47 protein-coding genes, 3 pseudogenes and 2 riboswitches (1 of these 52 cut by a window edge) are annotated in these 57,061 nt (G+C 70.8%); of the genes and pseudogenes, 22 read left to right on the top strand and 28 right to left on the bottom strand.

The genetic code is table 11. The features are described 5' to 3' along the window. The 5 genes from HCU73_RS05470 to HCU73_RS05450 form a co-directional block, all read right to left on the bottom strand. Nucleotides 1-637: the start of an NAD(P)/FAD-dependent oxidoreductase gene (locus tag HCU73_RS05470; RefSeq protein WP_168622430.1), read on the bottom strand. 638 nt of this gene lie to the left of the window's left edge; only the first 637 of its 1,275 coding nucleotides appear in the window; it begins with the start codon at nt 635-637; the stop codon falls past the left edge of the window. Nucleotides 638-738: 101 nt separating this feature from the next. Next, entirely contained in the window at nt 739-1,578 is an 840-nt protein-coding gene (locus HCU73_RS05465; RefSeq protein ID WP_168622429.1) for an outer membrane protein, read from the bottom strand. A gap of 122 nt (nt 1,579-1,700) precedes the next feature. After that, nucleotides 1,701-2,435 carry a hypothetical protein gene (locus tag HCU73_RS05460; protein WP_168622385.1) on the bottom strand — a complete coding sequence of 245 codons (735 nt, stop codon included), beginning with the start codon at nt 2,433-2,435 and terminating at the stop codon, nt 1,701-1,703. A 128-nt stretch (nt 2,436-2,563) separates the two neighbouring features. Continuing rightward, nucleotides 2,564-3,301 (bottom strand): hypothetical protein, encoded by a 738-nt coding sequence (locus HCU73_RS05455; protein WP_168622384.1) that lies wholly within the window; start codon nt 3,299-3,301, stop codon nt 2,564-2,566. A 216-nt stretch (nt 3,302-3,517) separates the two neighbouring features. Further along, nucleotides 3,518-4,387 carry a methyltransferase family protein gene (locus HCU73_RS05450; protein ID WP_168622428.1) on the bottom strand — a complete coding sequence of 290 codons (870 nt, stop codon included), beginning with the start codon at nt 4,385-4,387 and terminating at the stop codon, nt 3,518-3,520. Between the two features lie 155 nt (nt 4,388-4,542). Between HCU73_RS05450 and HCU73_RS05445 the strand changes: the two genes are divergently transcribed. Then, nucleotides 4,543-5,280 (top strand): endonuclease/exonuclease/phosphatase family protein, encoded by a 738-nt coding sequence (locus HCU73_RS05445; RefSeq protein WP_338051988.1) that lies wholly within the window; start codon nt 4,543-4,545, stop codon nt 5,278-5,280. A gap of 2 nt (nt 5,281-5,282) precedes the next feature. Here HCU73_RS05445 and HCU73_RS05440 read toward each other — a convergent pair whose 3' ends face one another. From HCU73_RS05440 to HCU73_RS05430, 3 genes are all read right to left on the bottom strand, one after another. Then, complete coding sequence (locus tag HCU73_RS05440; protein ID WP_168622427.1) at nt 5,283-6,791, bottom strand: OpgD/OpgG family glucan biosynthesis protein; 1,509 nt, start codon at nt 6,789-6,791, stop codon at nt 5,283-5,285. Then, nucleotides 6,791-8,377: a glucans biosynthesis glucosyltransferase MdoH gene (gene mdoH / locus HCU73_RS05435; protein ID WP_168622426.1), complete on the bottom strand. Its 1,587-nt coding sequence runs from the start codon at nt 8,375-8,377 to the stop codon at nt 6,791-6,793. The genes HCU73_RS05440 and mdoH overlap by 1 nt, the downstream gene beginning before the upstream one ends. 104 nt (nt 8,378-8,481) lie before the next feature. Continuing rightward, nucleotides 8,482-9,033, bottom strand: coding sequence for a cytochrome b (locus tag HCU73_RS05430; protein WP_168622425.1), 552 nt, complete (start codon nt 9,031-9,033; stop codon nt 8,482-8,484). A gap of 107 nt (nt 9,034-9,140) precedes the next feature. Here HCU73_RS05430 and HCU73_RS05425 point away from each other — a divergent pair, with 107 nt between their 5' ends. The 5 genes from HCU73_RS05425 (at nt 9,141) to HCU73_RS05405 (ending at nt 14,387) form a co-directional block, all read left to right on the top strand. Next, nucleotides 9,141-9,887, top strand: coding sequence for a CDP-alcohol phosphatidyltransferase family protein (locus HCU73_RS05425; protein ID WP_168622424.1), 747 nt, complete (start codon nt 9,141-9,143; stop codon nt 9,885-9,887). Next, a complete protein-coding gene (locus HCU73_RS05420; RefSeq protein ID WP_338051986.1) occupies nt 9,884-11,515 on the top strand; it encodes a sulfatase-like hydrolase/transferase in 1,632 nt (543 codons plus the stop codon). Before HCU73_RS05425 ends, HCU73_RS05420 begins: the two co-directional genes overlap by 4 nt. A 4-nt stretch (nt 11,516-11,519) precedes the next feature. Then, nucleotides 11,520-12,452 carry a lysylphosphatidylglycerol synthase domain-containing protein gene (locus HCU73_RS05415; RefSeq protein WP_168622423.1) on the top strand — a complete coding sequence of 311 codons (933 nt, stop codon included), beginning with the start codon at nt 11,520-11,522 and terminating at the stop codon, nt 12,450-12,452. 95 nt (nt 12,453-12,547) lie between these two features. Then, entirely contained in the window at nt 12,548-13,603 is a 1,056-nt protein-coding gene (locus tag HCU73_RS05410; RefSeq protein WP_168622422.1) for a glycosyltransferase family 4 protein, read from the top strand. 4 nt (nt 13,604-13,607) lie between these two features. Next, on the top strand, nt 13,608-14,387 hold the full coding sequence (locus HCU73_RS05405) for an inositol monophosphatase family protein (RefSeq protein ID WP_168622421.1): 780 nt from the start codon (nt 13,608-13,610) through the stop codon (nt 14,385-14,387). On the opposite strand, the gene HCU73_RS05400 is transcribed toward HCU73_RS05405, so the two are convergent. Next, a complete protein-coding gene (locus tag HCU73_RS05400; RefSeq protein WP_168622420.1) occupies nt 14,384-15,109 on the bottom strand; it encodes an FkbM family methyltransferase in 726 nt (241 codons plus the stop codon). The two genes, HCU73_RS05405 and HCU73_RS05400, sit on opposite strands and share 4 nt — an antisense overlap. A gap of 148 nt (nt 15,110-15,257) precedes the next feature. Here HCU73_RS05400 and ribA point away from each other — a divergent pair, with 148 nt between their 5' ends. From ribA to HCU73_RS05365, 7 genes are all read left to right on the top strand, one after another. Further along, complete coding sequence (gene ribA, locus HCU73_RS05395) at nt 15,258-16,424, top strand: GTP cyclohydrolase II (protein ID WP_168622419.1); 1,167 nt, start codon at nt 15,258-15,260, stop codon at nt 16,422-16,424. Further along, the gene (locus tag HCU73_RS05390) at nt 16,421-17,377 is read left to right on the top strand and encodes an MDR/zinc-dependent alcohol dehydrogenase-like family protein (protein ID WP_168622418.1); all 957 of its coding nucleotides are present in this window, start codon (nt 16,421-16,423) and stop codon (nt 17,375-17,377) included. Before ribA ends, HCU73_RS05390 begins: the two co-directional genes overlap by 4 nt. Before the next feature lie 9 nt (nt 17,378-17,386). Beyond that, entirely contained in the window at nt 17,387-17,782 is a 396-nt protein-coding gene (locus tag HCU73_RS05385; RefSeq protein ID WP_168622417.1) for a 6-pyruvoyl trahydropterin synthase family protein, read from the top strand. 3 nt (nt 17,783-17,785) lie between these two features. Then, nucleotides 17,786-18,574, top strand: a complete 789-nt coding sequence (locus tag HCU73_RS05380) for a class I SAM-dependent methyltransferase (RefSeq protein WP_168622416.1) — start codon at nt 17,786-17,788, stop codon at nt 18,572-18,574. Further along, nucleotides 18,561-19,388, top strand: a complete 828-nt coding sequence (locus HCU73_RS05375) for a RibD family protein (RefSeq protein ID WP_168622415.1) — start codon at nt 18,561-18,563, stop codon at nt 19,386-19,388. The genes HCU73_RS05380 and HCU73_RS05375 overlap by 14 nt, the downstream gene beginning before the upstream one ends. 136 nt (nt 19,389-19,524) lie before the next feature. After that, nucleotides 19,525-21,333, top strand: coding sequence for an AMP-binding protein (locus HCU73_RS05370; RefSeq protein WP_168622414.1), 1,809 nt, complete (start codon nt 19,525-19,527; stop codon nt 21,331-21,333). Further along, nucleotides 21,330-25,943, top strand: coding sequence for a non-ribosomal peptide synthetase (locus tag HCU73_RS05365; protein WP_168622413.1), 4,614 nt, complete (start codon nt 21,330-21,332; stop codon nt 25,941-25,943). The genes HCU73_RS05370 and HCU73_RS05365 overlap by 4 nt, the downstream gene beginning before the upstream one ends. Here the strand turns inward: HCU73_RS05365 and HCU73_RS05360 are convergent. The 5 genes from HCU73_RS05360 to HCU73_RS05340 all read right to left on the bottom strand — a co-directional run bounded on the left by HCU73_RS05360 (nt 25,937) and on the right by HCU73_RS05340 (nt 32,269). Next, the gene (locus HCU73_RS05360; protein WP_168622412.1) at nt 25,937-26,782 is read right to left on the bottom strand and encodes a hypothetical protein; all 846 of its coding nucleotides are present in this window, start codon (nt 26,780-26,782) and stop codon (nt 25,937-25,939) included. The genes HCU73_RS05365 and HCU73_RS05360 overlap by 7 nt on opposite strands. A gap of 62 nt (nt 26,783-26,844) precedes the next feature. After that, nucleotides 26,845-27,552 (bottom strand): cellulose biosynthesis protein BcsS, encoded by a 708-nt coding sequence (bcsS, locus tag HCU73_RS05355; protein WP_168622411.1) that lies wholly within the window; start codon nt 27,550-27,552, stop codon nt 26,845-26,847. Between the two features lie 17 nt (nt 27,553-27,569). Further along, complete coding sequence (locus HCU73_RS05350) at nt 27,570-27,908, bottom strand: hypothetical protein (RefSeq protein ID WP_168622410.1); 339 nt, start codon at nt 27,906-27,908, stop codon at nt 27,570-27,572. A gap of 89 nt (nt 27,909-27,997) precedes the next feature. Continuing rightward, entirely contained in the window at nt 27,998-30,391 is a 2,394-nt protein-coding gene (locus tag HCU73_RS05345) for a glycosyltransferase family 2 protein (RefSeq protein ID WP_168622409.1), read from the bottom strand. A gap of 3 nt (nt 30,392-30,394) precedes the next feature. After that, complete coding sequence (locus HCU73_RS05340) at nt 30,395-32,269, bottom strand: glycosyltransferase family 32 protein (RefSeq protein WP_168622408.1); 1,875 nt, start codon at nt 32,267-32,269, stop codon at nt 30,395-30,397. Nucleotides 32,270-32,344: 75 nt separating this feature from the next. Here HCU73_RS05340 and HCU73_RS05335 point away from each other — a divergent pair, with 75 nt between their 5' ends. Continuing rightward, on the top strand, nt 32,345-33,337 hold the full coding sequence (locus tag HCU73_RS05335; RefSeq protein ID WP_168622407.1) for a glycosyltransferase family 4 protein: 993 nt from the start codon (nt 32,345-32,347) through the stop codon (nt 33,335-33,337). A gap of 4 nt (nt 33,338-33,341) precedes the next feature. Here HCU73_RS05335 and HCU73_RS05330 read toward each other — a convergent pair whose 3' ends face one another. From HCU73_RS05330 to HCU73_RS05290, 9 genes are all read right to left on the bottom strand, one after another. Next, a complete protein-coding gene (locus tag HCU73_RS05330; RefSeq protein WP_168622406.1) occupies nt 33,342-34,013 on the bottom strand; it encodes a 4'-phosphopantetheinyl transferase family protein in 672 nt (223 codons plus the stop codon). Between the two features lie 98 nt (nt 34,014-34,111). Then, on the bottom strand, nt 34,112-35,152 hold the full coding sequence (locus HCU73_RS05325; protein WP_168622405.1) for an NAD-dependent epimerase/dehydratase family protein: 1,041 nt from the start codon (nt 35,150-35,152) through the stop codon (nt 34,112-34,114). Continuing rightward, nucleotides 35,149-36,144, bottom strand: coding sequence for a glycosyltransferase 61 family protein (locus tag HCU73_RS05320; RefSeq protein WP_168622404.1), 996 nt, complete (start codon nt 36,142-36,144; stop codon nt 35,149-35,151). The genes HCU73_RS05325 and HCU73_RS05320 overlap by 4 nt, the downstream gene beginning before the upstream one ends. A gap of 668 nt (nt 36,145-36,812) precedes the next feature. Next, on the bottom strand, nt 36,813-37,778 hold the full coding sequence (locus tag HCU73_RS05315) for a hypothetical protein (protein ID WP_168622403.1): 966 nt from the start codon (nt 37,776-37,778) through the stop codon (nt 36,813-36,815). 429 nt (nt 37,779-38,207) lie between these two features. Beyond that, nucleotides 38,208-38,798 carry a hypothetical protein gene (locus tag HCU73_RS05310; protein ID WP_168622402.1) on the bottom strand — a complete coding sequence of 197 codons (591 nt, stop codon included), beginning with the start codon at nt 38,796-38,798 and terminating at the stop codon, nt 38,208-38,210. 289 nt (nt 38,799-39,087) lie between these two features. Further along, nucleotides 39,088-39,606 (bottom strand): hypothetical protein, encoded by a 519-nt coding sequence (locus tag HCU73_RS05305; protein ID WP_168622401.1) that lies wholly within the window; start codon nt 39,604-39,606, stop codon nt 39,088-39,090. After that, entirely contained in the window at nt 39,603-40,196 is a 594-nt protein-coding gene (locus tag HCU73_RS05300; protein ID WP_168622400.1) for a twin-arginine translocation signal domain-containing protein, read from the bottom strand. Before HCU73_RS05300 ends, HCU73_RS05305 begins: the two co-directional genes overlap by 4 nt. A gap of 49 nt (nt 40,197-40,245) precedes the next feature. Further along, nucleotides 40,246-40,349, bottom strand: a riboswitch (SAM-I-IV-variant riboswitch). Nucleotides 40,350-40,354: 5 nt separating this feature from the next. Beyond that, nucleotides 40,355-41,410, bottom strand: coding sequence for a tyrosine-type recombinase/integrase (locus tag HCU73_RS05295; protein WP_168623221.1), 1,056 nt, complete (start codon nt 41,408-41,410; stop codon nt 40,355-40,357). A gap of 247 nt (nt 41,411-41,657) precedes the next feature. After that, nucleotides 41,658-41,761, bottom strand: a riboswitch (SAM-I-IV-variant riboswitch). 579 nt (nt 41,762-42,340) lie between these two features. Further along, complete coding sequence (locus HCU73_RS05290) at nt 42,341-43,153, bottom strand: glycosyltransferase (RefSeq protein WP_275403017.1); 813 nt, start codon at nt 43,151-43,153, stop codon at nt 42,341-42,343. An 814-nt stretch (nt 43,154-43,967) separates the two neighbouring features. Between HCU73_RS05290 and HCU73_RS05285 the strand changes: the two genes are divergently transcribed. Further along, a complete protein-coding gene (locus HCU73_RS05285) occupies nt 43,968-45,302 on the top strand; it encodes a Hint domain-containing protein (RefSeq protein WP_168622398.1) in 1,335 nt (444 codons plus the stop codon). Between the two features lie 809 nt (nt 45,303-46,111). Here the strand turns inward: HCU73_RS05285 and HCU73_RS05275 are convergent. Next, nucleotides 46,112-47,899 (bottom strand): sensor histidine kinase, encoded by a 1,788-nt coding sequence (locus HCU73_RS05275; RefSeq protein ID WP_168622396.1) that lies wholly within the window; start codon nt 47,897-47,899, stop codon nt 46,112-46,114. Nucleotides 47,900-48,362: 463 nt separating this feature from the next. On the opposite strand from HCU73_RS05275, the pseudogene HCU73_RS05270 reads away from it, so the two are divergent. Further along, nucleotides 48,363-49,346: pseudogene (locus HCU73_RS05270) on the top strand (calcium/sodium antiporter). On the opposite strand, the gene HCU73_RS05265 reads toward HCU73_RS05270, so the two are convergent. The 4 genes from HCU73_RS05265 to HCU73_RS05250 all read right to left on the bottom strand — a co-directional run bounded on the left by HCU73_RS05265 (nt 49,347) and on the right by HCU73_RS05250 (nt 53,412). Next, nucleotides 49,347-50,618, bottom strand: a complete 1,272-nt coding sequence (locus HCU73_RS05265; protein ID WP_168622395.1) for a hemolysin family protein — start codon at nt 50,616-50,618, stop codon at nt 49,347-49,349. A gap of 210 nt (nt 50,619-50,828) precedes the next feature. Continuing rightward, the gene (locus tag HCU73_RS05260) at nt 50,829-51,719 is read right to left on the bottom strand and encodes a Hint domain-containing protein (protein ID WP_168622394.1); all 891 of its coding nucleotides are present in this window, start codon (nt 51,717-51,719) and stop codon (nt 50,829-50,831) included. Between the two features lie 188 nt (nt 51,720-51,907). After that, the gene (locus HCU73_RS05255; RefSeq protein WP_168622393.1) at nt 51,908-52,105 is read right to left on the bottom strand and encodes a hypothetical protein; all 198 of its coding nucleotides are present in this window, start codon (nt 52,103-52,105) and stop codon (nt 51,908-51,910) included. 203 nt (nt 52,106-52,308) lie between these two features. After that, a complete protein-coding gene (locus HCU73_RS05250) occupies nt 52,309-53,412 on the bottom strand; it encodes a sel1 repeat family protein (RefSeq protein WP_168622392.1) in 1,104 nt (367 codons plus the stop codon). Nucleotides 53,413-53,548: 136 nt separating this feature from the next. Between HCU73_RS05250 and nthA the strand changes: the two are divergent. From nthA to HCU73_RS18905, 6 genes and pseudogenes are all read left to right on the top strand, one after another. Then, nucleotides 53,549-54,159 (top strand): annotated as a pseudogene (gene nthA, locus HCU73_RS05245) (nitrile hydratase subunit alpha). Further along, nucleotides 54,156-54,812, top strand: a complete 657-nt coding sequence (gene nthB / locus HCU73_RS05240) for a nitrile hydratase subunit beta (RefSeq protein WP_168622390.1) — start codon at nt 54,156-54,158, stop codon at nt 54,810-54,812. Before nthA ends, nthB begins: the two are co-directional and overlap by 4 nt. Beyond that, a complete protein-coding gene (locus HCU73_RS05235) occupies nt 54,799-55,101 on the top strand; it encodes a nitrile hydratase accessory protein (protein ID WP_239025463.1) in 303 nt (100 codons plus the stop codon). Before nthB ends, HCU73_RS05235 begins: the two co-directional genes overlap by 14 nt. A 257-nt stretch (nt 55,102-55,358) precedes the next feature. Then, nucleotides 55,359-55,931 carry a dTDP-4-dehydrorhamnose 3,5-epimerase gene (gene rfbC / locus HCU73_RS05230; RefSeq protein ID WP_168622388.1) on the top strand — a complete coding sequence of 191 codons (573 nt, stop codon included), beginning with the start codon at nt 55,359-55,361 and terminating at the stop codon, nt 55,929-55,931. After that, entirely contained in the window at nt 55,928-56,968 is a 1,041-nt protein-coding gene (rfbB, locus tag HCU73_RS05225; protein ID WP_168622387.1) for a dTDP-glucose 4,6-dehydratase, read from the top strand. Before rfbC ends, rfbB begins: the two co-directional genes overlap by 4 nt. 4 nt (nt 56,969-56,972) lie before the next feature. Beyond that, nucleotides 56,973-57,061 (top strand): annotated as a pseudogene (locus tag HCU73_RS18905) (dTDP-4-dehydrorhamnose reductase); the annotation flags it as partial.

Below are 57,061 nucleotides of genomic sequence, written 5' to 3'. Positions count from 1 at the left end.
TGGTCAGCCCGGTGACGCGGATGCCGGTGCTGATCCCCGCGCCGGCCGCCCGCGCGGCGCGGGCGAGGCCGCGGGCATAGCCCATCGGGTTCACGGTGCCGGCCCGGTGGTCGAGCAGCCCGCCGGGAAAGGCCCGCGTGCCGACCCGTTCCGCCATGGCCGCCGCGTCCAGCAGGTCGACCGGCTCGCCCATGGCCACCCATTCGCGGTGCCGCCCCTCGAGGTCGCGCAGGCCCGAGGCGGCGTGGGCGGCGTGGATCGTGCCCTCGCGCGTCGCCTCACAGCGGATCTGGTGGCGTTCGATCAGGTCGAAGACGGTCTGCGGCCCGTCGGCGAAGCGGCGCAGGAAGCGGGGGCCGTAATCGGGGCCGAGTGCCTGTTTCACCTGGGCGGGCGGCAGCCAGATGCCGGCGTTGACAAGGCCCGCGTTGCGCCCCGACCCGCCCTGCCCGATCCCGTGCGCCTCGATCACATGGGCCGACAGCCCCGCCTCGGCGGCGTGCAGCGCGGTGGACAGGCCGGTGTAGCCGCCGCCGACGATGGCAAGGTCGACCTGCGCGGGCAGGCTTGCGGCCGGGTCGGGCGCGCGCTCCTCCGCCGTCGTGTCCCACAGGGAAATCGGGCCGTCCTGTCGCATGTCCGCACGCCTCGCGGCGCCGCCGCGGCGCCTCGCCGCCCGTGATGGCGGGCGGCGGGACGGCTGTCAATTCGCGGCGCGCGCGGCCGGGCTTGCGGCGCTCAGTAGCGCTGCAGCGGGATGCGCAGGCCGACGGTCAGGACCTGCGAGGTCAGTTCGAAGGTCAGCGGCTCGCGCGGGATGCCGCCCTGCTGGGCCGAGGTGGAGCCGCCGACGGCGGTGCCGAAATCATAGTGCCGCAGCGACACGTCCAGCAGGATCGGGCGGTCGCCGGGCCGGGTCAGCTGCCACGACGCGCCGATGCCGATGGACCAGGCCAGATCCGTGGTGGTGTTGGAGCCGAAGGTGCGGGTGGGCTGGGTGGCGGCCGGGTTGACCCGCGTCCAGTAGTCCACCGCGTTCCGCGCCAGGCCGAGGCCGGCCACGACATAGGGCTGGAAGGTCGCCGCCGAACCGCGGGCCTCCAGCGGGGCGTAGAACAGGTTCGCCATCAGGGCCGCGCTGTGGACCGAGCCGTCCGAGATGTCAGCGTGCTGGTCGAGGAAGTTGGCCTGCTGCGTGCCGTCGCAGGGCGAGCCGTCCGAAGCCGAGGCGCAGGGCCCGGCAAAGCCGATGTCGCCGGTGCGCAGGAGCGCGAGGTCGGCCCGGACCCCGTTCTGCCAGTCGAAGCCCACGGCAATCGCGCCGAAGCCCACGTCGTCACCGTCGAGGTCGAAATCGATCTGCGGGTCGCTCTGGCCCGGGGGCAGCCAGTAGGCATCCCCCAGCGTCGTCAGGGCGCCGCCGATCTCGAAGCGCAGATAGGGGCCGTAGGTGACCGAGGCCTGCGTGCTGGCGGTGCCGTCGAGCGCGAGGGGGCCCGCGGCATCGGCGGCGGCGGTCCCGGCGGACAGCCCGAGGGAGGCCACGGCGACAAGGGTGGCGAACAGGGTGTCTTTCATCGGGGCCTCGTAAAATTCATGGGCGAAAGCGATAATTACCGCTGGATAGCAAGGCGTCGGCTCCCCGAACAAGCCCGAAGCCGCGCGGGGCGCGGCTTCGGGTCGTGCGGTGTTGCAGGATTTCAACCGTGGCCGATGACGACGGCCTGCCGGATCGCCTCGGCCCGGGCCGCAAGCACGGCGGCATCGGCCTCGGACATCGGCATTTCCAGGATGATAGACAGGGCGATCACCGTCTCCGTGGTCACCGGGACGGCCTTGTCGGTGGCGACCCCCAGGAAGGCCGCCATCAGGGTGTCACGGTCGTTGGTGATGCCGTAGGCGGACAGGTCGAGGGTGCCATCCAGCGCGTCGCGCAGGAGCGACAGGTTCTGCAGCGGGCTGTCGATCAGGGCGAGCGCGTCCCAGTTGGTCTGCAGCTCGACGATCATCTGGTCGAGGGACAGGTTGTAGAAGCCCGCCATCGCCGCCAGTTGCGCAAGCGCCTCGTCATAGGCGCGGTCGAGCACGTGACCCGGGGCGCGCGCGACGTTGAGGCGCCCGAGTTCGACCTCGGGAATGCCTTCCGCGGCCCACGGCGGCCGGCCGCCACCGCCCTGCCCTGCCTGGCCGCCCTGGCCGCCCTGGCCGTTGCCCGAGCCGCCCTCCGTGCCCTCGTCGCCGCCACCGTGGCCGCCGCCCTGGCCGCCACCGCCGTGGCCGCCACCGCCGCCTTCCTCGTGGCCGCCTTCTTCATGGCCGCCGCCGCCGCCGCCACCACCGCCATGGCCGCCGGTCTGGGCCCATGCGGGGCCGGACACCGACGTCGCCGTGACGGTCAGGGCGGCCGCGCCGATCAGCGCGGCAACGGCAAGCATGGAAATCCCGTTCCGGATGGCCGGGCGCTCTGTCTTGAACAATGACATCCCGATGTCTCCTGTACCTGATCTGAAAAATCGGCCTGCCGCCGGCCCCGGGGGACCGGGCGGCAGGCCGGGGGCCGGGCTCAGCCGTGGCCGGCGAGGACGGCGATGCGGATCGCCTCGGCCGCGGCAGCCAGCTCCGCGGCGTCGGCCTCGGACATCGGCATCTCGAAGATGATCGAGATCGCGTAGGCCGTTTCCCAGGTGATCGGCACGTTCTTGTCCGACGCCACCCCGAGGAACACCGCCATCAGCGTGTCGATGTCATTGGTGATGCCGTAGGACGACAGGTCGATGGCGCCATCCATCGCGTCCCGCAGCAGGGCGAGGTTCTGAAGCGGCGAGTCGAGCAGCGAGACGTTGTCCCAGTTCAGAGACAGCTCGGTGATCATTTCGTCGAGCGACAGGTTGTAGAAGGCCGCCATCGCGGCGAGGGACAGGAGCGCCTCGTCATAGGCCCGGTCCAGCACGTGATCGGGCGACCGGGCCACGCTCAGGCGCCCGAGCTCGATCTCGGGAATGCCTTCCGCCGCCCACGGCGGCCGACCGCCACCGGCGCTGCCGGCAGGCCCGCCCTGGCCCTGACCCTGGCCTTGACCCTGGCCCTGGCCCTGGCCACCCTGGTTACCCGGGCCGCCCTGACCCTGGCCCTGGCCGCCGCCGCCCTGCGGACCCTGCGGATCCTCCGTGTCTTCGGCCCAGGCGACGCCGTGGAACCCCGGATACGGGGACACCGACGAGACGAGGGCAAGCGCGGCCGACAGGGCCAGCGCCGACGCGGAGAGGGCGAAAACGCCCCGACCCAAGGACTTCGTGAACATGCTTTCCTCCTTTTGAAAAAACATCATGGCGGAGGTTAATCATTGTCATTGCCGATTCTACTTGATCTCTATCAATCCTGCCAAGAAAATTGACGATGACAACTTAATTGCGGAATTTCCCAGCCTTTTCAGATGGCTGGATGCGCAAGCCTATGCCCGCGGGCGGGGCAGATGCCGCCGTCACCCGGCCCGGGCGGCGGGTTGGTCCCTTGGCCCCTACCCCTGCGGCGGGCCGTGCCGGTGCGGGGCCGGGCGGCCAAGCGGCCCGCGCAGCCGGGGCACGGCATAGGGCACCTCCGCGCGGTACTGCGCGAAGCGCGGGCCGTAGCGCCGGGCAAAGCGGCGCTCCTTGAGGCGCGGCGCCGCAAGGCAGTAGGCGGTGAAGGCCAGCGCCAGCGCCAACTGGTCCGGGGTCCAGACCGGCACCGTCCACAGCGTCAGCGCGAAGGCGACGTAGATCGGCTGCCGGATCACCCGGAACAGGCCCAGCACCGGCATGTCGGGGAACACCGGGCGGCGCGCGGCCATCAGCGACATCCAGCCAAGCGCCCCCGACTGCACCTCGGCGCCCGCGTCGAAGCTGGCCTTCATCAACAGGAGCCAGCTGGCCGCGTAGGCCGCGCACAGGACCCAGAAGGCCCCGCCCTCCGCCCGCCACCAGACGATGCCCGACGGCGTCCAGAGCGCGAACAGCGCCAGCAGCTGCGCCGAGGCGATGATGGCGTAGGTCGTCGTGGCGAGCGTCTGCCCGTGCGGCCCCGGCACCACCCGGGCCAGCCAGCGCCCGCCGGGCCCCGTCAGCAGCACCGAATGCGCCAGCGGGAACTGGACCAGCAGCGCGGCGTTGGCCAGCGCCGCCCAGGGCCAGGGCACGCGCCCGAAGCTCTCGCTCAGGCCGAAGAACATGGCCACGATCATCGCCAGCACCGCCGCGGCAAAGACCGCGTGACAGACCGCGCCGAAGAGCACCGCCAGCGCGATCCGCCCGGCCCCCGGCGGCGGGCTGAGCGCACCGGCCACCAGCGCGACAAGGCCCGCGATCCTGGGATCCCGCACCTGCCACGCCGCCCTGCCCCTGCCCGCCATCGCCGCCGTCCCTTCGCGCCCGGTTTCGTCACCGGGCGAGGTGGCGCGGCGGCGCGCGGTCTCAACGGGGTGCGGCGACGGGTCCCGCGCCTTGATGCGGCGCGCGGCGGCGATATCCTTGGACGGGACAGGGACCGGGGGAGGCAGAGGGGCGCGTGGCACGGGACGAGGCGCTGTTTTCCTGCGTCAGCTGGAACATCCACCGCGGGCGCGGCAACGACGGCGTGGTCGACCCCGCCCGCACCGCCCGCGTGCTGGCCGCCGAGGTCTGCCCGCCGGGGCAGGACGCCCTGATCCTGCAGGAAGCCGACGAGGAGGTGCCGCCGCACCGGGGCGTGCTGGACTTGGCGGAGGTCGAGGCGGCCACCGGGCTGTCGCATGTCCACGGCGACGCCGCGCACCGCTGGGGCGACGGCAGCCACGGCTTTCTCGGGACGATCGTGTTCCTGCATCCCGACGCGCGGGTCGAGGACATCGCGCTGGTCGACCTGCCGGGGCGCTGCCACCGGGGCGCGGTGGTGGTCGACCTCACCCTGCGCGGCCGCGCCCTGCGGCTGGTGGGCACGCACCTGTCGCTGGCGCAGGCCCTGCGCGCGGCGCAGATGCGCACCATCGGCCAGCACCTGTTCCGGCGCACGGCGCGGCCGACCATCCTGTGCGGCGACCTGAACGAATGGCGGCCCTGGGGCGGGCTGGCGCTGTCGCGCCGGATCACCGGCCTGCCCCTGGCGGGGCCGGCGCCGGCGACCTTCCCGGTGGGGCGGCCTGTCCTGCCGCTCGACCGGGTGCTGGTGACGCCGCCGGCGCGCGTGGTGTCGGCGCGGGTGCTGGATGGGCCGGGGATCCGAATGGCCTCGGATCACCGGCCGCTGGCGGCGCAGGTGGCGCTCTAGCGTCAGACGCCGCCGTCGCGCGCCCGGGTCCAGCGGTAGAGCCAGACCGGGCTCGCCGCCGCGCCGCCCGCGTCGCGCAGCACGAGGCGCAGGTCGATGCTGTCCTCGGTGCCCGGCGTCAACAGGAAGGTGACGCGCGTGCCCCGCCCCTCGGGCAGCGGGAACAGGCTGGTGCCGATCAGCTCGGCCGACCCCGTAGCAGACACATCCGCGACCAGCCCGTCGGGCGGGCCGGCGAAATCGACCACGAACCGGCGGGTGCCGGGGCGGTCGTGCTCACGCCCGCTGCGGCTCTGACGGACCGGCATCGCCGTGCCGGCAAGCGGCTGGCCGCGGGTCCAGGTCAGGCGGTAGGCAAAGCGGTGCTCGCTGCCGGCGGCCAGCGGCGCGGCGGGGCGCCAGAAGGCGACGATGTTGTCCATGAATTCGTCGCCGGTGGGGATCTCGACCAGCATCACCGCGCCGGGCCCCCAGTCCTCCAGCGGCTCGACCCGGGCCGAGGGCCGGTCGTGGTAGCGCGCCTCGCTGTCCTCGAAATCCTCGAAGGACCGCGCCGTCTGCCACAGGCCGAAGCCCACCGGCCCGTCGTCGAGGAAGGCCGAGGTCTCGATCCGGGCGGGGTTGGCGATGGGCCGCCAGACCCGTTCGCCGCCGCCGTTCTCGATCACCAGCACGTCGCTGTCATGCACCCGCGGGCGGAAGTCGTCGGACACCGCGGCGCGCATCGGCCCCTTGAGGTACATCGAGGTCAGCGGCGCGACACCGATGTCGGCGATCTCGCGCCGGGGCATCAGCGTCACCGCGATCTCGGTCACGGTGTCCGCGCCGGGGCGCAGCACCATGTCCATGTGCCCGGCGAGCGAGGGACTGTCGATCACCGCCTCGAGGCGCACCGCGCCGTCGGCGGCCGGGTGCAGGCGCAGCCGGGTGAAGCGCGGGAACTCCTCGGCGACGGGGCCGCCGGTGCCGATGGCCACCGCGCGCGCCGACAGCCCGTAGACCATCGCCTGCCCGATGGCGCGGAAGTAGCTCGCGCCCTGCACCACCAGCACCTCGTCCAAGACGTCCGGCGTGTTCAGCGGATGCCGCAGGCGCAGGCCCGAGAACCCCGCGCCGGGCGCGGTGTCGGGGATGGCGTCGAAGTAGCGCGGCTCGAAGTCGAACAGCGCCGGCGTGAGCGGCAGCTGCGCAAAGCCGCCGCCGCCGTCCGGCAGGTCGATCTCGACCGGGTCGGGAAAGAACAGGCCGGGCGGCAGCAGGTCCAGCGCGTAGTCGTCGCCGAGCGGCAGCATCGCGGCGCGGCCGGGGATCGGCCGGATGCCGCGATAGGCGTCGTAGGTCAGCCCCGCGAAGGGCGGCGGCAGCTGGCCAGAGGGCGGCAGATAGGGCGCGGCGGCCAGCGCACGGGCCACCTCGATCAGCGAGGCGGGCGCGGCGGGCTGGGCGGCCAGGCGGATCGCGGGCAGGACGGCCAGGGCCGCCGTGCCGAGCAGGAACGTGCGGCGCTGCATCATGCCCCCCGATCGAGCAGGCGCTGCAGGAGCGGCGCGCCCAGGAGCGGCAGCGCCACGGGCAGGAGCCACGCGGCCGACGAGGCCGGCTCGGTCGCGGCGGCCACGGCCACCAGCGCCAGGCCCACCGCCGCCTCGGGCACGCCCGCCGGCACCCGCAGGCGCGGCGCGCGGCCGGATTTCCAGCCGCAGTCGCGCCCGGACAGGACCGACAGAACGGCCGCGGTCTGGCGCACCATCACCAGCGGCGCGATCAGGGTGGACAGCGCCAGCTCGCCCAGGCTGGCGCGCAGGATGAGCGCCCGGCGCGCCGCGGTGCGCGCACGCACCAGCCAGTGGCCCAGCGCGCAGAGCTTGGGCAGCAGCAGCACGCCCGCCACCACGACCAGCGGCAGCGCGCCCTCGACCCGCACCGACCCGGTGGCGACCAGCCCCACCAGCGCGAACCAGACCGGGGCGGCGAGGTAGCTCGCGATGCCCGAGGCGAGGTGCAGCCGGCTGACCGGGTCTAGCCCCGGCTCGGCGATCAGTCGGACGTGCTGCAGGTTGCCCTGGCACCAGCGGCGGTCGCGCTTGTGGAACTCGGCCAGCGTCTGCGGCCCGTCCTCGGCGCTGCCGCGCATGTCGGGGTCGAGCGCCACGGCCCAGCCGGCGCGGCGGATCCAGGCGGCCTCGATGAAGTCGTGGCTGAGCGGCGGCCCGCCAAAGGGCGCGCGGCCCGACAGCACCGGCAGCGACACCGCGCTGCGGAAGGCGGCGACGCGCATGATCGCGTTGTGGCCCCAGTAGTTGCCGGCCTCGCCCGACCAGGCCGCGAGCCCGCGGCCGAAGTTGTGAGACAACAGGCGCGAGGCGAGGCGCTGGTGGCGGCCGAACAGGCTCCGGCCCGGGACCATCGCCATGCCCGCCTGCAGCAGGCCGAGACGCGGCTGGCTTTCCATCCGGTGGATCAGGGACCGCACGCGGCCCGCGCTCATCCGGCTGTCGGCGTCGAGCACCAGCATGTAGGCGTAGCCGTCCGACCGGGTCGCCAGCCAGTCGGCGATGTTGCCCGGCTTGCGGCCGACGTTGTCGGCGCGGCGGCGGTAGGTGATCGCACCCGCGGCGACGAGGGGGGCGAGGGCCTCTTCCTCGGCGGCGATGCGGGCGGGGTCACGGGTGTCGGACAGCACGAAGATGTCGGCGGCGCCGTCGCCGAGGCCCAGCGCATCGGCGCCCCGGCGCAGCGCGCCGAGATGGGTGGCGAGCGGGCCCGCCTCCTCGCCGCACAGCAGCACGAGCAGCGCAGTGCGGCCCGAGGGGCGCCAACCATCTTCGATCCGGGCGACCGGCGCCGCCGGCTGCAGCAGGCCGAGCAGCGCGGTCGCGGCGCCGCCGGCGATCCAGATCGCCCCGAGGGTCACCAGGGCCAGCGCCGCCCAGGCGGACGGGGTCCAGGCCGTCACCGCGACCGCGACGGCCGCGGCGATGGCCGCGGCGCCCAGCAGGGTCAGCCCGAGATGCGCGATGAGCCAGCCAAAGCCGGGCCTGTCCACGAGGCCTGTCCGCGTCCGCACGGGGCGGAATGTGATCTCTGCCACTGACATTTTCTGACCGGCCCCTCCTTCGGGCCCGACATGATGACCGGGCGCTCTGATTCTCCCCGGCAGGGCGCGGAGGTATCTCGCCGGTTGGCGGATGCAAGATGGCGTCAGCGGCCCCGACCGCCGAGCGGCGGCCACATGCGCGAAAACACGCCGTCGCGCTTCACGATGCCGTGAAACAAGGCGGCGCCGACATGGAGCGCGATCACGGCGGCGATCAGGAGACCGGCGCCGTAATGGATCGTCTTGGCCACCTCGGCCAGCGCGTCCGAACGCGGGACAAGGGCGGGCACGCCCAGCGCGTCGAGGCTTTCGATCGGAAAACCGCCCGCCCGGACCCGGACGTAGCCGGCCACCGGCACCGCGACGAGCAGGGCATAGAGCGCGACGTGGGTCGCCTCGGCGATGCGCGCCTGCCACTGCGGCAGGCTTGCGGGCTTGGGCGGCGGCGGGTTGCGCCAGCGCCACGCCAGACGGACGGCGACCAGCAGCAGCAGCAGGACGCCCACGTTCTTGTGATACAGGAACAGCGCGTTCTGCAGGTCGCGGCTGATGCCCTCCTGCACCATCACGAGGCCGGCGGGCACCGTCAGCACGATCAGCACCGCCATCAGCCAGTGCAGCCCGCGCGCCGTGTTGGAATACCGTGTCTGGTCCATGCCGCGCCGCCCTTTGACTTCCCCTCTGGCAGTTAGCCCTGCCCCCGGCGGGTTCAAGCGGCGGGGCGGTGGCTTGACAGGATCGCGGCGATGCTAGACTCCGCGCCATGGCCGACTTCGATCGCACCCCTGCCGCCCCGCACATCCCTGCGCCCCTGCCGCTGCGCCACGGCCCCGTGGCGGGCCTGGGGCTTGCCGCGCTGGCCGCGGCGCCCGCCGTCGCGGCGCTGGCCGCGGCGCTGGGCGGCCCGTCGCCGGCGCCCGTGGGCGTGGCGCTGGCGGGGCACCTTGCGGGGGCCGCGTTGGCCGTCGCGGGGATGCGGCGGGGCTACCCCCACCCCGATCTCGGCGCGGCCAATCTGGTGACGCTGGCCCGGCTGGCGCTGACCGCCGCGCTGCTGGCGCCGCTGGTGGCGCCCGCCTCGGGCTGGGCGGTGCTGGCCGTGGCGCTGGTGGCGCTGACGCTCGACGGGGCGGACGGCTGGCTGGCCCGGCGGCAGGGCCGGGTGTCGGCCTTCGGGGCGCGCTTCGACATGGAGGTGGACGCGGCGCTGGGACTGATCCTGGCGCTCAACGCCTGGGCCGCGGGAACCGTGGGCGCGGCGGTGCTGCTGCTGGGGTTGCCGCGCTACGTGTTCGTCGCCGCGGGCGCGGTCTGGCCGTGGCTCCTCGCGCCGCTGCCCGACCGCTTCGGGCGCAAGGCCGCCTGCGTGGTGCAGATCGCGGCGCTGATCGCGCTGCAGGCGCCGGTGGTGCAGGGCCCTGTCGCGGTGGCCATCCTGGCCGGCGGGGCCGCGGTGCTGGGCTGGTCCTTCGGGCGCGACGTGCTCTGGCTGTGGCGGACCCGGTCGTGACGCGCACCGCCCTGCGGCTGGGTCTGGCCGCCCTGATCCTCTACCTCGTGCTGGTGCAGCCCAACCACCCCGACGCGATGACCTGGGGCGCGCTGGCGGCCTTCCCGCTGGAATGGCCGGCCGTGCTGCTGGGGCTGATGGCGGTGGGCGACGGGCGGGCCGGGCGCGCCCTGCGCGCGGGGCTCGTCGCGCTTCTCCTGCTGATCGCGGTGCTCAAGGCGGCGGACTACGCCATGTTCACGGCGCTGGCACGGGGCTTCAACCCGGTCGCCGACCTCGCGCTGGTCGAGGCGGGGATGCGGCTCCTGACGGGTGCGATCGGGCCGGCGCTGACGGTGCTGGCGGCCGCGGCGGCGCTGCTGGCCGTGGCCGCGGCCGCGGCGGCGCTGTGGTGGGCAACCGGCGTCTGGGCCGCGGCGCGGCCGGGGCGGGCGGTGCTCCGGGCCGGCGCGGCGGTGGCGGCCATCGCCGCGGCCGGGGTCGCCACCGCCGAGGTCGGCGACACCATGGGCCGCTGGGACCTGCCGGCGCAGCCCCCCGGCGCGGCCTTCACCGCCCGCGTGGGCCTCGAACGGCTGCTGATGGCGCAGGCGACGCTGGCCGACCTGCGCGCCTTCGAGGCCGCCGCCGCGACCGACCCCTTCGCCGGCGGTGCCGGGCTTCTCGACGCGATCGACCGCGACGTGATCGTCGTCTTCGTGGAAAGCTACGGGCGCACCAGCCTCGACACGCCGCTGTTCGCCGACCTGCACCGCGCCACGCTGGCCGCGGGCGAGGCCGATCTGGCCGCGCGCGGCCTTGCCATGGCCTCGGGCCTGCTCGCCTCGCCCACCCGCGGCGGGCAGAGCTGGCTGGCGCATTCCACCTTTGCCAACGGGCTCTGGGTCGACGGGCAGACACGCTATGGCGCGGTGCTCGCCTCGAACCGGCAGACGCTCTACCACCTCGCCGCGCGGGCCGGGTTCCACACCGCCGCCGTGATGCCGCAGATCACGCTCGACTGGCCGGAAAGCAGCGTGATGGGGTTCGAGACCATCCTCGCCGCGGCCGACCTCGGCTATGCCGGGCGCAACTTCAACTGGGTCACGATGCCCGACCAGTTCACCTTCGCCGCGATGGACCGCCTGCTGCGCGACGCGCGGCCCGATGACCGGCCGTATTTCATCCAGCTCGCCACCGGGTCGAGCCACGCGCCCTGGGTGCCTGTGCCCGAGATGGTCGACTGGGACGTCCTCGGCGACGGGCGCGTCTTCGACGCGATGGCGGCGGCGGGCGATCCGCCCGACGTGGTCTGGCGCGACCGCGACCGGGTGCGGGCGCAATACCGGCTGGCCATCGACTACGCGCTGCAGGTGGTGCTGTCCTACGCCGCGCGCCACGCCGACGACCCGCCGCTGATGATCGTGCTGGGCGACCACCAGGCGGCGGGCTTCGTCGCGCTGGACGACCGGCCCGACGTGCCGATCCACGTGATCGGCCCGGCCCACCTGGTCGACCGCGCCGCCGCGGACTGGGGCCTTGCCCCCGGCCTGATCCCGCCGGCGGACGCGACCGTGGTGCCGATGGACCGGATGCGCGACCGCATCCTGCAGAGCTTCACCACCGCCGCGCCGGGCGGGGAGGGCTGAGGCGATGGCGCGGCCGCTGGTCCGGGTGGTGCAGGTCGGGGTGGCCGTGGGCCTGCTTGCGGTGCTGTGGCATGTCGCCGACGGGCGGGCGGCCCTGGGCCACCTCGCCGCGGCGCAGCCCCTGTGGCTGGCGGCGGCACTGGCGGCGCTGACGGCGCAGACGGTGCTGTCGGCGCTGCGCTGGCGGCTGACCGCGGGGCAGCTGGGCATCGTGCTCGACCGGCGCACGGCGCTGCGGGAATACTACCTGTCGCAGATCGTGAACCAGGCCCTGCCGGGGGGCGTTCTGGGCGATGCGGGCCGGGCGGTCCGGGCGCGGGCGCAGGCGGGGCTGCTGGCCTCGGGGCAGGCGGTCCTGTTCGAGCGGCTGGCGGGCCAGGCGGCGCTGCTCCTGCTGTTCGCGGGGGCGGTGGCCGGCACGCTGGCGGTGCCCGGGGGCTTCGACTGGCCGGGCTGGCTCCTGCCGCCGGTGCTGGCGGGCCTTGCGGGGGCGGTTGCGGTGGTGCTGGCGCTGGCGCTGGCGGGGCCGCGGCTGCCGGGGCGGGCGGGCCGCGCGATGGCGGGCACCGGAGCGGCCTTCCTGCGGGCCGTGTGGGCGCCGCGGGTGCGGACCCGGCAGGCGGCGATGAGCGCGGCCACGGCACTCCTCAACATCGCGGCCTTCGCGCTTTGCGCCGCCGCCGTCGGCGTGGCGCTGGCGCCCGGGGCCGCGCTGGTGCTGGTGCCGCTGATCCTGTTCACCATGCTGGTCCCGGTCACGGTCAGCGGCTGGGGCCTGCGCGAGGGGGCCGCCGCGGTGCTGCTGCCGCTGGCCGGCGCGACCGCGGCCGAGGGCCTGGCGGCCAGCGTCGCCTTCGGTGTCGCCGTGCTGGTGGCGGCGCTGCCCGGGGCCGTCGCGGCGGCCGTCGCCACCGGCGCGCGCCCGGTCAAGCCGTGACCCCGCGCCCGCCCGAAGCTGGACGCCGCGCCGCCGCGTCCCATGTCCCGCACCGGGCGCGTGCCCTGCCCTGCCCCTGACCGGAGCCCCTGACCATGACCGCCCCGAGCGCCGCCCTCGCCGTCCCCGGCGACCTGATGACCCTGACGGGGGGCTACATCTACGACCGTCGCCTGCTGTGCGGGCTGCGCGCGCTGGGCCGCGAGGTGGCGCATGTGGCGCTGGGCGGGTCGTTCCCCGATCCGACCCCGGCCGACATGGCCGCGGCCGCGGCCCGCCTCGCCGAGGTGCCGGCGGGCTGCCCCGTCATCATCGACGGGCTGGCGATGGGGGCGATGGACCGCGCGGTGCTGACCGGCATGGCCGCCCCCATTGTGGCGCTGGTGCACCACCCGCTGGCGCACGAGGGCAGCCTGCCCGCCGACCGCCGCGACCACCTGTACCGGACCGAGCGCGACAACCTCGCTTTGGCCGCCCATGTCCTCGTGCCGAGCCCGCACACCGCCGCGCTGCTGGTGTCGGACTACGGCGTCCCCGCCGACCGCATCACCATCGCGCGGCCCGGCACCGACCGGCCGATGGGGCGGGTGGACAAGGCCGATCCGCCACTGATCCTGTCGGTGGGCATCCAGGTGCCGCGCAAGGGGCATGACGTGCTGATCCGCGCGCTGGCGCAGCTGGCGGACCGGCCCTGGCAGGCGGTGATCGTCGGCTCGGCGCTGGATGCGGGGCACGCCGCGCTCCTGTCGCGGCTGGTGGCCGAGGCGGGGCTGGCCGGGCGGGTGCGGCTGGCCGGCCGCGTCCCCGGCGCGGAACTGGCGCGGCTCTACGGGCAGGCCGCCGTCTTCGCGCTGGCGACCCGCTACGAGGGCTACGGCATCGTGTTCGACGAGGCGATGGCGCATGGCCTGCCGATCGTCACCTGCGCCACAGGCGCGGTGCCCGACACGGTGGCGCCGGGGGCGGGCCTCATGGTGCCGCCCGACGACCCCGCGGCCTTCGCCGGGGCGCTGGCGCGGGTGCTGGACGAGGACGGCACGCGGGCGGCGATGGCGGCGGCCTCGGCGGCGGCGGGGGCGGCCCTGCCGGGCTGGGAGGACACCGCGCGGGTGGTGGCGGGCGTGCTCGACCGCGTGGCGGCGGGGGCCTGAGGCGATGGCTGCAGAGGACGACCTCGCGCTGGCGGAGCGCCTCGCGCGGGAGGCCGGCGTGATCCTGCTCGGGCACTGGGCCGCGCGCGGGCGGCTGCGGGTCGACACCAAGCGCGCCGGCGACTTCGTGTCCGAGGCCGACCGCGCCGCCGAGGACCACCTGCGCGCCGGCATCGCCGCGGCGCGGCCCGGCGACGGCTGGCTCGGCGAGGAGACCGGGGCGGCCGGCGGCGGCGGACGGCGCTGGATCGTCGACCCGCTGGACGGCACCACGAACTTCCTACGCGGGATCGGCCACTGGGCGGTGTCCGTCGCGCTGGAGGAGGCGGGCGTGCTGACCGTGGGCGTCGTGCACGACCCGGTGAAGGACGAGACCTTCGCCGCCTGCCGCGGACGGGGCGCGGCGCTGAACGGGCAGCCGATGGCGCCCGCCGACACCGCGGACCTGTCGCGCGCGCTGTTCGGCACCGGCATTCCCTTCGGCGGCATGGCCCATATCGACGACCACGCCGCCGACATCGCCCGCCTGATGCCACGCTGCGCCGGGGTGCGGCGGATGGGGGCTGCGGCGCTCGACCTCGCCTATGTCGCGGCCGGGCGGCTGGACGGGTTCTGGGAACGGCGGCTGCAGCCCTGGGACATCGCGGCGGGGCTGGTGCTGCTGCGCGAGGCCGGGGCCGAGGTGGCGGGCTGGGCGCCGGGCGAGCGCCCCGAGGATCTGGGCAACGTGATCGCGGCCACGCAGGCGCTGTTCCCGGCCTTCGCCGCGACGGTCCGCGGCTAGGGCAGCCGCGCGAACAGGTCGCCCGAGGCCGCGTCGGCGGGCAGCCCCGCCAGCCACTCGCGCGCCGCCGCCCCGTCGCGCCAGTCGGGCCAGAGAAAGCCCGACCGCTCCCCCACCACCGGGTTGAAGCGGTAGGGGCCGAGCTCCTCCAGCCGGGCGATCACACGGGTGGTCAGCGAGGCGAACCCGGGCAGGTATTCCACCGACAGCATCGGCACCGGCCGGGACAGGCCCGACAGCACCTCGATCTCGAACCCCTCGACGTCGATCTTGACGTAGGCGGGCACCCCGTGCCGCGCGATCAGCCCGTCGAGCGTGACCATCCGGACCTCCTCGGTCCGGTCCCAGCGCACATGGCCGAAGCCCGGCGCCGCCGGGGCCGCATCGACGAAGGCCGCCTGCAGCGACGACACGGTGGGGTGGCGCGAGGACACCGCCATCCGCGCCACCGTCTCGGCACCGCCGGCCGCCGCCTCGATCAGCACGATGTCGCGCGGCAGGGTCAGGCGCAGGTAGCGCGCGAACAGCGCCTGGGGTTCCAGCGCCACGACGCGGGCGCCGGCCCGCCGCATCGCGCGGGTCCGCGTGCCGACATGGGCGCCCACGTCGATCACCAGGTCGCCGGGGCGCAGGATCTGCCCATAAAAGCGGCGCCACGCCCGCACGGTCGCGGGATTGTGATAGATCACGAGCGACCTTGCGAGACCGAGCCAGCGCTCCATGTCCTCACCCTTTCCGACACATTCGCCCAGAGATAGCGCGGCGATCCGCGCGTCCAGCCCGCGACGCCGCAGCGACACGACGCGGACACCCTTGCCAGCGCGGCCACCGCCCTAGATAGCGGGGTTCGACAGGGAACACAGGTCTGCCATGCTGACAAGCCCACTTGCCGCCTCCGGATCCGCGATCGCGGTGCCCGACCGGCCCGACCAGCACGTCGTCACGCCCGCCCTCGCCCCGCGCGGGATCGAGCGGTTGCACCGCATCCGCGGCGACCTGCGGCTGGGCCTGCCGGTGATCCTGCAGGACGGCGGCGACTCGGTCCTGGTGGCCCTGGTGGAGACGGTGACCGACGCACGTTACGGCGCGATGACAGCGCTCGGGCAGCCCGAGCTGGTGCTGACGCGGCGCCGGGCCGAGGCGCTGGGCGCGCTGCCGCCGATCCAGGGCGACACGCTGCGCCTGCGGGTGCCGGCGGGGGCCGATCTGGCCTGGCTCGCGGCGGTCGCCGGGCAGGCGGGGCCCGACGCCCCGACCGGCGGCGCCAGCCTGCCGATCCTGCAGGCCGGCACCGCGCTGCACCGGGCCGCGATCGAGATCGCCAAGACGGTGCAGGTGGTGCCCGCCGTGCTCGCCGTGCCGCTGGCCGGCCGCGACGGCGGCGCGGTCGCGGCGCTGGGCCTGACGGCGATGGCGCTGGCCGAGATCACCGGGGCGCTGGACGAGGCCCGGAGCCAGACCCGCGTCAGCTCGGCCCGGCTGCCGATGGACGCCTCGGCGGCGGGGCGGGTGCACGTGTTCCGCCCCGACGACGGCGGCGCCGAACACTACGCCATCGAGATCGGCACGCCCGACCTGTCCGGGCCGGTCACCGTGCGGCTGCATTCGGCCTGCTTCACCGGCGACGTGCTGGGCAGCCTGAAATGCGACTGCGGCCCGCAGCTGCGCGGCGCGATGGCGGCGATGGCGGCGGGGCCGGGCGGCGTGCTGCTGTATCTCAACCAGGAGGGGCGCGGGATCGGGCTGGCCAACAAGATGCGGGCCTACGCGCTGCAGGATGCGGGTCTGGACACGGTCGAGGCGAACCACTGGCTCGGCTTCGAGGACGACCAGCGCGATTTCCGCATCGGCGCGCAGATCCTGCGCCGCATGGGCATCGGGCAGGTCCGGCTGATGACGAACAACCCGGCCAAGGTGGCGAGCCTCGGCGCGCAGGGGATCGAGGTGGTGGAGCGCGTGCCGCTCCGGGTCGGCCGCACGGCGCAAAACGCCCATTACCTTGCGACCAAGGCCGCCAAGTCGGGGCACCTGCTGTGACCACGGCGCCCGCGCTCTGGTGTGTCGGCCCCGGGCGGGCCGAGACGCGCCCCGGCGCGCTGGGCGAGGGCGTGGCGGTGGAGATGCTGTATTCCGGCATCAGCCGCGGCACCGAGCGGCTGGTGTTCGAGGGCCGCGTGCCCGAGACCGAGCATGACCGGATGCGCGGCCCGGCGATGGAGGGCGCCTTTCCCTTCCCGGTGAAATACGGCTACTGCGCCGTCGGCCGCGTGGCCGAGGGGGCGCTGGCGGGCCGCGCGGTCTTTGCGCTGCACCCGCACCAGGCGCGGTTCCGCCTGCCCGAGGCGGCGCTGACGCCGCTGCCCGACGCGCTGCCCCCCGAACGCGCGGTGCTGGGCGCCAACATGGAAACCGCGCTGACGCTGGTCTGGGACAGCGGCGCCTGCCCGGGCGACCGCATCGCCGTGATCGGCGCGGGCGTCGTCGGCGCGCTGGCCGGCTACCTCGCCGCGCGGCTGCCGGGGGCCGAGGTGACGCTGGTCGACACCAACCCCGCCCGCGCGCCGCTGGCCGCCGCGCTCGGCTGCCGCTTCGCCCTGCCCGGTGACGCGCCCGCGGACTGCGACGTGGTCCTGCACCTGTCGGCCTCGGCGCCGGGGCTGGCCACCGCCATCGCCTGCGCCGGTCAGGAGGCCACCGTGGTCGAGGGCAGCTGGCACGGCGCGGGCACCACGCCGGTGCCGCTGGGCGGGGCCTTCCACAGCCGCCGCCTGCGCCTCGTCGGCTCGCAGGTCGGCCATGTGCCCCCCGCCCGCGCACCCCGCTGGAGCTACGCCCGCCGCATGGCCAAGGCGCTGGAGCTGCTGGCCGACCCCGCGCTCGACGCGCTGATCTCGGGCGAGACCGCCTTTGCCGACCTGCCCGCCCGCTACGGCGCGATCCTGTCGGACCCCGACACGCTTTGCCACCGCATCCGCTACGACGCTGCTTAAGGAGACCCCATGTTCGCCGTCGAAGTCCGCGATCACATCATGATCGGCCATTCCCTGCCCTCGCCCGTCTTCGGCCCCGCCCAGGGGCTGCACGGCGCCACCTTCACGGTCGACGCGGCCTTCTTCACCGACGACATCGACCAGCACGGGCTGGTGGTGGACATCGGGCTGGCGACCGAGGCGCTGGCCGAGACGCTGGCGCCGCTCCGCTACAAGAACCTCGACGAGGTGCCCGAGTTCGCGGGCAAGTTCACCACCACCGAGTTCCTCTGCGGCCACATCTTCGAGGCGATGGCGACCCGGGTGCGCGCGGGCAAGCTGGCCGACGGCGGCCGGGTCAAGAAGCTGCGCATCACGCTCCACGAAAGCCACGTCGCCCGCGCCTGGTACGAGGCGGAGGTCTGATCAATGGGCTTTTCCGCCGACTGGCTGGCCTTGCGCGACCCCGCCGACCGGGCGGCGCGTGACGCCGTGCTGGCCCGGCGGGCGGCCGAGGCGGCGGGGCCCGCGCCGGTGATCGTCGACCTGGGCTGCGGCACCGGGGCGACCTGGCGGGTGCTGGCGCCGCTGTTGCCGGCCGGCGCGCGCTGGCGCTTCGTCGACAACGACCCCGCGCTGCTGGCCATCGCGGCCGCGGCGGCGGGGGACGGGGCCGAGGCGGTTGAGGCCGACCTCGGCGACCTCGACGCCCTGCCGCTGGCGGGCGCGACGCTGGTCACGGCCTCGGCGCTGCTGGACCTGATGCCCGAGGCCTGGGTGGCGGGCCTCGCCCGCCGGCTGGGGGTGCCGTTCTACGCGGCGCTGAGCTACGATGGCCGGATGGACTGGACGCCGGACGACCCGCGCGACGCCGCCGTGACCGCGGCCTTCAACCGCCACCAGCGCGGCGACAAGGGGCTTGGCCCGGCGCTGGGGCCCGATGCCGCCGACCGCAGCGCCGCGATCCTGCGGGCCGCCGGGTTCGACGTGCTGACCGCCGACAGCCCCTGGGTGCTCGGCCCCGACATGGCCGCGCTGCAGCGCGAGCTGACCGACGGCATCGCCGCCGCCGCACACGAGGCCGGCGCGCCGGAGGCCCCGGGCTGGGGCTGCGACCGCCATGCCGCCGCCGACCGGACCCGGTGCCGGATCGGGCACCTCGACCTTCTCGCCCTGCCCCGCCCTTCCCCAGCCGAGTCCAGCCATGCAGTTCGTTGACGTCACGCCCCGGGTCTGGAAACGCCTGCTCGCGGTGCAGCAGGGCCTTGCCTGCACCTGCTGCGGGCGCTGGAGCCCCGGGGAACGCGCCGCGCTCGACCTCTACGGGCCGCTCGCCCGGCGCGACGTGGGGCCCGTCACGGTCGGCCAGATCGGCCAGTCGCTGGACGGGCGGGTCGCCACCGTATCGGGCGACGCGCGCGACGTGTCGGGGCCGGACGGGCTGGCGCATCTGCACAGGATGCGCGCGCTGGTCGACGCGGTGGTCATCGGGGTGCGCACCGCGCTGCACGACACCCCGCGGCTGACGGTGCGGCTCTGCGCCGGGCGAAACCCGGCCCGGGTCGTGATCGACCCCCGCGGCCGCCTGCCGGACGACGCGCCGGTGCTGGCCGACGACGGGGCGCGCCGGATCGTCGTGCAGGCGGTCGACCGGCCGCGCCCGGCCGGCGTCACCGCGCTGCACCTGCCGCTGCGCGACGGGCAGCTCGACCCCGCCGAGATCCTCGCCGCGCTGCAGGCCGAGGGGCTGAACAGCGTGCTGATCGAGGGCGGCGGCATCACCATCGCCCGGTTCCTCGAGGCGGGGCTGATGACGCGGCTGCAGGTCGCCATCGCGCCGCTGCTGATCGGCGGCGGGCCGCAGGGCCTGACGCTGGCCACGCCCAGCCCCCTCCTCGCCGATGCGATCCGGCCCGAGATGCGGGTGTTCTCGCTGGGCTCGGACGTGGTGTTCGACTGCGGCCTGACCCCCGAGGCCGTGGCCGCCACCGCCCCGCTGCACCTCGGGCGCGACGGCGTCTCGCGGGCCTGACGGGCGACCCTTGCGGCGGCATCCCCCGGAGCGGGGGGTGCGGGGCGCGGCCCGGGCGCGCACAGGATCGCCTTGAACGTCTTGGGCCGGGTGGTAGTGTCCGAGGCCTCGGGCGTCGGGGACACGGAGGGTCAGCGTGGTCGGTGCAGATGGGCCAGCCTGGTGCGCCGCGATCGCGGCGCAGGCGCGGCTGACACCGACGGCGCCCGCGCTGATCGGGCTGGACCCGCGCGCCGAGATCGGCCTGGCGGCGCTGTCGGACCGGATGACACGGACGCGCGCGGCGCTGGCCGGGCTGGGCCTTGCCCCCGGGCAGCGGGTGATCCTCGAGGTCGGCCGTGGCCCCGAGGCGGCGGCGGCGCTGGTGACGCTGGGCGCCTGTCTTGCCGTGGCGCCCGCCGCCGCGACCCTCGGCCCCGACATGCTGGACGACCTGCTGGCCCGGGTGCGCCCGGGCGCCGTGTTCGCCGCCGCCCCCGACAGCGCGGTGGCCGCGGCGGCGCGCCGGGCCGGCTGCCCCCTGATCCTGCCGGCGCCTGCGGGCGACTGGCGGGCCGACGGCCCCGCCCGGGCGACGCCCGCGCAATGGGACACGGCGGTCGCCTTCCTGCTGCCGACCTCGGGCACCACCGGCACGCCGAAGCTGGTGCCGCTGCGCCACACCGCCCTGGACCATGTGGCGGCGCAGGTGCGCGGGTGTTTCGGGCTTGGGCCCGACGACCGCGCGCTGACGCCGATCACGCTCTCGCATGTCAACGGCCTGTCGATCGGGCTGATCGCGCCGCTTGCGGCGGGCGGGGCCGTCCTGCTGCCCGAGACCGCCGGGGGCGAGGCGGCGCTGGCGCTGGCGGCCGGGGCCGGCGCGACCTGGGCCACCACCGTTCCGACCGTGCTGCACGACCTCGCGCTGGCGGCCCGCGCCCGGCCCGACCTCGCCCGCGGCCTGCGGCTGCGGTTCCTGCGCTCGGCCTCGGCCCCCTTGCCGGCGGCCACGCGGCGGCTGGCCGAGGCGGCACTCGGGGCCGAGGTCCTCGAAGGCTACGGCATGACCGAGGCGGCCAGCTTCATCGCGCAGCAACGGCCCGGCGCGGCCCGGCGCGACGGCTGGGTCGGGCCAGCGGCGGGGGTGGAGATCGCCATCGCCGAGGACGGCGAGGTCCTGTTGCGGGGGCCGGGCGTGATCACAGCCTATGCGTCGATCCCCGAGGCGGGATCAGGGGCCGAGGCGTCCAGCTTCACCGCCGGGGGCTGGCTGCGCACCGGCGATCTGGGCGAACTGGACGCGGCGGGCAACCTGCGGCTCGTGGCGCGGCGGAGCGAGATCATCAACCGGGGCGGCGAGAACATCGCGCCGCACGCGATGGAGGAGGCGCTGCGCGCGGTGGCGGCGGTGGCGGCGGCGTTGGTGTTCGGCGTGCCCCACCCCACGCTGGGCGAGGTCGCGGTCGCCATGGTCCGGCCCGCGCCGGACGCCCCGGCCCCCGACCCGGCCCGGATCCGCCTCGACGTCGCCACCCGCGCCGGGCCGGGGCTGACACCCGATTGCGTGGTGCTGGCCGACCTGCTGCCCGTGGGCGGCACCGGCAAGCCCGATCGCCGGGCCGCCCGCGCCCGCTACCTGTCGGATGCCGCCGCCCGCCCGGTGGATCCGCCGCAGGGCGCGCTGGAACTGCTGCTCGCCGATGTGCTGGCCGAGGCCAGCGGCCGCCCCCGCCCGCTGGACCGGACGACGGATTTCTTCCTCGCCGGCGGCGACTCGCTTGCCGCGGTGCGGGCGGCGGCGACGCTCGGGCGGCTGCTCGGGCAGCCGGTGGAGCCCGAGGCGCTGTTCCTCGCCCCGACGGTGGCGGCGCTCGCGGCGCGGCTGGCCGCGGCCGGGGGCGGCGGCATGGTCGGGCTGATCGACGACGTCGCGACCGCACTGGCCGGGGGGCGGGCAAGATGACCGACGCCCCGGACCTCTCCGCCGCGGCCCTGCGCGACGCGCTGCTGCGTCGGCATGGCGCGCAGGAGGGCGCGCCCGAGCCGCCGCACGAGGACGGCGGCCCCCTGAGCCTGAGCGGCGAGCAGCTGGCGATCTGGACCGCGGACCAGGTCGACGCCGCGTCGAGCGCCTTCACCATCACCCGGACCTGGCGGATCGAGGGCGCGCTCGACGCGGCCGCCCTCGAACGCGCCCTGGCGCGGCTCATGGACCGGCACCCGGTGCTGCGGCTGATGGTTCGGCTGGAGGGCGGGGTGCCCACGCCCGCGCTGGCCGATCCCCGGCAAATCCCCCTGCAGGTCGAGATCGCCCCGCGCGACCCGGCGCAGCAGGAGGCGTGGCTCGACCGGCGGATTCGGCTGCACGCGACCGGGCGCATCGACCTGGCCGCCGAACCGGCCTGCCGGTTCCGGCTGTTCGTGCTGCAGCCGACCCTCTGCATCCTGGGGCTGTCGGTGCATCACATCGCCTTCGACGACACCTCGATCGGCATTCTCGCCGCCGAGATCGGCGATCTCTATGCCGCCGAGACCGGGCAGGCCGGCCCGCCGCCGCCGGCGCCCACGGGGCCCGCCCCGGTCGCGCCGCCCCGCGCACCGGCCGGCACGCTGCCGCATCGGCCCCTGCCCTGGCCGGTCCCGGGCCGGCTGAGCCAGGACGCGGGGCGAAACCTGGCGGTCGCCCGCCGCAGCACGGCCCTGCTCCGCGCCGACGGGGCCACCCTGCTGGCGGAGATCGCCCGCAGCCGCGGGCTGACCACCTATTCGCTCTGCGCCGCCGCCTTCGCCGTCCTGCTGGGGCAGTTCTGCCACAGCCGCGGCGTGGCGGTGGGGGTGGCCTACTCGATCCGCCGGCCCGAGGCCGACCGGCGCCGGATCGGGATGCTGATCGGCTACGCGGGCGTGTCGCTGGACCTCGACCCCGGGCTCGGGCTGGCCGAGCTGGGACGGACCTACCAGACCGAGCTGGCCCGCATCCGCGCGGGGGACGCCGCCGCCAGCGCCGAGGGGGTCTGCGCCACCTTCCTGCGCTACAACCGCTACGAGAGGCCCCCGGAGCTGCCGGGCCTGGCCACCTCGGTCCGGCGCCTGCCCGAGGAAAGCGTGCCCACCGATCTGGCCGCCGACTTCCGCGAGACGCCCGAGGGCCTGGAATTCTCGTTCCGCACCCGGGTCCACCTGTTCACGGATGCCGACCGCGAGGCCCTGCTGGCCGCCTACATGCGGCTGGTGCACCGGCTGCTCGCCGACCCGGACCTGGCCGTGGGCGATGTCGACCTGACCGGCGCCGACGACACCGGGCGGCACGCCGCGGCGGCGCTCAACCCCGCGCCCGAGGGCTGCGACCGGGACGACGTGCCGGCGGCCTTCGCGGCGGCGGTGGCGGCCCATCCCGGCGCGGCGGCCCTGCGCGCGGGCGAGGCGCGGAGCGACTACGCGACGCTCGACGCCCGCAGCCGCGACCTCGCCGCCTGGCTGCGCGAGGATCTCGGCCTCGACGAGGGCATGGCGGTGGGGATCATGCTGCCCCGGGGCGAGGCCCTGCCGGTCGCCACGCTGGCGGTGCTGCGGGCCGGGCTGGTGGTGGTGCCCATCGACCCCGACTACCCCGACGAACGGATCGGCCGGATCGTCGCCGCCTCGGGCTGCCGGGTGATCCTGTGCCCCGACGCCGCGGCGGCCGCCGCCGTCGCCACGGTCGCGGCGGCCGGCGGCACGGGCTGCCGGGCGGTGGCCCTGCCCCCCACGCCCGTCCCCGGCCGCCCGGCGCCGCGGCTGGGCGACCGGTCGCCCGCGCGGCCCGCCTGCATCGTGTTCACCTCGGGAACCACGGGCCCGGCCAAGGGCGCGGTCATCCCCCATGCGGCGCTGACGCGGCTGGCCTTCGGGTCGTTCCCGGTGCGGCCCGGGCCGGGGGACGGGATCGTGCAGCTGGCGTCGCCGGGCTTCGACGGGGCCTTCATCGAGATCTGGGGCGCCCTGCTGAACAGGGCGGAGCTGATCTGTCCGCCCCGGACGCCCGCGACCCTGCAGGACTTCGCCGAGGTCGTGGCGTCGCCCGGATGCACCATCGCCTTCCTGTCGACGGCGCTGTTCAACGCGCTGGCCGACGAGGATCCGGGCTGCTTCGCGCGTCTGCGGCAGCTGCTGGTCGGCGGCGAGGCGCTGTCGCGCCCCCATGCCGAGCGCATCCTCGCGGCGCATCCGGGGATCACACTGTGGAACGTCTACGGCCCGACCGAGAACGGTGCCCTGACCACCGGCGGCCCGATCGGGCGCGAGCATGGCGACGCGGTCTCGGGGCCGATCGGGCGGCCCCTGCCCGGCAACAGCGTCGTCATCGTGAACGCGGCGATGCGCGCGGTGCCCTTCGGCTTCGCGGGCGAGCTTCTGGTCGGCGGGCCGGGCCTGGCGCTGGGATACAATCAGGACCCCGAGCGCACGGCGCGCGCCTTCGTCACCGTCCGGCCCGAGGCGCTGGGGCTGCCGGCGGGGCCGGCGCTGCGGCTCTACCGCACCGGCGACCTGTGCCGCTGGCGGGCCGACGGATCGGCCATCGACCATCTCGGGCGGATCGACGCGCAGGTGAAGCTGAACGGCTACCGGATCGAACCGGCCGAGATCGAGGCCGCGCTGACCGCCCTGCCCGGGGTGCGGGCCGCGGCGGTGCGCGCGGTCTGCGACGGCCCGGCCGGCACCGTGACCGCGCTCGAGGCGTTCTTCGAGACCGAGGCCGATGCCGCGGCGCCGACCTCGGCCGCGCTGGAGGCCGAGGCGCGCCGGGGCCTCAGCCGGCGCCTGCCCCGGCAGCTGATGCCGGGCCGGCTGGTGCATCTGCCCGAGGGCCTGCCGCTGACGGCGAACGGCAAGATCGACCGCCGCGCGCTCGACGGCCTCGCGGCCCGGCGCCGCGCGCAGGAGGCCGGGGGCGACACCGCGGCGCGCGCCGCCGACCCGCGCCTTGCCCGGATCTGGACCGACCTGCTGGGGCCGGTGGGCCTGGGCCGGGAGGCGGATTTCTTCACGCTGGGCGGGCATTCTCTGCTGGCGCTCCGGATGCTGGCCCGCGTCGAGCGCGAGCTTGAGACGACGGTCGAGGCCGCGGCCTTCCTGCGCGACCCGCGGATGGGGGTGCTGGAGGACGCGGTCGCCGCCGGCCGGGCCACTGCGCCCGCGGCTGCCGCGGCGCGGTCGGCGCTGTCGCTGGTGCTGCGGGCGGGCAACCCGGCGCGGCCGCCGCTGGTCTGCCTGCCGGGCCTGACGGGCGAGCCGGGCTGGATCGCCAACCTGCTGCCGTTCCTCGACCCGGGCGGGCCGTCCATCCTCGGGCTGCGCGCGCCCTGGACCGCCGCATCGCCCGACCGCCCGGCCGACCTGGAGGCGCTCTGCGGTGTGTTCGCCGACACCATCGCCGAGACCATCCCGCCCGACCGCCCCTTCGCCATCGCGGGGTATTCCCTGTCGGGCTACCTCGCGGCGGCGCTGACCGCGGTGCTGGAGGATCGGGGCCGCCCGCCCGCGCAGGTCATCATGGTCGACCCCGGCAACACGCTGGTCCCGCGCCGGCGCGCCACCACGGGCGAGGAGCAGGGCACCACGCGGCTCGACTGGCTCGAGACGCTGCGCCGCGCGCACCGCGCCCGCCCCTTCGTGACGCGGGCGGATTTCATCTGGTGCACCCGCGGCTACCCGTGGCCGCGCCTGGCGACGCCGCGGGACTGGTCGATCCTGGCCCGCGGCGGCCTGGCGGTGTGGCCGGTGGACATGATGCACCTGGAGGCGGTGCAGCGGGCGGTGGCGCCACAGCTGGCGCAGACCGTCGAGCGGATCATCGCCGGCGACGGGTCGCCGCCGGAGCAGCGGCAGGAGGCCTGGACCGACGCGCAGCTCGACGCGCTGCACGCGGCGGTCGCCGCCGCCCACGGCCCGGACCCCTCCGCCGCGATCCCGCTGTTCGACGCGCTGCTGCGCGAAACCGGGGCGCTGCCGCTGGTGGTGGACGTGGAACGCCTGCAGATCCTGGCCGAGGCCGGGGCGCGCGCGCGGCTTGCGCGGGAGGCGGCGGCGATGCTGCTGCGGCCCGGACGGGTCGACATCGGGGCCTGGCACGTCACGGCCCACGCGCTCGACACGGCGGGCCTGGCCTGGCTCGGCGACCGGCTGATCGCGCGCGGGCATGGCGGTGCGCGGACGGTCGGCCGCCCGGGGACCGGGCTGCAGCGGGTCGCGCGGCTGCTGTCGCGCGGGCGCGACGCCGAGGCGGCGGGGCTGGCCGCGCTGCTCGACCGGGACGGCCCTGATCGCGTGGACGCGCTGCTGGCGCAGGCCTGCGTCGCCCGCATGACCGGGCAGCGTGGCCGGGCCTACGACCTGAGCGCCCGCGCGCTTGCGCGCAGCGAGACCCTGCTGCCGCATTACGAGGCCGTGCTGCGCCTGGTTCTGGTGCCGCAGGACGACGCCTTTGCGCTGTCACTGATCGACGCGGCGGAGGAGCTGTGGCGGGGCGACCCGTCGATCGCCGGGCTGCGCCGGCTGTGGGCAGCGAAAACAAGCGAAGCAGTGCCTCAGTAGGCGCGGCCGACCAGCTCGGGGTCGGCCCTGAGGGCCGCGTCGAGGATCTCGGGCAGGTTCGCCACCATCTCGTGGCTGGCCTGCGACCGGGTCACAGGCGCGGCCTCGGCCGGCATTCGGACCCACACGTCGAGGAACCGCATCGCCCGCCTGAGCTGGCCCGGCCGCCCCGGGCCGATGGCATCCTCGTAGGCGATGACCAGCACACGGGCGCCCAGCCGGGCAAGCTGGGCCTGCATCTCGCGCCGGGCCTCGCGGTGGGCGATCGCGGCGTCGACGATGACGGCGGGGTCGAGGTAGATGCCGCCGGCGGGCCGGTCGCCCCGGAACCTGTCGGTCTCGAGCCAGACGCCGCGCTCCTCGGCGACGGCGGCCGAGATCGCCTGCCCGATCGCATCGCGGCGGATCAGGTGGATGAAGGGCAGCCGGTGCGCCACCAGCCAGCGCAGCAGGGTCGGCGTCCGGCCGGGCGCCTCGGCCCCGAAGCGGAAGCAGTGGTCGTACTTGATGTCGAGCAGGAAGGGCGACGGCTCGCCGCGCGGGTCGCCCTGCGGCACGCGCGCCTGCAACAGCGCGAGGTAGGCGGCGATGGCGCGGTTCGGGTCGAGGATCAGGTCGCGGGTGTCGAGGGCGCCCTCGCGCACCACGGTTTCCAGCGTGTGGCCGATGTCGATCGCCTCTCCGTGGCCGTCGAGGCTGCGGTCATCGAAATGACCGAAGGGCTCGACCGGCGCACGGAAGCCGGTGACCTGCGACAGCAGCAGCTTCAGGTACTGCGTGCCGGTGCGATAGTCGCCCAGCAGCACGGCCGACCGCCGCAGCAGGTCGTAATCCAGCATGGGGCCGTCCCCGGCCGCCGTCCTTGCATCGTCAGGCATGGGCGGCGGGCCCCCGGGGTCGGTCAGAAGCGGCTGCTGAACTGCAGTTCGATGTAGGACGAGTCGACGTCGAGGTTGCCGTTGCTGCCCCCCTCGGCCCAGGCCCCGGTCAGCACGAGTTCGAGGCCGTTGCCCAGCGGCGCCTGCACGCGCAGGCCGAGGGCGCGGCGCTCGTAGTCGTCTTCCCACAGGAGGTTGGCCGTCGGGCCGACCATCACGCCGCCCACTTCCCAGACCGCGTAGGCGCTGGTGTAGGTGGTGTGGAAGACGCTGTCATACTCGGCCAGCGCGGAGAAGTTGCCCTGCCCCGGAAGCACCGCGTCGTATTCGATGGCCGCGAAGCCGCCCACGCCGTCCTCGTCGACGAGCGGAGCCACCAGCGGGCTGTGGGTGCGCTCGCGGGAGCTCACACCGCCCCAGAAGGTCAGCTTGTTGTCACCGAACGGGATCGCGTAGCCGAGCAGCAGGCGCAGCGTGTCGATGGTCCCGTCGACGGAGGTGCCGCCGACGTTGAAGCCGTAGTTGCCGCGCGCGATGTCGCCGCGCAGGATCAGGCCGCTGTCGAGTGAGTCGCCGAAGCTGTAGCGCAGGCTGGCCGAGACGTATGTCGAGTCGTTCTCGGCCGAGTTGAAGATGCCGATGATCTCGGTCTCGTTCGCGTGGGCCGGCAGCGCCGAGACGCCAAGGGCCATCGCGGCGACGACGGCGGAGGTACGGATGGATCGGGTCACGGCGGAATCCTCGCGCGTCAGATGTTCATGATGCGGCCGAAGCCGCCGGTCGCAGCGTCCTGCTGCGGGGACTCGAGCGCCCGGTCGACGGCGGGCTGCAGCCGCGCGGTCACCGCCGCCTCGACCCGGGCCAGCGTAGCGAGGCGCGCACGGGCCTCGGCGACCATCGGGCTGTCGGGGTTCTCGAGGATGAAGCGCGTGTAGGCCTCGGCGGTGTCGGTGGTGCGGGTCTGCATCCACTGCGAGGACTGGTGCTCGGCGGGGCGGATCGGAAGCGCCGACGTGGCCGTGCTCGCGCCGATCAGGGGGATCGCCGAGACGAGCAGGCGAAGGAAGGAACTGAACGACATCTTCATGGCACGGTCTCCCTGCCGTTGTGATTTGCAAGCGAAACGTATCTTTCGTCGGGCCCGCACACAATGGCTGTCTTCGCGCGACGAAAGTTTCAGGCCCCGGCCGTGGCATTCCAGCCATCCCACCCCGGGGAACTAGCGATCAGGCCGAGGTCGACAAGGGTTCGGGGCCCCTCGCACGGCACGCTCCAGGGCGACAGGAACCCCCCGCCCGCGCCTGCCGCGCCCGCCTCGACCGGGGCGGCGAGCGCACGGTAGAAGCGGGCGCCCATGAAGTGCTCCTGCCGGTCGATCGCCTCGGCCAGCCGGGCGCGGATGTCGCCGACGAACTTGTAGTGCAGCAGGCCGACGCGGACCGACGACAGCGGCAGGTGGGTGTGCTGGTGGTTGGTCACCAGGTAGGCGACATCGGGTGCCATGCGGATCAGCGGCGCCTTGGTCATCATCAGGCTGCGGCCGGTGAGCCGCGACCGGAGCCCGCCCTGCACGAAGACGTAGGGCGGGGTCTCGCAGGGCAGGAAGCTGTAGTCGCGGTCGACGTAGCGGCTGGCGGCGAAGGGGTCGCCGCCCCCGGCGGCCTCGGCCGCGGCGGAGGCCAGATCGGCGGGGTAGATGTCGATCATCGCGCCGGCCGCGCCCTCGGCCCCCTCGGCCTCGAGGAAGTCGAGGAAATCGCGCAGGCTGCGGCCGGCGTCCATGTGCGGAAAGACGAAGGCCTCGTCCATGTCGACATGCAGGCACCAGTGGCCGGCGCCGAAGCGCCGCAGCAGGTGGTTGACCCAGAACACGCCGCAGCCCGAGCGGCGGAAGCTGCCGCCGGCATGGAACAGGGACACGTCGGGTTCGGCCAGGAGCCGCTCGCGGGTGCCGTCGGTCGAGCCGTTGTCGACGATGAAGAACTGCGCCACCCCGAGCCGGCGGTAGTAGGCGAGGAACCAGTCGATGTACTCGATCCCGTTGAAGACGGTCAGGAACAGGAACACGTCGCGGGGCGACCCGGCGGCGGCGTCGTATTTCAGGGCAAGGCAGTCGGGATAGGCCGAGCGCGCGTTCAGCGCCACCGGGGCCGTCCGGGCAAGGTGGCGGGTCCAGCCGGCGCGGGCGGCCGCGTGCCGGCCGGCCCGCTGCTCGAAATAGAGGCCGAAGGGCTCCAGCCCGGCCTCGCGCCGGAGCCCGGGGGGCAGGCCCTGCCACAGCGCCTCGGCCGCCGCGTCGCGGCCGAGCCCGATCAGCAGGCGCAGGCGCAGCCGGGCATAGCCCGCGTCCTCGCCGGACATGTCCGCGAAGGGGGCGATCATGTCGAGCGCGCGGTCGAGCCCGACCTGCGCGGCGCCGTAGAAATAGGCGAAGGAGGCCACCACCATGGCCGGCACCCGCGCCGGCACGCCGGCGGCCTCGGCCTCGGCCAGCGCCGCGTCCAGCTGCCCGTCGCCGGGGCGCTGGCAGACCAGCGCGAGGCGGGCTTCGTGGTAGGCCCATTCGGAGCGCGGACGCAGCTCGGCCAGCAGGCGCTCGGCCAGCTCGAATTCGCCGAGGTCGGCGGCGGCGGTGCATCGCAGCTGCAGCAGGTCGGTGCGCGCCGGGTAGAGCGCGGCGGCCCGGTCGAGAAGATCGGCGAAGTCGCGCAGCCGGTCGCAGTTCCAGGCCGCCTCGCCGGCCGGCGCATAGAGCGACCAGCTCCACGGCGCCTCGGCGATCAGGGGGAACAGGCGCTCGCACACCTCCTCGTGCCGGCCCAGCGCCGCCCTGACCCGCGCCTCGATCGCCGCGGCGGCCTCGGCGTCGTCGCCGATCGCCGCGGTCACGTCCTCGGCCTGCAGGAGTGCGAGCGCCGCCTCGGGCCCCTCGGCCACGAGCCGCGTGCGGACCGCGAGAAGGGCGAGCGGCTTGCGCCAGCCGCCGGCCCCGCGCTCGGCGTCGAGAAGGGACTGGGCGGCGGCGGTGTCGCCCCGGCGCAGGTCGGCCTCGACGATGCGCGCGACCAGCGCCGCGCGCAGCCCGCCCGTGGCCCCCCCGGCGATGGCCACGGCCTCGTCGCGGCCGCGCACCGGGTCGGCGCCCGAGGCCGCCAGCAGCACGGCGGTCATGTCCCAGGTGCCGGGCGCCTCGGCGGGCCGGGGCGTCGCGGCAAGAACGGCGGCGGCGCGGTCGGGCCGGCCCGACCAGAACAGAAGCTCGGCCAGCGGGCAGGCGACATCGGGCGCCGCGGTCAGCGCCACCAGCCGCTCGCTGGCGGCGATCTCGGACCGGCGGTCGCCGGTGGCGCGGGCGCGGCGGATGGCGGCGGCCAGCACCTCGGTCGAGGTCTCGCCGGCGATCAGCGCGAAGAGGTCGGCGCCCTCGGCGGCGAGGCCCCCGAGGGGGCGCTCGGGCCGGTCCAGCCAGCGGGCCAGCGGCGTGTCGGACCAGTCCTGCACCGGCGGCCGGGGGGCGGCGGTGCGCCGGGCGAACAGGGCCCGGGTCAGGCGGGTGAAGGCGTTCGCCATGGCTCAGCCCTCCATCAGCGCGCGGACCGGGCGGCCGGGGGTCTCGGCGAGACGGCGGGCCAGCGTGGCGAGAAAGCCGTCGCCGTCGGGCACGCCGTCGAGCCCGAGGCCCAGCAGGCGCCAGGTTTCGGTATAGACATGGATGTTGCGGGCCTGCGCCAGCCGCGGCGCGCGGGCGACCTCGGCGAAGGGCGCGAGCAGCCGCCCGGTTTCCATCCAGCCGAAGGGGTTCAGGAAGGCCACGGGCAGGACGTGGTAGGCGGGATCGCCGGCCAGCCCGTCGCCGACCAGCTCGGCCAGGAGCTGCGGCCCGATCCGGGTGAAGCGGATCTCCTCGGCGGCGCGGATCGCCCGCGCGCGGTCCAGCGCCCGCCGTTGCAGGGCGCAGCCGGCGGGGGCGGCCATCATCGCGCCGTTCAGGCCCACCACCCCGGCGTCGATGCGTTCGGTCGCCAGGAACCGCGCGCCATCGGGGTCGAACAGGTCGAGGTTCAGCACGTCGGTGTCGGTCCACATGCCGCCGCGCTGCGCGATCAGGGCATAGCGGAACAGGTCGGAAAAGGCGCCGAGCGAGCCCTTGTGGATGCCGCTGCTCCGGCTTTCGGCAAAGAGATCGGATGCCGGCAGGATCGCGGCGGCGTCCAGGATCTCGACGCCCTCGGGCACGTTCTCGGGCATCTCGTAGACGTAGAGCGCGTAGCGCCACCCGTTGGCGAGGAAGGACCGGATCGACAGCTCCTCGATCCAGCGCAGCCGCGGGCCGACCCAGAGCGACTGGGCCAGCGGGCGGCCGGCGCTGCGACGCAGGGCGGGGGCGGGGTGATCCCCGGTCGCCTGCCCGGTGTCCGCGCGCAGGCGGGCGGCGGCCTTGATCTGGTCGGCGCGCATGGCGAGGAACCAGGGCGCGTGCCCGCCGTTGCGGACGTGATCGAGGATCTCGGCGGCGGCCCCGGTCTCGTCGCGCTGCACATGGGCAAGCGCGCGCAGGCACAGCGCGGCGTGACCGACCGCGGGCGTGTTCAGCACGGCGTCGTCGGTCAGCGACAGCACCTCGCCCCAGCGCCCCTCGGACCCCGCCTGCCGCGCCGCCATGTAGCGGCGCTTGGCCTCGTCCTCGGGGGCGTCGCCGTCGCAAAGGTCGGCATGGGCGGCCACGGCGGCGGCGATGGTGTCTTCGGTCTGGCCGGCCCCGAGCAGGTAGTCGGCCAGCCGCGCCCGGTGCAGCGGGTCCGGCAACGCCCGCGCCGCGGCAAGGCCGCCGAGATAGTCGGTCTGGCGCAGCAAGGTGGCATAGACCGACAGGAGCGGGCCGAGGTCGGGCCGGCCGCAATCGGCCGAAAGCGGCGCCACGAGGTCGGCCGCGGTGCGGCGGTCGGTCTCGAACACGCTGCGGGCGAGCGTCTGGAACTGCCAGAAATCCGGCACGAAGCCGGGATCCCCGCGCAGCAGGTGCCGCCACAGGGCGAACAGCCGGGCGGACTGGCCGTGCAGGAAGGTCGCCGTCAGCATCTCGTACTGCACGTGGTAGGGCAGCCTCGGCAGGAGCGGCCAGAGGCGATGCAGCGCGAGGCCCATGCCGACACCGGGCGGCAGGGCGCGGGCCGCGTCCTCGACCATGCCGCACAGGAGCCAGGGGTCGCGGTCGGCGGTCGCGGCGTGATCGGCGTCGATCAGCGCGAGGGCGGCGCGCACCTTGGCCCCGCCCAGCTGCCCCGAGGCGCCGAGCAGCAGCACGGCGCGCCGCGCCAGCGCGAGGCGGACATCGTCAAGGGCGGCGCCCTGCGGTTCGGGCGGCAGGGCCGCAAGCCGCGCAAGCGCGGCCTCGCCGTCCTCGCGGTCAAGCTCGGCGGCGGCTGCCAACAGCTCCTCGTTTGACATCGCCGCCTTTCCGGTGATCCTCGACTCACGGGCGCCCGATGGGGCGCCGGCGCTCTAGCAGACAGGGAAATCCCGATGCAGGCAACCCGGCCCGCGGTGTATGGCGGCATCCTCTGCGCGGATCCCCCGATCACGCTGGGCAAGCGGCGGCTGGCCGAAGGGGCCGTGGCGGGCCTGGTCGGCGACTACCCCGAGCTGTTCGAGGGCCGGGCGTCGTACCACATCCTGACGCTGGCCTGGGCCCATGACCGACCCGCCGAGGTGGCGGCGCTGGCCGCCGACCTGGCCCGGTTGCGGCAGCGCCTGCCGCTTGCGCGCGTCCTGGTGCTGGCGAACTCCGAGGCCGAGCTGCAGGCGCTGCGGGGCGCCGGCATCGCGGCCAGCCCGGGCAACCTGCTGGCCTTCGGCGATGAATCCATCTTCAGGCCCGTCGCCCCGGCCGAGCCCGGGGAGTTCGACGCCGTCTACGTGGCCGTGCTGGAGCCCTACAAGCGCCATGCGCTGGCCGCGGCGATCGACCGGGCGATGCTGGTCTACTGGCGCCCGACCCCGGCCGACATCCTGCGGGTGATGGCCGACCTGCCCCGGGCGGAGTTCATCAATCACCGCCTCGGCGACGGCGCCTACAGGGCCCTGTCCGGTCCGGACTATGCCGGCCAGCTGGCCCGGGCGCGGGTGGGGCTGTGCCTGTCCGAGCGCGAAGGCCCGATGCGGGCCAGCATCGAATACGCCCTGTGCGGGCTGCCGATCGTCACGACCGAGGCGACCGGCGGGCGGCTGGAGATGCTGCCCCATCCCTTCGCCCGCGTCGTGCCGGCCGATCCGGCGGCGGTGGCCGCCGCGACGGCCGAGCTGGCCGCCGAGGGCGCCCCGCGCGAGGCCGTCCGCGCGGCCGCCCTCGCCCGGCTGCGGGCCGAGCGCGACCGGGTGATGCAGGGCGTGGCCGACTGGCTGCGGCGCGAGGCCGGGGCCGACACCCCGGTGCCGGGCATCGCGGACATGATCGCCGTGCGGCTGTTCCGCGACCGGCCGCCCGCCGTGGCCCTGGCGCCGCTGTGGCGGGGCTGAGCGGTCAGGCCGGCCGCGCGACCACGGCCAGCACGTGCCCGGCCACGACGGCGATCCGCCCCTCCAGCAGGGGCGGCGCATGTCCGGCGACCGGGGGAAACCGGGCCTCGAACCGGCCCCCGGCGAGGTCGAGGCCGATCGCGATGTCGCGAAATCCGACCTGCCCGCCCTGCGCCTTGAAGGCGGCCTCCTTGGCCGAGAACAGCGCGAAGGCCATGGACTGCGCCGCCACGCCGTCGCTGGGCAGGGCCGCGCGTTCGGCGTCGGTCATGTAGGACGGCCACATGGCCGGCTCGGGGCCTGGCGCGGCCTCGATGTCGATGCCGAGACCGGCATGGTCGGCGCGCCGCGCCACGGCCGCGAGGCAGGCGGTGCGGCTGTGGCTGATGCTGCCCACCATGGCCTCGGGCCAGACCGGCGCCCGGTCCCGACCAACGGGAAGCGCCGCCGGGGGCAGGCCCAGCGCCGCCATGGCCTGCCGCGCGGCCGCCCGACCGGCCGAGAACTCGGCGGCGCGCCGCGGCACGGCGCCGTCCAGCGCCTCGCCGGGCCACAACGGGTGGTGGTGGCCGGGGTCCGCCCAGGCCCAGCCGATGCGCGCCCCGCAAAGGTCGCGGGCGGCGGCGGCGAGCGCGGCGCCGGGCGGCCGGTCTTGCGGTGGACGATGCGGCGGCATGGTCGCGGCGGCCCCTTCCTGCGGTCCGGCCCGGAGGCTAGCCCGGGCGCCGCCCGCCGCCAAGGTCGCGGGCGGCGGCGAGCGCCACGGGCGGCGCCCTATTCGCCGAGGGACGCCACGAGGCGGGCGTGGTTGTGCACGAAATACGCCATGGAGCGGTGGATCGTCTCGTCGAGGCCGAAGCGGGGCGACCAGCCGATCGCCCGCAGCTTGGAGATGTCGGGCAGGCGGCGGTCGCAGTCCTCGTAGCCCTCGCCGTAGAACGTGGCCGAGGGCACGTCGACGATGGCCGGCACCGGCGCCCCGGGGCAGAGCCGGCGGTAGTGGCGCACCATCAGCTCGGCCAGGTCCCGGATCGAGGTCTCGTTGGCGGGGTTGCCGATGTTCACGACCTGCCGGTTCATCGCCTCGGGCGCGTCGATGATCGCCCGCAGCGCCGAGACCGCATCGTCGATGTAGGTGAAGCAGCGGCGGCTGCGCCCGCCGTCGACCAGCTGCAGCGGGCGGTCGTAGACCAGCGACGACATGAAGTTGGCGAAGACGCGCGGGTTGTCGTCGCGGCTCCAGTCGCGCGAGAACTTGTCCATCAGGGGGCCGACGAAGTTGAACGGGCGGACCAGCGTGTAGTCGAGCCCGTGCTCCTCGCCGTGGGCATGGATCATCCGGTCGAGCAGCTGCTTGGCGCAGGAGTAGATCCAGCGGGTCTTGCCGACCGGCCCGAGGACGAGATCGGTGTGATCCTCGCGGAAGGGTTCGGCACTGCCATGGGCCTTGCCGTAGACCTCGGAGGTGGAGAAATGCAGGAGCCGCTTTCGATGCCGCACGCAGGCCCGCACCACCGTCAGGCAATCGAAGAGGTTCAGCTGCACGACGTCGAGGGGGCGGTTGAGGAACATCGCCGGGTGGACATGGGCCGCGAGGTCGACCACCAGGTCGCTCTCGGCGACGATCTCGTCCACGCGGGGGTTGCCGTCGGCGATGCTGAGGGGCTCGAAGCTGTAGGCCGCGTTCTCGAAGCGCAGCGCCAGCTTGCGCTCCTCGAGGTCGAACAGGCGGACCTCGTGCGCGGTGTCGCGGGACAGGTGATGCGCGAGGTTGCTTCCGACGAAGCCCGACGCGCCGAACATGGCGATCTTCATTCCGTCTCCCGTGCCGATGCGAGGATGGCCGCGGCGGTGTCCCGGTCCAGCTGCATCTCGATCCCCGCGGCCGTCCTGGTCGAGGGCAGGACATGGGACCGGAAGTCGTAGCCGTACATGGTGGACATGACCTGGAAGGTGGTCGTGCGGTAGTCCGCCGCGATCAGGCTGTCGATGCGCAGCGGGCGCCCCAGCCGGTGCATGATGTTGGTGAGCGCGCCGCCGTTCTCGGTGACGATGTGGGTGGCGGCGGCGAAGATCCGTTTCTGCTGCCCGACCGACAGCGCGCCCGGATCGACGCGGTCGAATCCCGCCGCGCAAAGGGCCTCGACCAGGATGTCGTAGCCCCGCGTGACGCGGCGGAGGAAAGCATTGCTGCCGCGGATCAGGGCGATGCGCGGCCCGATCGGCGCGGGCGGGTCGGCGGCGGGGGTGGCGGCCGAGATCCTGTCCCAGGACGCGCGGTCGAACCGGTAGGGATCGAGCAGGTAGAGCGACCGGCAGCGCAGCCGGTGGCCATGGCGGTGCACCACGATGCGCCGCCGCCCGGCGACAAGGGGCTGCAGGAAATCGGCGGCCTTGCTGTGGAGCAGGAAGGCCTCGGACACCAGCAGCGGGATGGCCGGGTCGATCCCGAGATCTTCGGCCTGGAAGATGCGGGGCAGCAGGCTGTGGGGCGCGTCGAAAAAGGAGCCCTCCCACAGGTGCTGCAAATGGATCGCGGCGTCGATCGGCGCCTGCTCGGGCGGCTCGGCGGGGCCTTGCTCGGTGGCCTTGCGCGCGGCCAGCCCGGCGGCCGTCTCGGCGCGAACGAGCGAGGTCGGCTCGACGGGCCGACCGTCGAGCAGGATGCCCCGGTGCAGCGGCTCCACGACGATGTCGCCGCGCAGGAGCCACGCCTCGCAGCGCCGGGGCGCAACGGCGCGGGTATAGACGTCGAGGGCGTAGGTGGGGTCGTCCGGCAGGCACAGGGGGTGCCCGTCGAGGGCCACGCCGGGGCGCCAGCCTTCGTGGATCAGGGTCTGCCCCGCCGCCGCGTCATTTGATGCGGCTGTTCCGACCGCGACGTCCCCGCCCCCTGCCCCGGTCGGGGCGCCTCGGAGGGGAAGGTCCTGCAATCGGTAAGGCACTGGTCTGCTCGTCCTGGACTTGCCCTGCGAGCATGGCGACGCGTCGGCGCGCGGACAAGCCGGAGGTGTGGGGGAGCGACGTTCTGTCGGGGGGCGATGGTCCTGGTGCGGGGCGGGATCAGGGCCCGATGGATGGGCGGGGCGGCGGCGCTGAGCGTCGGGTTGGAGGAGGCGCGAAAGGGATGATGGCGGGTGCGCTGCAGGCTGCGGCGAGGCGGTAAAGGGATGAACCCTGGGAGGGCGCGACGGGCAGAAGGCGTGCGTGATGGGGGGCGGCGTGGATTTGGACTGCCAATCTTCTGGTCGGAGGGATGGAACAGACAAGTATTCAAGATATTGATTATTAACAGTATTTCAGATTTCAACCCATTGCTGCCCTGCCCCGCAAAGTCCAATATGAACGGCCATAGCGAGACGCCGTCATGACTCCCGCTCGCTCGACCTTGCCGACAGGTCGCTTGGGAACGTCTGGCTTACAGAGCGTCCTGTTCATCTAGTTCGTTTCGGGAAATGCATGATCACGTCCACCGTCAGAGGTCGGAGAGGTAGGGCTCGTTGCGCTCATGTTCAGTGCTCTCATAGGCAATAACAAGAGGATCTTCTTCCTCCCCCCATCCCTGGTCCAGCCAAGCGTCCTCATCGCCCCCCTCGCCGGAAGGGATGATGTCGCAAGTGCCGTGCTCATCGTCATGCACGGGCTGCATGGAGTTGCGCGGCTGGTCCAGGTCCATAGTGCTGCTGCGCGCGAAATGTTCTACATTCTCCCGCGCCTCGATGGACGGGTCGGGATAGCCCAAGACGCGCGCCTTCCTCGCTCTCGCCCTCATCACCTCCTTCTGACGCCGCGAGCGGGCCTCCTTCTCACGCTTCCATTCCTGGAACTCCACACCCGTAGCGTCGATTTCCACGACCTTGCCGTCTTCATCCAGTATCGGAAAGCTATGACGAACCCTGAAAGAAATTTCGCCCGCCCCCTCGCCTCGGGTGAGGCTCGGATCGGGCTGGTCGAGACCGATGCGCCGGCGGATGGCATTGACAGCCGGCTGACGGGGAAGCCGCTTGATCACGGTCTCCTCGCTCGTCACCCCTCCCCTCGATACCGTCCTCCGCGTGAAGCCGAGGCCCCGCATCTGTGCCTTCGTCGCGCTGGAGAGATCGAGCTCGAGCTCGCCGGTGAAGGGGTTGGTGACGTAGAGATTCGTCGCTTCTTCGAAGGCCTCCTCCTCGACCAAGTCGGCGAAGCTGCTCGCGGGAGACTTCGGGCTGGACGGCCTTTCGCGAAGGTAAGACAGCCTCTGGCGGATGGGACGGAGCGCGAGCAGGATGGACGAGACCCAGGCTGCGGCACGGGGAGGATACCCAGCTTCCACCGCCGCGCGAGGCCCGTCGAAGTGCTCAAGATAACGAGCGACAAAGGCCTCTCGCCACCTTCTGCAGAGGGGCTCGGAGGGGGTCGGCTCCTCGCGATCGTGGTAGACCTTCAGGCGTTTGGTCACGACAGGCCTCCTTTTTGGCGTTTGTTCGACAGGTGACGGAAGATAGCAGTGAGGGCCTTACTCCTCGCGGAGATGGCCTCGGAGAGGTACCGGTCCTGAAGGCTCCTCCCACGCCCACCCGAGGTGGAGACGGCGTCTTCTCCAAGCCATAATGGGGCACAGACGGGCGCCACGGACGCCGTGGTGGGGTAGCAGCTCCCACGCGACGACCTCGCAGTGTCTACGCGCCCCTGTGCCACTGCGAAGGTGAAGGCGAGGTGGTAGGGCACACAGCCCATACCGAAATGCTCCTCCACCTCCTCCAGCCGCGCTCGGATGCTCGCCTCATCGGGCTTCGACGACGTCATGCCGTGGGTGAGGGCATTCCTCGAAGAGCGGGCCTTGCCTTCCTCTGTCCGGGGCCCAGTCGAGGACCGACCGAGGCGCCCCTTACTGCGTTCGCTGGGCATGCGACACCACCTCCGCATCCTCGACCTGCTCCCGGAGCAGACGGCTCTTCTTCAGGTGGTGGTACTCCTCGAGCAGGCGCTGCCTCCTCCTCTCAAGCCGCTCGATCGAGAGGTCGATCTCACGGAAATACGTCTGATTGGCCAGATGAACGGCAGCCAAGATGACATCCGTCGACAAGCCCATGCCATCCAGTTCAGCAATGGCCTCCTGCTCACCATTGAACCAGCCCCGTGCAAGGGACGTGGCAATCACCTCGACCCTCTTGCCCTCGAAACCACGCAAATGACGAACACGGCGCCAGACAACGTCCTGGCCGAGGGAGCGGTAGCTGGCGTCGCGCATGCTCTTCTGCCTGCAGATCTGGGCGGCAACGTCCGCAATGTCCTCTGCGTAGCTCGCCTCCAGCGACGTCGACGGTGCAAGTTCCGCCACAATCCCATCCATGATCTTCGCCCCATCCTCGGCCAGGGGGTGGCAGTCGGGGCCCGGACCATGCCGCCTGCCCGCAACCGCCATGACGGGGACGCCCTTTTCGCCCTCTGCCTGTACATCACCCGACGCCTTGAACATTGGCCCTGCTCCTAGTTTGTGTCCGCGGCCCCAAAACCGGCCTCGAAAGCGCGCAGATGGCGGCTGCTGTCCCTCGATCTTGGTGGCGCAAGAACCACGCTGACCTGAGGGATTTGAACCGACCGCTGATCGCCGTCAGGAGCAAGCATACAAGGGGGAAGAGCCACGAATTATGGTGGCGTTTCACTAAGATTTTTTCTTGGTCAGGCCGGATCCGAGGCCCCCGGTCAGCCTGTTTACGCCTGCGACGTACAGGCAGCCCGCCCAAGGTTGCGCGTCCGAGGGAAGCTCAGGACAAGATGTCGACCCAGACCATCCGCGCGATCGCCATCCATTCCTCCACGGACAGAAAGGCTTCCTCGTTGATCCAGTGGAACCGCTCCATCTCGTAGTCCGTGGCGCACACCTCCCACATCGCGATCATCAGATGGATGGCGGCCGTGCGCTCATCGACACCGCGCCGGTCGACGTAGGCAGCCTCCAGCCAGGTGAACTGCGTCTCCAACGGATCGAGATCCCGGATATAGAGGCACCAATGCCCGCGTCCGCGGTGCAGGTGATAGGCCTCGAAGCGGTTGTGGGCAGGGCTCCAGGCCCATTCCACCGACCCGAGGTATCGCAGCCGGCGAGGTCGATGCCTTGGATAGGCGGTGCCGGGAAAGGCGCCGAATGTGACCGACGGTTCGAACCCGTCAGGCCGAGGGGGCAGGTCCACAACGGTGTGGAGCCGCTGCGGGGGCAATTCAGCGGGCGACATGGCGATCCTCGGTAACTGGATCTCGATGCGCCCCTCCTTGCGGCGGGTCATGTGCTCACCGGATCCGGATGGACCGAGATCCAGTCCGACCGTTCGGCCACCTCCCGCACGAGATGGGGCAGGCAATCGGCGTGGACGAGGGTCGCGGTCGCGAAGCGCGGGGTGCAGGGGTGTTCGGCGAACGAGAGGCCGACCCGGTCCAGCCGACCACCCCACGGCGAGAGATGCACGCCGAGCAGATCGGCGAGGATGTCATGCGCCTCGCAATCGTGGTGGTAGTTGGCCTGCCACACGGCGAACTCGGAGCAGTCGGGATCCGTGGGCAGGAAGAGGTCGTCGCCTGAGAACCAGCCCTCGTCGATCATGCGCCAGTGATCGGGTTGCAGGAGACCCTGCCCTGCCCCCTTTCCGAAGGCGCGGTCGAGAGCGTCCTGCCGGATGAGGGCGCGCGGCTGGTCAGCGGCATCGCTGTAGAGCCGCAGCTGGCCGCCGACATGCGACCGGGCAAAGATGGTTCTCCTACGCGGTTCAGCCTTGAGCGGCAGCCGGGGTGTCCCGGTGACGGCCTCGGTCGGCTCGGCAAGCGACGCGGCGGCCGTCGTTACGGCCGCGGTCTTTATGAACTGTCTGCGCGAAAGCATTCTCGGTCTCCTTGGTGTGAGACCGGCGCGATGAACGCTCTTTGGATGACGCGAACCCCTTCGTTGCCGAACTGGCCACATCCCCTTTCGGGCGACCACCTTGCCGGGTCTGGCAGGTTGGCGGAGGCATGCGCCTCGCTCTTGATGCAGGGAAAAAGCTAGACCTTGGTTGCTGCCGACGCAAGATCGGTGGGGGGGATCGGATCGGTGCCGATGACCACAGGCCTCGACGGTTCAGGTGATCGGCAGCCATCGGATTGTTTCGCGCCGGCAGAGAACAGGTCGTTCTCCAGCTTCTCGAACATCGCGACATCCTCCTCGAGGTTCTCGAAGAGGTGGCCGTAGACGTCCATAGTCATGTTGATCGACGCGTGCCCGAGCAAGGTTTGGATCTTCTTCGGGTTCCACCCCTGCTCGATGAACAGCGAAGCAGCGGCATGTCGCAGGGCATGGATGCCGAACTTGGCGGCGCCTGCTTCGTCGGTGATGCCGTTCTCGATCAGCATCGGCCTGAACACACGGTTGTAGAGGTTGTTGTAGTTCTGGATCCCCCCGGCCGCATTGGGGAAGACGGGCCCATCGTCGGTGGTCAGGCCGGATTTCTTCCAGGCTGCGAGCGCGTCGAGCACGGTCGGAGCCATGGGGATGTCGCGCTCCCCTGCCCTGCTCTTCGGCGGCCCGATCTGGCCGAACTCGTCGGCCCGGCGCTTGATCTTGATGACCCTGCGGTCGAAGTCGACGGCATCCCAGAAGAGACCGCGCAATTCCGAAATCCGCATGCCCGTGAAGATGGCCACGGTGAACATCGTCCTGTGGCTCGCCGGCGCCTTCGTCATGATCGTGCGGATTTCGTCCTTCGTGGGGATCACGACGCGCTTGCGATCACGGCCATTGCCGCGTTTCAGCCGGACGTCGGAGGCGACGTTGTGATGGACCCACTCCCGCTCTACGGCCTCTGCGAGCATTGATCGCAGTGTGACCATGACCTTCCTGACCATGGTCCGGGAGACGCCATCGTCGAGCAGGCCGTCCATGAAGTCCCGGATGTCGGACCGCGTCAGATCCGACACTAAGAGACCCCCGATCCTTGGGAGGATGTGAACGTGCAGATGGCTCGCGTAGGTCTTGATCGTGGAGCGTTCGAGGCCATTGCGCTCGCAGGTCTTGAGCCAGCTTGCGGCAGTGTCCGAGACGGACCTGTTTTGTCTGGTCATGCGCGGCACCGGTGGTTTTCCTTCGAGTGCACGGCACCAATAACGAAGAACGAGGAAGTACAGGCACAAGCAGCCACGCCCCGGCCGGTCGCGTTCGACCGCGTGGGTACGTAACATGTCCTTGAACAGGTTCGGGATCTCACCGATCGCGCCGCTGGCGAAGCAGATGCGTCGAAGGTGATGTCACGGAATGAAGCCATCTCGGTCTCCTTTTCGGGGACCGGCACGGCGATCGATGAGAGGGTGAAGCAACCCCTTTCGTTGCCGAACCGGCCACATCCCCTTTCGGGCGACCACCTTGCCGGGTTTGGCAGGTTGGTAGAGGCGCGAGCCCCACTCTTGATGTGTGGAGAAGTCTAAGTTGAGGCGGCCTTTATTGCAAGGCCGTGTGCCGCACGAGGGTGGTGTCTCATGGCGCGGTTCAAGAACGCCGCCCGTCGGAAACATCCAGGCTTAGTCGGGTTGCCACGGCAGGTAACCGGACGCTGGGATCGTCCTAAGCGCGCGTGCGGGTTTCCCGCGACAAATACCGCTGCACGACCGCCTATTCGTCGGGGGTCTGGGGTTTCACCGCACCGACCAGGCAACCGGCGGCGCTGTCGTCCCAAAGTGGTGGAACGAACGCCACCGGTTCGAGAGAGTGCCCGAGCACGATGATATCGGCACGCCGCTTCACCTCGTAGTTCGCGTTTCAGTGGGTTGGAAAGGTGCATCCTCGCGGTCGTTCAATCGAACTGCGAGGATGTTGGAGCAATGCCGATCGTCACGGCGTTGGCGTGGCGCTGCCGGGGCGGGCAAGAATTGTGGTGCGGAACTTGCAGAGGGCCGGCTCGAGAGCGGACACACGAAGATGGGGGGCAGTCTGGCGCCTCGTGGATGCGAGCGCCACCACTGCAGCTGCCGATCGGCTGGAGGCTACCAGACGCCAGATCAGGTCTGCACCAGCGACGCCAAGAGACCTTTGGGGTCTTCAAAGCCGAAGGCTTTGCTCATCGATGCGTATCCCTCCCAAAGGTATAGGTGTCCATGCCTGCTCATTCCGACGCCTGACACGTTCGATCCATGTATCAGCCGCAGGAAACCCAAGCCATCATCGATGACTACGGGCGGAAGATGTTCGGACACCTTCCTGTGCGGTCCCAACTGATAGACGCTGAGAAACCTTTCTGTTCCATCAGCGTCGTCGCGATGATGGATGGCAGCAAGCCCGGCGCCCGAAAACGGCCTGGGGTCGCGCCGAAAGGCAGGTTCCACCTGCACTACGCATTCGAGGCCCGGCACGAAAGTCACGACTTCCGTTTGCATGCTCTTGTTCAGCTGGTTCCTGAGTTTCGCGATGTACTCGACGTTGAGGCCATCGTCATCGTCTATCCGAAAGGTAACGAAGCGGTCAGCGGCGGCGTCGATCCCCCTTCGCAGCGCTGCTCTGCAAGCCTGACGGAGGATTGCACTCGGCGGTGCAGAGATCACGAAAGCGCGCGTGCCGAGCGCTTCATCCAGCATGTCACTGAGCTGGTTCAACGCCCAGGAAGGCAAGTTCGTTGTTGTCAGGACCGCCAACGAAAAATCGCGATCGGTCTGCCGCTTTAGGGTGTGAAGAAGAACATTCCCGAACATCCGAAGGCGATGATCGAGGTTCGCCCGCGTGAACAGTCGCGCCTCGCGCTCGGGCCGTGGTACACCGACGAGAGTTGGAAAGCCACGCGGATTGTCCTGCACCATACAGAACCGAACTAGACCCAAAATATCGCTTCTCGGACCAGACAAATTTCTTTCCCTACATTCTCTGAACTGTTTTTCGGGATTCAGCGATACAAGGATCTTCCACAACGAAAAGGCGGCATCCTCGGATTCTGTGGTATCGCGCCTTCAACGGCTAGTGCGCATGTCATTATGCGCAAATCCTCAATCAACTGATCATTCGCCGCGAACGCCGCAACGCGGGAACCATCATTCTGTTATGACTGTCGGAACCGTTCCCTTGGCCCCTTCGGCAATTGCCTGCGCCACCTCAGCGGCCGTGCGCGGGCTGGCTCGCCGGTATCCGCCGGCCATACTTTGCCGGCATCTCACGCGAAGACCAGCGTCCCGCCAACATGATGACCGACAGGATGCAGCCCAGCCGGAAGGCGTTATGTACGCCACCGACGCGCATGCTTCGGGACGAGACGTCATCACACCCGACACTGCGCTTGAGCATCTGGCTGACCGTGCCAGGTGCGATCGTGGTTCGCTTCGAGCTCAAGCCGGACGACGATCCCAGCGGTTCAGGCCATCTGTGTTCGATCCCGCGAAGCAAGGTATGCACTTGGACGAGAGCCCTCAAGCCTCTGTGGTCCTTGTCCTCCTTGGTTCGGCGACCGGGGCGTGTCGAAAATCACACACCGAGATGGGTATGCGGACCGGTCTAGGGGTTAACCTTGCAGTTTGAAATCATTCCCACAAGCATGATGAAAAAAGCTGGGCAATTGCACGGCAACAATGAGGCAGCCTTCCCACCCTAGAAGCCACTGCAGCTTTGCCGTGTTGAACGCCCCAATTCTCCTGAGGCGGGAACATGGCAACGTACTACATTGTCAGTAAGAACCAGAAACCTCTCGGCCCAAACGAGATCCGTGCGGGCGACACGATTGAGGTCAACGAGGGCGATGTCTTCATCTTCACGTCGGCGGCAAACGCCGATACAAAGTTCGAGACACCTGACAACAGTCCGACATCTTTCGAAATAAAGATACTCGAAAGTAACGCCAATGATTTCGATATAGAAATAAAGGTGAATCTGACCGTCGACATTGCGATAGCTCATGAGGTGGCCGCAGCAAATGTCGATATCAAGGCGGACGATGCGGACAGCGTCACCCTTACGGCCGGAAACAATGTAACGCTCGGGAAGTATGAAGGTTCGAAAGACGGCTCGGACGTCCTAGCCTTCGGGAACAACTTCAAGACTGACGAGGACATCAAGACCCACGGTGGCGATGATGTCATCACCTTCGGCGACAATGCCAACGTCCAACATATCGAAACCGGAGACGGAAACGACTCTGTCCAGGCCGGTAATGGCCTAATCGCAGTCGATATCAAGACCGGCGACGGCGCCGACGCGATTGAGTTGGGCGACGATGCCTTTCTTGACGATATCGACACCGGAAAGGGCAACGACACGGTTGTTTTGGGAGATGATTTCACAGGCGATCATGTTGAGACAAAGGATGGGGATGATCTCGTCTTTATTGGCTCGGGAGCCACAATCGACGACCTAGACGGCGGCAACGGCTCTGACACACTCGTATCACAGACAGATATCGCGAACACGAGCGGGTTCGAAAACGTCATATGTTTCGTGCGCGGCACACTGATCCTGACGGAAAACGGCTACGTCCCTGTCGAAGACTTGCGCGAGGGTGATATCTTGATCACCCTCGATCATGGGCCTCAACCGATCCGTTGGATTGCTTCGTCTCAAACCATGGCGTTCGGAAGCCACGCTCCCGTTCGAATAAGACGGGGGAAGTTTGGGAACGCTCGCGACCTTTGGGTCTCACAACAGCATCGCATGTTAGTGGCGGACTGGCGCTCGGATTTTTTCTTTGGCCTGAATGAGGTGCTTTGTTCCGCAAAACATCTTGTCGATGACAAGGATGTGGAAATCGTGACGGGAGGCGTGGTCGAGTATTTCCACGTAATGCTAGACCGCCATGAAATCATTTTCGCCGAGGGCACTGCGACCGAGAGCTTCTTTCCAGGTGACGTTGGCCTGGCTGTCCTTTCTACTTCAGCCAGGCGCGATCTCTATGCCCGGTTTCCCAAACTCATCGACGGAAGCGAAGTGTATGGGGATTTGGCGCGGCCGACCGTTGCACGGTGGGAGGGGACGCTCCTGGCAGCGTAGGCTCCATACACTTTGATCGCAAGCGCCAAGGGAAGATGGTGGCGGCGAAGGCGAAGAGTAGGATTGGGGCGCACCCGTCTTGGCGTGTGGCGATTATGCAGCGAACCTTTGAACTGCCGAACGTGATCTCGATCCTGCTGCGCTGCCTCGGCCCAACTCTCCAAATTAGACTTGGGGCGAAAGCTGAATGCCGATCGGGGGGCATTCTTGCTAGACGGTTGACACCTCGATCAGCCGCTGCCTCTTCGATGGCGTCGCGTGCGCCAGCATGGCGAGGGTTTCCGCCCGCTCATCGACGCGTTTGAATTGTGCTTCCATGTCCTCTCCCTCCCTGGCGCGAGAGGTGACTGGACCACGAACCGTTAACCATTTCTTTACCGTCCCCGACCTATCTTGCGCCTGCCAGCTACGGAGGCGTCGATGGGGAAACCCGATTGCAGTGCGTATACGGAGAAGCTTGAAGACGCGTTACTCGAGTATATCGAGCTCTACGGCCTGACCGACCAGGCGCGTGAGGCCTTCAAACATGCGCCGGCAGGCTCGACCAGGCAGAGTGGATCTCAAGGCCCGACCGGACGCCAACGCCGAGCCTTGGCGGCGTTCTTCAAGAAACACGCCGGCTAGGAGCGCAGCCCTGCGTAAGGTGACTCCTGGGCGGTCGCCGGCACAGCTCCTGATCTTTGTGGCGTCGGCTGCGGTTTGGGATCGAGGTCCGGCCCTCGCCGAGCATGGCGCATGTCCGCAGCTCGCTCCTTTCGGGGCGCTCCACGAGGATCGGCTGAACCCACGACGGTGAGGATGAGGCTCGGTTAGCCGACCAGTCTCGGCGGCACGGCCTCGAGGTCAATCACGTGGCTGAACTCCAGGTGGAACGTCGTGCCGACGCCTTCCGTGCTTTCGAAGAAGACGTCGCCGTCCATCTGACGCGCGAGCTGCCGCGCGATGTGAAGGCCGAGCCCGGAGCCTTGCGACGATCCCTCCATGCCGTTCGCAAGTTGCCGGAAGCGGCCGAAGACCTGGTCCTTCTTGCTGTCCGGGATGCCGCGTCCGGTGTCCCGGATCGACAGGCGCAGCCGGCCGTCCGAGCGCCGGAGCGTGCATTCGACCAAGCCATTCTCGTGCGAGAACTTGATCGCGTTGGAGACGAGATTGTCGATGATCTGCCGCATGGCGAAGGCGTCGCCGACCACGATGGAGGGACGGTCGACGCGCGTTGTGGCGAGGCGGACGCCACGGGCCGCGGCGAAGGGCCGGTTCTCCTCGATGCTCTCTTCGAGGGCCCGAGCAAGATCGACCCGCTGGCTTTCGAGGGAAAGGGCACCGAGGTCCAACTTCTGCGCCAGGAGGATGTCATCCACGAGCCGCGACAGGCGCACCCCGCTGCGATGCGCGATCTCCAGAGACGACCGCACCTGATCGCTCAGCTCGCCCAGTCGGCCGCTGAGCGCGAGCGCGAGGCCGCCCTTGAGTGAGGTCAGTGGCGTGCGCATCTCGTGGCTGACCACGGCAATGAACTCGTCCTTTTCGCGGTTGGCGTCGTCGGCCCGCTTCAGGGCCTCCTCAAGAGCGGCGCTGGCCGCGATGCGGTCCGTGATGTCGATGAAGGTGACGCTCCAGCCGAGGACCGGACCCGCGGGATCGAGCGGGTTCTCGATCCCGGCCGACCGAGGCTCGTAAACCCGGCTCCCAATGGCGACCTGGTTGGCGCAGCCCGACTGGACTGGGAGGTTGATACTGGGGATGAGCTCGCTCAGGAGCGCTCCATTCCCGTCGACCAGCGCGCTGCGCCTCGCGGCCATGTTCATCAACACGACGCGGCGCTGTCGGTCGATCAAGATGACGGGCTCGCTCATCGTGTCGAACAGGATCGATTTGCCGACGGAGGCCATGTCGATGGTCTTGTTGGACACCAGGAGCTGGGTGAAGAAGAGAACGCCGAGCGTGAACAGGTAGGCCGTAGGATCGGCGCCGAAGACAGTCACCCCGAGGCCGATGTAAAGTGCATTCGCAACAAGCGGCGAGACCGCGACGGCGACAAGCGTCGCCAACAGCCCCCATGCCGACCGCGTGGCCTGACGGAAAGCCCCTGCGAGGCGCGAAAGCGTTGCGAGCACGAACCCGTAGAGCATGACGATGATGGCGTAGAAGACCGGGCCGTGGTCGAAGTCGACGCGGTCGCTGCCGGCGGGGATCGTCGTGGTGTCGAGATAGAGGAGGTTGTGCCACGGGTTCGCGACGGCCAAGGCCAGCACCGCCACCGGGATCGAGACGACGGCCCGGCGCGCCTTGCGCGCGTGCGGCCAAGCGCCATTGCCGAGGTAGGAGAAGACGAAGAAGCACCAGGCGATCGGCACCAGCGCGTTGCCGAGCCATGCCGTGATCGCCCAGCCGACCTGGCAGGCCTGGCCGGCCGACGCCGCCTCGAAACCCACGGACATCAGCGTCCAGATCACGCCGACGAAGGTGAGCGCGAAAAAGAACTTGCCGTGGAAGGACTGCGTCCTGACCGTCCAGACCATGACCAGCGCCGCCAGGAGGCTGACGGCCGAGGCCACGAAGAACAGGGGATCGGCGGTCAGGTCGTTGAGGCAGGTCATCGAGACGGTTTCAACATGATGTTTCCCATGCTTGCACAGTTGCCAGCCTCTGTGGTGAGATTCAGGCGCAGGAGTGGCAAGCTCGCGGACGGAGGCAGCTTCCGAACTGCCCGGTCAGTTGGCGCGGAGCATTGACTTCCAATCGGTGCGGAGACTTGACCCCCGGTCGGCATCAAAATCTGATCGCCTTTCGCGCGGGGAGCTGGCCCGAGGCGGCGCACACCTCAAGTTGTGCAGCCGTCTCGGGCTAGCCGGGATCACGCCGCTGGAATGCTTGTAGCAGTCACAGCGTGCCCGGGCCCGGAACTGATCTTCTTCTGCTCATGGACTGCCCTTGAAGGAGGCAAAGATCCAAATCTCTGAAGTCATTGAAAAAATATGTTGAACAGCAGTCGCGAGGTCGTTCGGTGGACGAATACCGGTCATGTGCTAGGGTCCGCCAGGAACCGGTTGGAGTCCTCGCATGCCGGAAATCTGGTTGCCTCTCATCGGAGGCCTCATCTTGCTGATCGCAGGTGGCGAGCTTCTGGTTCGAGGCGCAGTCCAAGTCGCCACACGCCTCGGCGTTTCGCCGCTCGTCATTGGGCTCACACTGGTCGGCTTTGGCACCTCAACACCAGAGCTTGTCACGTCCGTGCAGGCTGCTCTGTCAAATGCGCCAGGCATTGCCTACGGCAACATCGTGGGCTCCAACATCGCCAATATCCTGCTCATCGTTGGTGTTGCCGCGCTGATAACCCCGATGGTCATTGCGTCGGCAGCACTTAAGCGCGACGGAGCCGTCATGCTGATGGTCGCAGTCGTGTTCTCGGCTGTCGCGTTTGCAATGCCACTCGGCCGGAGCATCGGCGCGATATTCGTCCTCGCCCTGATCGCGTATGTATACCTCGCATTCAGACAGGAAAGGGCATCCGCGCCTGCAGGACATGGTGCAGTGTATGACAAGAGCCTAGCCCTACAGGGAGCCGATGCCGCCTTAACACCAGCAGCACAGCCGAAAACCTCCCTCCTGCTCTCCGCAATGATCGCGCTTGGCGGTTTGGTGCTCGTGGTGATCGGAGGCAGGTTTCTCGTCGAGGGAGCCGTGTCACTAGCCCGCGGCTTCGGGATCTCTGAAACAGTGATTGGTCTAACTATCGTAGCCGTTGGCACATCGATGCCGGAGTTCGTTACCTCAGTGGTCGCCGGTTTGAAAAGACAGGGTGACGTTGCCTTCGGCAACATCGTCGGCTCCAACATCTAAAATATTCTTGGGATCGGCGGGTTCACTGCGCTGATTGCTCCCGGGTCGGTGCCGATCGAGATCGTCACTTTCGACAACCTAGTGATGATCGGTGTCTCGCTGGCATTGGTGGTCTTTGCTTGGACAGGGCTGAGGATCTCGCGACGGGAAGGCGCTGTTCTCCTCGCAGGCTATGCCGTCTACGTTTATGCGATTTGGCCCTAATCATCTGCCTCCACTGTCCCTGTGCACCAAGAGCTTGTCGATCCGACGCCCATCCATATCCACGACTTCCACTCGCCAGTCACCGATCCGAACGACCTGGCCGACGCGTGGCAGTTCTTCCGACATATCCAGGAACAGACCCGCAACGGTCTCGAAGTCGCCGGCTTCTACGCCTGACACATTGATGCGGTCGACAAACTCGTCGACCGGCATCCAGCCCGCCACAAGCAGTGAGCCATCCTCCCGTTCGACGACTTTTGGCTCGTCAGTCTCGATCTCGTCGAAACCGCCCGCAATGGCACCGAGAACGTCCATCGCGGTCACGATCCCTTCGAAGTGACCATACTCATCGTAGACGAGCAGCATATGCTCGGACGATGCTCGCAACCGCTCGATGACCTCAAGTGCGGGTAGGGCATCGTGGATCACGGGGGCATTCATCATGATGCCTCGTGGGTCGAAATTGTCTGGTTCGGCAGAAAGCAGATCGCGAGCGTGCAAGATGCCGACAATGTAGTCTGGGCCCCCGTCGCGCAACGGCAAACGGGTCCTGCCAGACAAGCGGAACTGATCAAGAATTTCCGACCGGCTTTGTCGAGCGTCAGCCGTAGTAACCTCATGCCGCGGCGTCATCAGCCCCTTGGCCGTGCGATCGGCGATACGCATTACCCCTTCTATCATGGCGGTTTCGGCTTTCTCGATCACACCGGCGCTTTCGGCCTCCGCTATGATCAGTTGGATTTCTTCGTCGCTGACCTTTGCCGCCTGACGTCTGTCCTGCCCCAGCATGCGAAGGACAGCCTTACCGGATCGATCGAGCACCCAGACAAGCGGTGCCGCAACCAGTGCAAGGGTAGCCATCGCCGGAGCCACCCGCGCCGCGATGCCTTCAGGGTTGGAAAGGGCGAGCTGTTTAGGGACCAGTTCGCCAATAATGAGAGAGAAATAGGTAACGCCCACCACGACAGATCCAACACCGACAGGCTGAGCTACAGACCAGGCGAGACCTATGTCCTGCAATGCGGTCGAGACCCGAAGACCGAGGGTCGCACCGGAGAAAGCACCCGACAGTATTCCTACCAGCGTGATGCCGATCTGGACCGTCGAGAGAAACCGACCTGGGTCCTCGGCGAGCCTTAGCGCCTGCAGTGACCTACGATCGCCCCTTGCTTTCAGCCGGGCAGGACGAGACGACACGATAGCAAGCTCCGACATGGCCAGTGCGCCATTAAGAGCGATGAGGCAAACCAGAATTGCGAGCTCGAGCAGCATTTGGTGGATATTCATCGAGGAACAGGATCAGGCGCAAGTAAGTGCCTGCGCTCCGAAACGCAAAGGCGACAGGCCGAACTGCGCCACTCCTCTTCCAGCCAGGAAAGTCTAGCCGAAAACTCCAGCTTCAAGCGGTCCAGTGCTCAGGGGGGCAGATTAGGGCCCTCCGCTCCGTGTAAGGCTTGGTGTCGCACTGGGCACGTGCCCGACTCACGCGCGCAGGGCGACGCTCTGACCGATCCCCAGCCGCGCCTTCAGCGCAGGGGGCAGGAGACGGGGGGTGGAGATGCGGGGCCAGGGCGCCTCGGTGATGATCCGCTCCTCGCCGTAGAGGGCGACGTACTCTGCGTAGTTCTCGAAGGCTTGCCGCCCGACGTAGTCCACGTAGGTTTCCGCCGCCGCGCCGTTGGCGAGGATGACGTCGTGGCCCTCGGTCTCGATGTGATAATAGGTCACGCGCTCGGGCAACTCCGCCAGCGGCACCCAGTCGATGCTGCTGCCGTTCACCAGCGCCCCTGCGTTAATCGCGAGACCGTCGAGGATCAGCGCGTGATCGGCGGTGACCGTCAGGTCGCCATGCGGGAGGCCTTCACCGAGGGCCCCGGCCCGGATCCGCACCGGCATCATCCGGTCGCCGGCAAAGATCTTCTGCACGATCTGTCGGCCGATCCAGATTACCTCGACGCACCGGCCGTCCGCCGTGAGGATCCCATCTCCGATCGCCAGTGTCTCGACCGCGCGCTCGCCGTTCGGCGTGGCGATGCCGGTGCCGGCGGCAAAACAGACCGTGAAGCTGGATGTATCGGCAAGAGGCAGCGTCAGCGAAGCCGGAAAGTTCATCTCCGCAAGGGGTTTGTACGATGCGATAAGGTACACACCGCTTCCGAACCCTGTCTGGAATACCGGATATTCGATGCCGTCGATGACGACCTTTCCCTTGTATTGGACGTCGGTCTGCGGGTGGGCGAGGGCTTCGTTCAGCTCAAAGGTCGTCTCGCCCGGCTTGCCGTCGGAGAGGATGACGTCGTCGTCAAATGCACCAATCAGTGTCTGTGTGGACGAGCTGTACTGCGCAGTTGACGAAACGAAGTAGCTCGCCATGCCGTTCCCCCAAAGCATCGACATCCGCCGACCAGCCGCGCCGCGACTCAGACGCGTCGTCCGCTGTCGCACGGTCGCACGCCGGTATGCGAATTCAACGGTTTTCTTGGGGTGCCACAGCGGAACAGGCACGCCGCAGACGCAGCGACCATGACAGCCTGTCCTGCGGTCGTGCGATATCGCGCCCCTCAGGCCGCCCTTCCGATCCCCAGCCGCGCCTTCAGCGCCGAGGGCAGCAGGCGGGGGGTGGAGATGCGCGGATAAGGCGCCTCGGTGATGATCCGCTCCTCGCCGTAGAGGGCGACATACTCGGCGTAGTTGTCGAATACCTGCCGTCCAACGTAGTCGATGAAGGTCTCCGCCGGCGCGCCATTGGCGACGATCACGTCATGTTCCTGGGTCTCGAAGAAAAATAGTTACCCGGCCGGGCAGCTCTGCCAGCGGCACCCAGTCGATGGTTGACCCTTTCACCAGAGCACGCGGAATGCGTTCGCCGACCGATTGGCCACGTTTAGGACACGCGAAATGGGGTGAGGAGCCGACTTGGACCAGGCATACACCGCGTAGCGGGAGGTCAGCAGCAGCGGGATCAACGGGCCTGCGCCCGAACCGGGGCAGGATAGACGACGTCACCCGTATTGCCGGAACACCGCGGACCATAAGCCTGCGCCTCGGCGAGGGTCCACATGAAGGGAAGGCCGGTGTTGTCGACCCGTCCCTGGTTCCGCTCCACGAAGGAGATGCCGTCATTGAGGTCGCGGAAATCCTGCACATAAGGCGCCGACCGTCCCGCCTGGCGGTCCTGCGCCGAGTTCTGGATCATCTGCTCCAGCGTGGCGGCTGCATACTGGGTCAACTCGACCCGGCTACGGCCCACCATCCAGAGGCTTCCCGTCGTCCAGCAGCCGCCTTCGCGACCGAAGGCTTGCGCGACGTAGACCACCTCGTCGACCCAGTTGCCCATGCTCTGGCGGTCGCCCAGCCGCGGCACGCGCCCCCCGTAGGAGGATGCGGTGCCGATGGACACCTGGAAATAGCCGTCACCGCCGGCAGGCGCGGCCGGCCCGGGTTGTGGAGCGGGTTGCGGCTGCGGACGGGGGGCGCCTCTGGCAAGGGCCGCATCGACACGCCCCGTGAGGTCTTGCAGCCTGTCGGGCGCAAGACCAAGCTGGTCTGCCGTGCGGAGGTAGTGCCGTGCCGGGCCCGCGTCCGGGCGCACCCCGTGGCGACCCTCCGCGTAGATGAGGGCGAGCTCCGACGCCGCGAGCGCGAAGCCGGCACCTGCCGCGTTCTCGAGCCAGTGCAAGCCTTCACCGACATCGCGGTCCAGACCGAAGACACCGTCGAGGTTCGCCATCGCCCAGTTGTACATGCCCGGCGGAAAGCCGGCTTCTGCAGACAAGTACCAGTAGTCGAGGGCGGTGTCGCGGTGAACGGGGGCACCGGTGCAGTTGCTGCTGGGAAGCGCAAGCCAGGCGTAGGCGTTCATCGCAACCGGGTTGCCGAATTGCCCGGCATCGCGGCTCAACTCCTGGAGGGCGCCTGTGTTGCCTGCGCAGGCGAGGTCCGACAGGCCAATGTAGCGGCTCCGATCCGCATCCCATCGCGGATCGAGCCTGTCGGCAGAGGCCGGCGTGACGCTGCCTGCCACCGCCAGTCCAAGAGACAGGATGGCCAAGAAGACGCGGTTCATGGTGAGCCCCCTTTTTCGAGCCGGCATGTCTCCGACGTCGTTCAACCTCGTGCAAGTGTCGGCCAAATCGTCCCGGCGGGTCAACCGCTTGGAACAGACACCAAGACTGGGCATAGTGACGGCAGGAGGGGCCGCCATGCACGACCACCCGCACCACGACAACGAACTGGACGAGATGACGGCGCGGGTCCGCGCGCTCGAGACGATCCTCGTCGAGAAGGGCCTCGTCGATCCCGCCGCCGTCGATGCCATCATCGACACCTACGAAAACAAGGTCGGTCCCCGGAACGGCGCCGCCGTCGTCGCCCGGGCCTGGAGCGATCCGGACTTCGCCGCGTGGCTGGAGGAGGACGCGACCGCCGCCATCGCCTCGATGGGGTATTTCGGGCGTCAGGGCGAACACATGGTCGCCGTCTTCAACACGGCCGAACGGCACAACCTCGTCGTCTGCACGCTCTGTTCCTGCTACCCGTGGCCCGTGCTGGGGCTGCCGCCGACGTGGTACAAGGCCCCGGCCTACCGTTCCCGCGCCGTGCGCGAGCCGCGGGCGGTGCTCGCAGAGTTCGGCGTGCAGCTGCCGGAGACGACGGAGATCCGTGTCTGGGACTCGACGGCCGAGATCCGCTACCTCGTCATTCCCGAGCGGCCGCCGGGCACCGAGGGCCTGGACGCCGAGGCGCTGGCCCGGCTCGTCCGCGGGACAGCATGATCGGCTGCGGCCAGCCGCTCGCCCCGGAGGCGGCATGAACGGGCCACAGGACATCGGGGGACGCCATGGGTTCGGCGCCGTCATCCCGGAGGACGAGGGAGAGCGCTTCCACGCGGACTGGGAAAAGCGTGTGCTCGGGGTGACGTTGGCGTCTGCTGCGTTGGGGTACTGGAACATCGACGTCTCCCGCCATGCGCGCGAAAGCCTGCCGCCGGCCGTCTACTACGCGTCGAGCTACTACGAGATCTGGCTGCGGGCGTTGGAGACGCTGCTCGTGCGCGCCGGCGAGGTGACGCCCGAAGAACTGGCCGAAGGCCATGCGCTCCGGCCCGGCGTGAGGGCCGACCGGCGCCTCTCCGCCACAGCGATGCCCGAGGTGCTGGCCAAGGGCGGCCCGACGGAACGGCCGGGACCGGCGCCGATCTTCGCCGTGGGCGACCGGGTGCGCTGCCGCAACCACCAGCCTGCGGGACACACCCGCCTGCCCTCCTACGCGCGGGGGCATGTGGGCATCGTCGAGGCGCTGCACGGGTCGCATGTCTACCCGGACAGCAATGCGCATGGCCTGGGAGAGCAGCCCTGCCCTCTCTACACCGCCCGCTTCGACGCCGGCGACCTCTTCGGCGAGGACGCGGACCCGACCCTCAGAGTGAGCATCGATGCCTGGGAGCCCTACCTTGAACCTGCCTGAGGCTCCCTTCCAGGAACCCTGGCAGGCGCAGCTCTTCGCCCTGACCGTCGCCCTCAACGAGGCGGGCCAGTTCGAGTGGAGGGAGTGGGCAGCGGTGTTCGGGCCCCGCGTTCAGGATGCCGATGCCGTGACGTACTGGACGGTCTGGGCCGAGGCGCTTGTCTCGCTGCTGGAGGAGCGCGGCGTTGCGGCGGCCGAGGAAGTGCAACGGATGACAGAGCGTTGGCAAGCAGCGGCCCGGGCCACGCCGCACGGCCAGCCGATCCTGCTGTCGGCGGCGGAAGGCTAGGCAGGGCTGTTCGAGGGGAAAGAACTGCACGCCTCATCGGATGGCCAGCAATCAAGCCTAGTCAACCACGGGGTCCCGGCACCACAAGACGCCAAACTACTAACCAGGGACCAACATTTCTCGCCAAGGAAAGCAGCAGAATATGCCGTTCGATCGATGTGCAGCACTGATGGTTGAACCCCCGCGTGACCTGTGGTTTTGCATTCTTGAGCGTCCGTGGCGTCTCATGGCCGCGTCATTGAAGCGGAAGCATAGTTATGTTGATTGAAGAGACCGGTTTGCCCGGGTTGGTTGTTGTGACGCCAGCGCGGTTCGGGGATTCGCGGGGGTTTTTCTCGGAGACGTGGAGCCGGTCGAAGCTGGCGCAGCACGGCATCGATATCGAGTTCGTGCAGGACAACCACTCGCTGTCGGCGCAGGTCGGCACGGTGCGGGGGCTGCATTTCCAGAAGCCGCCGCGGGCGCAGGCCAAGCTGGTGCGCTGCGGGCGGGGGCTGTTGTTCGACGTGGCCGTGGACATCCGCAAGGGATCGCCGACCTATGGCAAGTGGTTCGGGATCGAGCTGAGCTTCGAGAACGGCCGCCAGCTGATGATCCCCGCGGGCTTCGCGCATGGCTTCGTGACGCGGGCGCCGGATACCGAGATCATCTACAAGTGTTCCGACGGCTACGCGCCCGAGACCGAGGGCGCGCTGCGCTACGACGATCCCGACCTCGGGATCGACTGGGGCTTGGGCGACACGGCCCCGATCCTGTCGGCCAAGGATGCGGCGGCGGGGGCCTTCGCCGGGTTCGACAGCCCGTTCTTGTATGAGGATTCTGCTGCATGAATCTTCTGGTGACGGGCGGGGCGGGGTTCATCGGCTCGGCCGTGGTGCGGCTGGCGGTGGCCCGCGGGCACGCGGTCGTCAACGTCGACAAGCTGACCTATGCCGCCTGCCTCGACAACGTGGCGAGCGTGGCGGACAGCCCGCTCTACGCCTTCGAGCTGGCCGACATCTGCGACCGCTCGGCGATGGACCGGATCCTCGCCGCGCACCGCCCCGACGCGATCATGCACCTTGCCGCCGAGAGCCATGTCGACCGCTCCATCGACGGGCCCGGCACCTTCATCGAGACGAACGTCACCGGGACCTACACGCTTCTGGAGGCCGCGCGGGCCTTCTGGACGGCGCAAGGCAAGCCCGAGGGCTTCCGCTTCCACCACATCTCGACCGACGAGGTCTACGGCACCCTTGGCGAGACGGGCCTCTTCACCGAGGACACGCCCTACGCGCCGAACAGCCCCTATTCCGCGTCGAAGGCCGCGTCGGACCACCTGGTGCGCGCCTGGCACGAGACCTACGGGCTGCCGGTCGTGCTGACCAACTGCTCGAACAACTACGGGCCCTACCACTTCCCCGAGAAGCTGATCCCGGTGGTGATCCTGAACGCGCTGGCGGGCAAGCCGATCCCGGTCTACGGGCAGGGCCTGAACGTGCGCGACTGGCTTTATGTAGAAGATCACGCCGAGGCGCTGCTGCTCGTGTGCGAGACCGGCGCGCTGGGGCGGAGCTACAACATCGGCGGCAACAACGAGCGGCGGAACATCGACCTGGTACGCACGATCTGCACACTGCTCGACGAACGCCGCCCCGCGGGTGCGCCGCATGACCGGCTGATCACCTACGTCACCGACCGCCCCGGCCACGACCTGCGCTACGCGATCGACGCGACGCGGATCCGGGAGGAGCTGGGCTGGTCGCCCTCGGTGACGGTGGAGGAGGGTCTGGCCCGCACGGTCGACTGGTACCTCGCCCACGAGGACTGGTGGCGCGCGCTGCAGGCCCGCGACGGCGTCGGGCAGCGGCTGGGCAAGGCGGGGTGACGGCATGACGGTCCTCGTCTTCGGCCGCACCGGCCAGGTGGCCACGGAACTGCAGGCGCTGGCCCCGGAGGTCACTGCGCTCGGCCGGGATAT

The sequence above is a fragment of the Roseicyclus persicicus genome (genome assembly GCF_012395815.1).
GTDB lineage: Bacteria > Pseudomonadota > Alphaproteobacteria > Rhodobacterales > Rhodobacteraceae > Roseicyclus > Roseicyclus persicicus.
Note: the sequence above shows the minus strand (reverse complement) of the source record. Positions and strands in the feature narration are given on the sequence as shown.

What these genes read in the sequence shown, in the direction of transcription:
- ribA (WP_168622419.1), top strand. Translation starts at nt 15,258, where the DNA reads ATGCTGACAAGCCCACTTGCCGCCTCCGGATCCGCGATCGCGGTGCCC.
- HCU73_RS05360 (WP_168622412.1), bottom strand. Translation starts at nt 26,782, where the DNA reads ATGCTGGATTACGACCTGCTGCGGCGGTCGGCCGTGCTGCTGGGCGAC.
- HCU73_RS05250 (WP_168622392.1), bottom strand. Translation starts at nt 53,412, where the DNA reads ATGAACCGCGTCTTCTTGGCCATCCTGTCTCTTGGACTGGCGGTGGCA.
- HCU73_RS05265 (WP_168622395.1), bottom strand. Translation starts at nt 50,618, where the DNA reads ATGCTGCTCGAGCTCGCAATTCTGGTTTGCCTCATCGCTCTTAATGGC.
- HCU73_RS05285 (WP_168622398.1), top strand. Translation starts at nt 43,968, where the DNA reads ATGGCAACGTACTACATTGTCAGTAAGAACCAGAAACCTCTCGGCCCA.
- HCU73_RS05385 (WP_168622417.1), top strand. Translation starts at nt 17,387, where the DNA reads ATGTTCGCCGTCGAAGTCCGCGATCACATCATGATCGGCCATTCCCTG.
- HCU73_RS05260 (WP_168622394.1), bottom strand. Translation starts at nt 51,719, where the DNA reads ATGGCGAGCTACTTCGTTTCGTCAACTGCGCAGTACAGCTCGTCCACA.
- HCU73_RS05275 (WP_168622396.1), bottom strand. Translation starts at nt 47,899, where the DNA reads ATGACCTGCCTCAACGACCTGACCGCCGATCCCCTGTTCTTCGTGGCC.
- rfbC (WP_168622388.1), top strand. Translation starts at nt 55,359, where the DNA reads ATGTTGATTGAAGAGACCGGTTTGCCCGGGTTGGTTGTTGTGACGCCA.
- HCU73_RS05345 (WP_168622409.1), bottom strand. Translation starts at nt 30,391, where the DNA reads ATGGCGAACGCCTTCACCCGCCTGACCCGGGCCCTGTTCGCCCGGCGC.
- HCU73_RS05440 (WP_168622427.1), bottom strand. Translation starts at nt 6,791, where the DNA reads ATGCAGCGCCGCACGTTCCTGCTCGGCACGGCGGCCCTGGCCGTCCTG.
- HCU73_RS05295 (WP_168623221.1), bottom strand. Translation starts at nt 41,410, where the DNA reads ATGACCAGACAAAACAGGTCCGTCTCGGACACTGCCGCAAGCTGGCTC.
- HCU73_RS05430 (WP_168622425.1), bottom strand. Translation starts at nt 9,033, where the DNA reads ATGGACCAGACACGGTATTCCAACACGGCGCGCGGGCTGCACTGGCTG.
- HCU73_RS05300 (WP_168622400.1), bottom strand. Translation starts at nt 40,196, where the DNA reads ATGCTTTCGCGCAGACAGTTCATAAAGACCGCGGCCGTAACGACGGCC.
- HCU73_RS05340 (WP_168622408.1), bottom strand. Translation starts at nt 32,269, where the DNA reads ATGTCAAACGAGGAGCTGTTGGCAGCCGCCGCCGAGCTTGACCGCGAG.
- HCU73_RS05415 (WP_168622423.1), top strand. Translation starts at nt 11,520, where the DNA reads ATGGCGCGGCCGCTGGTCCGGGTGGTGCAGGTCGGGGTGGCCGTGGGC.
- HCU73_RS05455 (WP_168622384.1), bottom strand. Translation starts at nt 3,301, where the DNA reads ATGTTCACGAAGTCCTTGGGTCGGGGCGTTTTCGCCCTCTCCGCGTCG.
- HCU73_RS05335 (WP_168622407.1), top strand. Translation starts at nt 32,345, where the DNA reads ATGCAGGCAACCCGGCCCGCGGTGTATGGCGGCATCCTCTGCGCGGAT.
- nthB (WP_168622390.1), top strand. Translation starts at nt 54,156, where the DNA reads ATGAACGGGCCACAGGACATCGGGGGACGCCATGGGTTCGGCGCCGTC.
- HCU73_RS05325 (WP_168622405.1), bottom strand. Translation starts at nt 35,152, where the DNA reads ATGAAGATCGCCATGTTCGGCGCGTCGGGCTTCGTCGGAAGCAACCTC.
- HCU73_RS05465 (WP_168622429.1), bottom strand. Translation starts at nt 1,578, where the DNA reads ATGAAAGACACCCTGTTCGCCACCCTTGTCGCCGTGGCCTCCCTCGGG.
- HCU73_RS05405 (WP_168622421.1), top strand. Translation starts at nt 13,608, where the DNA reads ATGGCTGCAGAGGACGACCTCGCGCTGGCGGAGCGCCTCGCGCGGGAG.
- HCU73_RS05450 (WP_168622428.1), bottom strand. Translation starts at nt 4,387, where the DNA reads ATGGCGGGCAGGGGCAGGGCGGCGTGGCAGGTGCGGGATCCCAGGATC.
- HCU73_RS05350 (WP_168622410.1), bottom strand. Translation starts at nt 27,908, where the DNA reads ATGAAGATGTCGTTCAGTTCCTTCCTTCGCCTGCTCGTCTCGGCGATC.
- HCU73_RS05380 (WP_168622416.1), top strand. Translation starts at nt 17,786, where the DNA reads ATGGGCTTTTCCGCCGACTGGCTGGCCTTGCGCGACCCCGCCGACCGG.
- HCU73_RS05305 (WP_168622401.1), bottom strand. Translation starts at nt 39,606, where the DNA reads ATGACCCGCCGCAAGGAGGGGCGCATCGAGATCCAGTTACCGAGGATC.
- mdoH (WP_168622426.1), bottom strand. Translation starts at nt 8,377, where the DNA reads ATGTCAGTGGCAGAGATCACATTCCGCCCCGTGCGGACGCGGACAGGC.
- HCU73_RS05425 (WP_168622424.1), top strand. Translation starts at nt 9,141, where the DNA reads ATGGCCGACTTCGATCGCACCCCTGCCGCCCCGCACATCCCTGCGCCC.
- HCU73_RS05400 (WP_168622420.1), bottom strand. Translation starts at nt 15,109, where the DNA reads ATGGAGCGCTGGCTCGGTCTCGCAAGGTCGCTCGTGATCTATCACAAT.
- HCU73_RS05330 (WP_168622406.1), bottom strand. Translation starts at nt 34,013, where the DNA reads ATGCCGCCGCATCGTCCACCGCAAGACCGGCCGCCCGGCGCCGCGCTC.
- HCU73_RS05375 (WP_168622415.1), top strand. Translation starts at nt 18,561, where the DNA reads ATGCAGTTCGTTGACGTCACGCCCCGGGTCTGGAAACGCCTGCTCGCG.
- rfbB (WP_168622387.1), top strand. Translation starts at nt 55,928, where the DNA reads ATGAATCTTCTGGTGACGGGCGGGGCGGGGTTCATCGGCTCGGCCGTG.
- HCU73_RS05410 (WP_168622422.1), top strand. Translation starts at nt 12,548, where the DNA reads ATGACCGCCCCGAGCGCCGCCCTCGCCGTCCCCGGCGACCTGATGACC.
- HCU73_RS05365 (WP_168622413.1), top strand. Translation starts at nt 21,330, where the DNA reads ATGACCGACGCCCCGGACCTCTCCGCCGCGGCCCTGCGCGACGCGCTG.
- HCU73_RS05310 (WP_168622402.1), bottom strand. Translation starts at nt 38,798, where the DNA reads ATGTTCAAGGCGTCGGGTGATGTACAGGCAGAGGGCGAAAAGGGCGTC.
- HCU73_RS05460 (WP_168622385.1), bottom strand. Translation starts at nt 2,435, where the DNA reads ATGCTTGCCGTTGCCGCGCTGATCGGCGCGGCCGCCCTGACCGTCACG.